The following is a 57,671-nucleotide window of genomic DNA, read 5'->3' as shown; positions in this document are numbered from 1 at the left end:
ATGAAGCCAACAATTACAATAGAATACTGCCCCAAATGTGGATGGATGTTACGTGCAGCATACATGGCGCAGGAGCTCCTGACCACCTTTACCGAAGAACTGAACGGCGTAACCCTGAAACCCAGCGAACTAAGCGGGCGCTACCTTATCACTATAGATAAAACGGAGATTTTTGACCGTAAACGCATGGGACGTTTTCCGGAAATAAAAGAATTAAAACAATTGGTTCGTGATATCGTTGCCGCAGATAAAGATCTCGGGCATTCTGACAGAAAATCAGACGGATAGATACAGCAAGCTCTTCCGTCTGCATGATTATATCAGCTTTGCAAACCTACACGACCCCAAAAGGTATTTCGGGCTTTTACAGATTAAAGGTATATTAGCATAACAATTAAAAAGCATGAAGATACTGCATACGGGCGATTGGCATCTGGGTAAAAAACTGGACTTCTTCACAAGAATAGAAGAGCAACGTATCGTGCTCGAAGAAATATGTAACATTGCGGATGAAGAGCAGGTAGATGCAGTGATTGTCGCAGGAGATCTTTTTGATACTTTCAATCCTCCTGTCGAAGCTGTAGATCTGTTATACAAAACCCTTAAGAGACTTGCGAACAACGGAACGAGACCTGTATTGGCCATAGCTGGCAATCACGATAGTCCCGACCGTATAAATGCGCCGGATGCTCTGGCTCGCGAATGCGGAATTATATTCATGGGATATCCTGACACCCAAATCAAGCCTATTCAAATAGAAAACGGATTTACGATTACACGATCCGATCTTGGTTTTATAGAGCTGCAGTTACCAAAACATTCTTCTCCGTTGCGTATACTTTCCACTCCATTTGCAAATGAAATTCGTCTCAAACAATACCTCGGGATTACTGACAAAGGAGAAAATCTCAATGAGGTGCTCAAAAACACCTGGCGCACACTGGCAGATAGCTATGCAGATAAGTATGGTGTCAACATTCTGGTCACCCACCTCTACATGCTCAAGCGGGGAGGCGAAATACTCGAGGAACCGGATGGAGAGAAACCCATCAAAATAGGAAATGCAGATATCGTGTATTCAGACGGTATACCTTTACAAATACAATACACCGCTCTGGGGCATCTCCATCGCTATCAGAATATAGGAGGACACCTCGCACCGGTAGTCTACAGCGGCAGTCCGCTCGCCTATTCATTTTCCGAAGCAGGACAGGAAAAGAAAGTAGTCATTATAGAAGCAGAAGCAAACAGGCAGGTGCAGATAAAGACACGCAATCTGCAGTCCGGACGCAGACTTTACCGCAAACGCTTTGAAGATACAGATGAAGCTGTATCGTGGTTGCAGACACATCCAAATGCATTGGTCGAACTGACACTGGTAAGCGAAACGTTTGCAACATCACAGGATCTGAAACGTATCCATGCAGCACATGACGGAATTATCCATATTATTCCGATAGTCAGACAGCAGGAACAACAACTGTCTGCTGCAGCGTATATCAATCTCGAACAGGATATACAGGATCTTTTCAAAGATTATTTTAAATCCAGATACGGACAAGAGGTCAATGATGAACTGATTTCTTTATTTAACGAAGTTTTGAACAGTACCAACGATACAGAAGATTAACAGATGCTACCCATATATTTAAGTATAGAAGGCTTATATTCTTATCAGGAAAAACAAGAAATAGATTTCACCAAACTTACTGAAGCGGGATTATTCGGTATATTCGGAAATGTCGGCTCCGGAAAATCCTCTATTCTCGAAGCGATTAGTTTTGCCTTGTATGGTAACACCGAACGTCTCAATTCCAAAGAGAACAGAAGCTATAATATGCTCAATCTCAAATCTGCTGCAGCCACTATCATCTTTGATTTTATCAATTTTGAAAACCGCAGGTTCAGGTTTGCAGTACACTGGAAAAGAAAAAAGAAATTTGATCAGACCTCCACAATAGAACGGGTGGCTTATGAATGGTTGCAGCATAATTGGGTTCCGATGGAATCTGCAGATGCCACACATATCACTAACCTGACCTACCAAAATTTTAAAAGAACTATCATCATTCCTCAGGGACAGTTTAAAGAATTTCTTGACCTCAAAGGTAAAGACCGTTCGGATATGATGAAGGAAATCTTCAACCTGGATAAATACGACCTGGGACCAAAAGTATCCCTGCTTCAAATCGAAAACAACAGAAAGATCGAACATCTGCAGGGGGCATTGTCCGGATTTGAAGAAATAAACTCAGGAACAATTGAACTGAAGAAAAATGGTTTAAGCGAAGCTAAAGTATTGCTGGACCAATTAAGATCAGCATATCAACAAACCGAAAACAGCTATAAAGTGCTGTCTGAAGCGAAAGCAAATCGTGAAAACCTGAAGGAAAAGGAAGAACAATTTGCACAGTTAAAACTAAAACAACCCGAAATCCTACATCTGGAAAAAGAAATGGATGAATACGAGAAACTGGTATCCCTGTTTCGTGAACCTCTGGACAGAATCCAATCTTTACAACGGGATCAGGATCAGCTGGAAATAAAAATCCAGAATCTGTTACAGGAGAAACAACAAACTTCACTGACACTGAAAGAAAAAGAGCTATCTTTTCAGAAGGTTGAAAAAGATTTCCGGAAAATAGAAGAGCTCAGAATAAAAATCAGTGATCTTAAAAATCTGATTCAGATACGAACCCAACAGTCTGAAAAGAGTAATCTGCAAAGCCGTTTGGCCAAAGGAACACCCATACTGGAACAGACTCGCAAAGAAGAACAAGCCTTTATAGCGGATATAAATCTTCAGGAAACAACCCTTGAACAGTTAAAATCTGTCAGAATCGACACTTCCGAACTGATGGAAATAGACAACTGGTACCAGCGTCATGATCTGCTCCTGAAAAACAAATCTGCTTTGATCGAAAAGGTTGATCTGCTGAAATTGCAGCAGGAAGAATTAACAAATTCATTTACAGTTAACGGGTATACAGTAGACAACTGGGAATCTGAAATCACCAATCAGCTCCGGCAGATTACTACCGATATCAAAGCATTAACTAATCAAGAGACTGATTTACAGGTACAAAAAGAACTCGGCCGGTTTGCAGACAACCTTCATCATGAAGAAGCCTGCCCTCTTTGCGGATCTTTGGATCATCCGCATCCTATGCAGATACACGATGTCAGCATACAGCTAGGGGAATTAAAAGCAAAACAAACGGAGATAACAGAAAGACAGCAGCAACTGCAATCACTTCTCAGTCAGATGACCAGATGGAGTACATCCTATCAGGACAAAAAAATACAACTGGAAGCAGCGGCAAAAGAATTGCAACAGGCAGATGAGCAACTCACAGAACTACGTACCCGATTCAGCTGGGAAAATTTCCGTTGGGACGATCGTACGTTATTTGACGAACAAAAAACAGCTTTAAGACAAAGTGAAATACAGATAAAAGAAGCAGAGCTCCTGCTAAAATCATTGCGTGTACAGCTGGCAGAGACACAGAGTAAAGCAGCAAAATTCGAGCGCTCATTAAATGAGTTCACTCAACAGATTGCCGTTATAGATGGCCTGATCACCCAGCATAAGATGCAGATACAAGCTATTCAGATTGAAGATTACAACCACAATAGCGATCAGGATCTCTTAGCAGAAATACAAAATGCCGAAGAGCTGATAATTCGCACAGAAGAACAACATAAAACCCTGCAGGCTGCAATCAATCAACTCCACACGATAGTCGCATCTGTACAAGGAAAACATACAGAAGCACTGGAGAACTACCAGAATACAGTACAAAAGATTGACAAGCTGAATCAGGAAATACTTGCCCACATCGAGCAGCAGCATTTACCGGGTGTCAGAGCCATTCAGCTTGTATTGCAAAAAAATCTGCCCGTCATAGAAAACAGAAAACGTATACACGACTATAAAGTTGCTTATGAAACACTTCAAAAACAAATTACTGAACTTATGCAAAGCAGTGCCGTTCAGGATTTTGATGAAGCACTTTTCGAACGTACCAAAATCGAATTAGAAGAAAAGAAATCAGCACATGAGTTGCAGATCGCACATACAGGAGCATTAGAACGTGAATTGCAACGTTTGGAAGATGAGTTTGAGAAAAAGGGAAAACTGCTGACAGCATTTGAGAAGCTGAGCCATCGCAAAGATAATCTGCGTACGCTTGACAACATGTTTAAAGGCTCAGGATTTGTCAATTACGTATCGAGTATACATTTACAACGCTTATGTGATATTGCAAATCAGCGTTTTCACAGGCTGACGAAAAATCAGCTCAGCCTGATTATCAATGAAGCCAACGAATTCGAGGTCATCGACTACCTCAACAATGGCTATCACCGTTCTGTAAAAACACTTTCAGGAGGGCAGGGATTTCAGGCCTCCCTTTGCCTGGCATTAGCATTAGCCGAAAATATACAGTCGCTCAATAAGGCTGATAAAAATTTCTTTTTTATAGATGAAGGTTTCGGCACACAGGATGCAGAAAGTATGAATACCGTATTCGAAACATTACAATATCTCAATAAGGAAAACAGAATAGTAGGTATCATTTCGCATGTGGAAGAATTGAAAGAACGTATTCCCATGTCCGTAACAGTTATCAAAGATTTGGAAAGAGGAAGTATAGTTAAAATGAGTTCCTGACAAATTCGAAAAAGGAACACAAGGGGTTAATTTAATGTTAATCTTAAAACCGCAGATTGTATTTCAGATCAAAAGACCTTATTATTGTAAACGATAGAATAAAACATGAACTCCTCCATATGAAATACCCGATTCTGTTAGTTGTCTTTGGTCTCTTTACTTCATTTACATATGCGCAATCCCTGAAACCCGGTTTTGAGAAAGAGGAATACAGAACCATGCTCACCTTAATGAGTCAGGTCAAAGAACATCCCGTATATCAGGATTTTACACTGAGATACACATCACCAGTAATGGGACTGGAAAACCGATGGTGGCTGTGGACCAGTGATGAACATAAGCAGGCTGTAATAGGGATCAGAGGAACAGTATCAAGTTCAGAAAGCTGGCTGGCTAACTTCTATGCCGCAATGATTCCTGCCAAAGGTCAGCTGCAGTTAGATGATTCCCGGATATTTGAATATAATTTTTCAGACGATCCTAAAGCAGCAGTTCACGTAGGCTGGACATTCAGCACAGGTTTTCTCTCTGCAGATATTTTACCCCATCTGGATTCCTGTTATAAAGCAGGCATAAAAGACATCTATATCACAGGCCATAGTCAGGGCGGAGCCATCAGCTACCTCTTGACTTCCCATCTTCGTCATCTGCAACAGCAGGGACAATTACCGGCAGATATACAGCTCAAAACATACAGCTCTGCTGCACCAAAAGTTGGAAACCTCTATTATGCCTATCAATATGAAGCGGATACACAGATCGGATGGGCATTCAATGTGGTCAATACAATGGATTGGGTTCCTGAAACACCGTTTTCTGTACAGAAATTAGATGATTTTAATGAGATTAATCCTTTTCCACAATTGGAGAAAGCAATACAAAAACAATCCTTTGGCAAAAAGATTGTGATAAAACATTATCTTAATAGGATAAAAAAACCTACAGAAAAAAGTCAGAAAAATATTGAAAAATTACTAGGCCATAAAGTTTTCACTTTTCTCAAAAAAAAATACCCCCATTTAGTAGAACCAAAATATTTTCCCTCATCCAATTATATGCGGGCAGGGCAACATATTGTCTTAAAACCAGATAGCAGCTACACAACCTCTTTTCCGGATGACATAAAACAACCCTTTATGCATCATAGTTTCAAATCCTATTTCTATTTACTCGATAAACTCTAAGAAACAGACGACAGTTCAGGATGATAAACTCATATTAGGTACGATATTTGCAAGTACCTGATTTAACTATTCAATACTGAACTAAAATGAAAAGAACTCCGTTTACAACTTTTGCAATTTTATTGGTCGTAGCCCTCATATTGGTCTTTGCGACAACATGCTCGAGCGTTATATAATATTTCTGTAATGGCTCCTTTAAAACATATTATTCTGTATATGCGCCATCTTGCGTAACAAAGCACCATCTCGTACCGTCTTACCCGACAGCGTATCCATTCCCCATTTACATCAACTTCCAGAAAACAAATAGCGCCGGATAATTCCTGAAATCAGGTTAGTCCTCAAAACATTTATTACTGATTTAGAGTATAAAACAACTTTTTTTAATCTATATAATCTACCATTCATATAGATTTTATATATTTGCAAAATAATAATTTGCAATGAATACCAATACACTCAAACTTTACTGTTTTCGAATGCTCTCAGGAAGATAATGCTGATCATTGTTTTCCTACCTCTATCCTGTTTTTATATTAATAATATTTTATGAACTAAACTTTTACATTCATGAATTTAAAGATTCATCACTTCCTTATTCTTATCGTCGGGATACTGCTTCCGTCTTACCTGCATGCGCAGAATATCAAAGTATCCGGAAAAGTAACAGACGAACAAAATCAACCGCTATCCGGAGTGACTATCACTGAAATAGCCGGTACACATACAACGCAGACGGATCAGAACGGAACTTTTTCGCTTCAGATCTCTTCTGCAGAAGCAAAACTCCGTATCACTTTTGTCGGATATGAGTCTCAGACACTGACAGCCAAAAGCGGACAGCAACTGGCGATCAGTCTGAAAAGTGAAAACACACAACTTACAGAAGTAGTGGTAACTGCACTCGGTATATCCCGTGAGAAAAAAGCATTGGGGTATGCGGTACAGGAAGTCAAATCTACGGAACTGCAAACCCGACCAACAAATGCACTAAGCGCCATTTCAGGAAAAGTTGCCGGATTACAGGTTATTTCTTCAGGAGGTAACATAGGCGGATCTACCCGCGTATTGCTGCGAGGAATCAACTCTATTGCCGGGAATAATCAACCTCTTTATGTTGTAGATGGTACACCAATGGACAACAGCGACCTTAACAGCAGCTCGACCATAAATGGAAGCGCAGGAAAAGATGTCGGAAATATGATCCAGGATCTTAATCCGGACGATATCGAGAATATCTCAGTGTTAAAAGGACCTTCCGCAGCAGCACTTTACGGATCCAGAGCAGCTAACGGGGTCATCCTGATCACCACAAAAAGAGCTGCTAAAGGTGAACGTGTAGATATCAGCCTTAATACAGGAGTAGATTTCGAAAACATTGTACGCCTTCCCAAAAGACAGAAATTATACGGTCAGGGATATGCGACTACATTCCCGACAGCGACTATCAATGGTACAGAATACAAAATTGTAGATTATGCATCAGATGAAAGCTGGGGTCCTCGTCTGGATGGAACACCGGTATTACAATGGTATAGCCTGAATCCGGAAGATGAAGCAAATTACCTCAAACCGACTCCATGGTCTTACCCTAAGAATGATGTAAATTATTTCTTCAAAACAGGTGTATCCAACACAAATAACCTGTCCATCGCGGGTACAAGCGGAAATACAAACTACAGATTTTCGTATACCAACAAGAATGTATCCGGTACAATACCTAATTCCAGCCTGGACCGAAATACACTGAATTTTTCAGGAGGAACACAATTAGGCAATCTGAAAATCACCTCGACACTCAACTATATCAAAAATTCTTCTGTCGGCAAACCCTGGAGCGGAGCTTCTAACCGCAATATTATGCTGGAAGCATTCCAGTGGGGAGCGGTACAGGTAGACTACAAAATATTAGAAAACTATAAACGTGCAGATGGTACACCGCTGGCATGGAACCGTACCGGCTGGCAAAATACACCGGCTGCAGAAGCCACACGATTCATTGATAACCCTTACTGGTCCGCCTATGAAAGTTATATGGAAGAGAGCCGGGATCGCTTTTACGGTAATTTCGGATTACAATATGATGTCAATAACTGGTTGACAGTAGGAGCAAAAGTACACGGAGACATTTACAGCTTTAATTATCAGGATCGCATAGCGGTATACTCCCGCTCTGCTTCCCAATACGAAGAATCCAGTAATAAGCTGAATGAATACAACTACGAATTCCTCGCTACAGCCAAAAAGAACTGGGATAAATTCTCTTTAGTAGCTAACATTGGGGCAAACTTACGCGATCAGCAACGGAAAGTAGATTATGCAATCACACAAGGCGGGCTGATAGTACCTGAGTATTATAACTTGAAAAATGCATCCAGTGTCAAAGTGGATAATAACCGCTTTCACAAAAGAGTTTCTTCTTTATACGGTAGCTTCTCTTTAGGATACAATGACATATTGTATATCGATGGTACAGTACGCAATGACTGGTCCTCTACCCTGCCGGTCAATGACAATTCATTTATCTACCCTTCATTCACAGGAAGTTTTATCTTCAGTCAGCTGGAAGGCGTTAAAAATCTGGATTGGCTTTCCTTTGGTAAACTACGTCTGGGATGGGCACAGGTAGGAAATGACACAGATCCTTATCAATTATACAAAGTGTATGGCGTAGATCTGTCTTTTGACGGTCTCCCTTCCACAAGTTTACAGAATCAGCTGAACAATCCGTTGCTGAAACCGGAGATTACGACTTCATGGGAAACCGGTCTGAACCTGCAATTTCTTAAAAACAGAGTCGGAATTGATGTCACTTACTATAACAACAGCTCCCGAAACCAGATCATTCCTCTACCGGTTTCTCCGGCTTTCGGATATGAATACAAAATTATCAATGCCGGAAAGATCAATAATAAAGGTATAGAAATAACGCTGAGCGGCACACCTGTTAAATCTGAAAATCTGGAGTGGAACAGTACATTAAACTGGTCGCGCAACAGAAATAAAGTAATCAAGCTATCCGATGATGCCAATACCTATACATTGAGCAATTCACTGGTCAGTCTGGTTGCCAGAGAAGGTCAGCAGTACGGGCAATTGTTAGGGTATGATTTTGTGAAAACAGAGGATGGCAGAAGAGTTGTTCAGGCTGATGGTACCTATATGAGAACATCTCAGCTCGTTCCCTTGGGATCTGTACTACCTGACTATATTTTTGGTTTCCAAAACCAGTTCAGATACAAAAATCTAAGTTTAGGATTTTTGATTGATGGACGCGTAGGCGGAAGCTTCTTCTCCCAAACGTACAAAGTAGGTATGTATGCAGGTATATTAGATCGTACAGCAGAAAATAATATCCGTGAAACAGGCGTCGTATTAGATGGCGTTAAAGGTAATGTCGTTTTCAATCCGGATGGTTCTTATACCGTATCCAATATCTCAGAAAATGACACCCGCATTACAGCTCAGCAATGGGCCCGTAACGAGTACAACGGTCCGACTACGTTCTCCATCTTTGACGGAACCTTTATCAAGCTGCGCGAAGTAACTGTCGGTTATACATTCAAGTTAAAGAACAATACATTCGTTAAAAATCTTGGTGTTTCTGTCTATGGCCGTAACCTTTGGAATATCTATACTAAAAGCAAGTATATCGATCCTGAATTTACCAATAGCGGAGGCAATGTACAAGGTATAGAAGGAGGAAACATTCCTACACCGGTAACTTATGGTTTTAATGTTAATCTTAAATTCTAATTTTACATGAAATTACTCAAATTCACATATACAGGTTTACTAGGTCTATCCTTATTGACACTGGCTTCATGCTCAGATGAGAAATTTACAGAGATAAATACAAATCCTAATCTTCCGTCTAAAGTATCTACGACAAGTCTGCTGATATCTGCTCAGAAACAAACCATGGATGCTATCCGCAGTGAAGAGATCAACTACAGAGGGGCACAGTTATTTGCGCAGTATTTCAGTCAGAATATTTATACCGATCCGTCCCGTTATCAGATACCGACAAGTTATTCGGATAATTTCTGGATCAAATCGTATAAAGCCCTCAACAATCTGAATGAGATCATCAAACTCAATACAGATGAAGCTACACGCATCGGAGTGACTGCAAATAATGCAGGAACGAATACAAACCAGATTGCTATAGCACGAGTATTGAAGTCATATCTTTTTCATTCCCTGACAGATGTATTCGGAGATATCCCTTACGAATCATACGGCAATAAGGATCCTGATTTTCAGGCTTTACAACAAAGCCCTGACAATCTGACTCCAAAATATGCCACACAGGAAAAGATCTACAAAGATATTCTCAATGAACTGAAACAGGCCGCAGACACCTTGTTCAAATACAGCTCTGCCAACACCTTCGGCACATCAGATAATATCTACAAAGGAAGCAATCAAAAATGGTATAAATTTGCAAACTCTTTGCGTCTGCGTCTTGCAACACGTATAGCACTCAAAGATGCCGCATTATCCCGTACCCATATCGAAAGTGCACTGGCACAGGGTGTATTCACATCGAATGATGACAATGCAGCGTTTAAATATTCGTCAGCATCACCAAATGAAGCACCCTTATACCGCGCTACAGTAATTGCAAACAGAAAGGATTTTGCAGTTTCAAATGTTATTATCGATGCCTTGAAAGGAATTCGCGGACCATTTACAACTCCGGATCCGAGACTGGCTAAGTATGCTAATCCAAATGCAAGCGGTGTATATAACGGGCAGATCTACGGGTTGCCGCTCGAAGCAGGGCAATTATTTCCCGAAAGCACCATTTCATTGCCGGGAACAATCATTAATGCCGCAAACTATGCCGAAGTATTACAGGAATACGCCGAAGTTCAGTTCCTGATTTCCGAATATAAAAACTGGGATCAGACAGCTTATACCAATGGAGTAAAAGCTTCATTAACAAAATGGGGAGTAAATGAGACAGATGCAACTGCATACCTGTCTGCATTACCGGCAGCTAACAAACAAAATGTACTGACTCAAAAATACCTCGCCCTTTACAATCAGGGGATAGAATCCTGGTCAGAAATACGCCGGACAGGGTATCCCTTATTCCTGATCAAAAGCGGAGATCTGCTATGGACCGGTCTTGTAGGAGGAGTCACAAAAACCTACTACTTTACACCTGAAGTAGGCCAGACTATTCCAAACCGATTGGTATATCCGATCATTGAGCAGAACACCAATAAAGCAAACTATCAGGATGCTTTAAAATCACAGGGCGATGACGTCATCACCAATAAAATATGGTGGAATAAATAACTGCACACCCAATATGATTAAGAGGATATTCCACACCGGTTTATCCTCTTTTTTATTGCCCGTTTTTCAGGAAATAAACCGTATCTTTGCGCCATGATTAATGTGTCCAATCTTTCTCTTCGTTTCGGCAAACGTGTGCTGTTCGAAGATGTCAACCTTAAATTTACTGCTGGAAACTGCTACGGTATAATCGGTGCAAATGGTGCCGGAAAATCCACTTTCTTAAAGATTGTCTCAGGAGAGATCGATCCTTCAACAGGATCTGTAGCTTTCACACCTGGTGAAAGAATGTCTGTATTGAAACAGAATCACTATGAGTTTGATAAATTTTCCGTCATTGAGACTATTCTGATCGGTAATCAGGAGCTCTACAAGATCATGAAGGAAAAAGATGCCATTTACTTAAAAGAAGATTTCACAGATGCAGATGGTGAACGTGCCGGTGAGCTGGAAAGTCTTTTTGCGGAAATGGACGGATGGAATGCAGAAAGCAACGCAGCTACTTTATTGAGTAACCTGGGAATTTCGGAAGATCTGCATTATAAATTGTTAGAAGAACTGGATGGTAATCAGAAAGTACGTGTGCTTTTGGCGCAGGCTTTATTCGGAAAACCGGACATCCTGATTCTGGATGAGCCTACCAATGACCTGGACATCAACACCATTGCATGGTTAGAAGACTTCCTGGCGACTTATGAGGCAATCGTACTGGTCGTTTCTCACGACCGTCACTTTCTTGACGCCGTATGTACACATATCGTAGATATTGATTTCAGTAAAATGACAATCTATACCGGTAACTATTCATTCTGGTATGAGTCTTCTCAGCTGGTACTGAAACAACGTACTGATCAGAATAAAAAGATGGAAGATAAAGTCAAGGAATTACAGGAATTTATCCGTCGTTTCTCGGCCAATGCCTCCAAATCCAAACAGGCTACTTCCCGTAAAAAAGCCCTTGATAAGATTAATATAGAAGAGATTAAACCTTCAAACCGTAAATATCCGGCAATCATGTTCAATCAGATGAACCGCGAACCGGGTGATCAGACTTTATCAGTAGAAGGCCTTGGCAAAACAGTCAGTGGAGAAGTATTCTTCAAAGACATTAACTTCATGATCAACAAAGGAGATAAGATTGCAGTCCTGGGACGCAATTCACTTGTTACTTCTGCATTTTACGATATCATCACCGGCCGTGACAAAGATTTTCAGGGTGAATTCAAATGGGGAATTACCATTACCCCTGCAGATATGCCTATAGAGAATGCCGAATTCTTTGAAGGCAAAAATGATAACCTGATCGATTGGTTGAGAGAATACACGACTAATCCTGAAGCAGACGAACAGTTCCTGCGCGGATTCTTAGGCAAAATGCTCTTCTCCGGAGAAGAAGTTCTTAAAAAAGCATCGGTTTTGTCCGGAGGTGAAAAAATGCGTTGTATGTTCTCCAGAATGATGCTACAGGGAGCCAACTTCCTGATTTTCGACGAACCAACTAATCACCTGGATCTGGAATCTATCACGGCTTTAAACAACGGCTTAAAAGATTTCAAAGGATCTATGCTGTTTACCTCCCGTGACCACGAGTTGACAGAAACAGTAGCAAATCGTATTATAGAACTGACTCCTAAAGGAATCATTGATAAACTGATGACTTACGATGAATACATCAATAGCGAAGCTGTTCAGGCACAAAGAGCAGAGATGTACAGCTAAGACATAGTATACCATTTATTTAAAAACACCTTACTTAAATGAATTAAGTAAGGTGTTTTTTTTTGCCAAATGCGTTTAATGGAATTCTCGTCAGCAGAATAAAAAAAACTCACCCTAACCCTCTCCTTAGAAAGGAGAGGGAATTCTTTAACGAAACCACTTCTCTCCTTTTCAAGGAGAGATCCGATGTATCGGGAGAGAGGTTAAATAACCAAATGCATTTGCTGCTCCACTCATCAACAAAGCAAAGAACAACTCCTTAATCCTTCCCACGAGTAAGAACAAGTCCTACTTAGGAAAGGAAATTTACATCTCTTGTAAAAAAATAAAACACTGAAAAACAACAAATTACATACAATTTTAGAAATAAAGTTGTAAAATAACATTCATCAAAATATATTTGTCTACTTATTCTATAGACTTTATAAAATTAAATGACAAAACTTCGACCTATCCTATTTATTTTATTCCTCATTACAGTGCAATACGCACATAGTCAGGGCAATAATCTTATTGAATTATCCGGTCACATTATTGACCAGGAGTCAAAACAACCTATCTCGGGAGTAACCGTACTCGTCGAAGGAACAGTCAACGGTACATCGACCAATGATAAGGGGGATTTCAAATTGACCACAAGAGCAAAATACCCGTTCAAACTTAAAGTATCAGCAGTAGGATTCGCAGCACGTACCTATGAGATCACCGGCCCTGAATCCAATTTAAATCTGGAACTGCTCACGCAGACTATATTGGGAAAAGAAGTAGTAGTCACGGCTTCCAGAGTAGAGGAAAATATTCTTAAATCTCCGGTAGCGATTGAAAAACTGGATATACGAGCCATTCGTCAGTCTCCTGCTCCCAGTTTTTACGATGCCCTGGAAAATGTAAAGGGTGTTCAGATGACGACTTCCAGTATTACCTTTAAAATTCCGAATACAAGAGGGTTTAATATCCCTAATAATTTTCGTTTCGTACAACTGGCTGATGGCGTAGACATGCAGGCTGCCACTCTTGGCGTTCCGCTTGGAAATGCAATTGGTCCTACCGAACTGGATATCGCCAGTATAGAGATCACTCCCGGAGCTTCATCCGCATTATATGGCATGAATGCCATTAACGGTATGGCCAATCTGCTTACAAAAAATCCATTTTTGTATCAGGGACTCAGTGTATACAGCAAAAACGGGCTTAATCATACAGGAGGTACAGGACGCGAACTTAGCAATCTGACTGAAAATGCAATCCGCTACGCGAAAGCATTTAACAATAAATTTGCATTCAAAGTCAATCTCAGCTATCTGAGAGGAACAGACTGGCTATCTAATTCATATCAGGACCAGAATCCGAATAGTCTTGTAACAGCCAATCCTTCCTACCCCGAATTAGACGGCGTCAACAATACTGCATACGACGGGTGGAACATCTACGGAGATGAAAATAATAATGCGGTGACGGTATCAGGATTAACATATAACGGCAAGTCTAATCAGTCACTGATCGTCAGAAGAACGGGTTACAAAGAACAGGATTTATCTAAACCTACTGTAGAGAATCTCAAATTTGATGCTGCACTGCATTACCGGCTAAGCGAAAATGCAGAACTATCCTATAGCTACCGTTTTGGACGTATGGATGGTGTATTTCAAAGAGGTAACAAAATTCAGCTTGACAATGTAAGAGTACAGAATCATAAACTGGAGTTAAAAGGAAGCGATTACAACATCCGCACGTATATTTCTTCTGAGAATACCGGAGATTCATACAATATCAAACCATTGGCGGACAATCTGGATCTTACTCATTTATCCAACAATGCCTGGAGAGATAAATTCAAATCCTCTCTGCAAACGCAGCTCAACAACGGAGTTGCTCTGGCGGATGCAGCCCGACAAGCACGTGCCGATGCGGATCTGGGACGTGTAGAAGCCGGAACAAAGGCTTTTGATGAACTCAAAAACACAATTATCGGTATCAACAACTGGGATCACACCAACGCTGGCGTATCTACCGGAACAAGTACCGGAGGTGCAAAACTCAAACAAATGAGCCGTACCTATCACGCAAACGGACAATGGGATCTTTCCCGTCATGTAGAGGTTGTGGATATACTCTTAGGTGCAGATGCGACTATATATGAAGTCATCCCGGACGGAAACAATTTTGTAGATTTCAAAAGACCTGTTGCCGAGCGTAACATTCCTCTGGAAAACGGCTCGTTCGGAGACAATGTATATTACAAAAAATTCGGCGGATTCACTCAGGTAACCAAATCTCTGCTGGAAGAAAAGTTAAAGCTTTTTGCTTCCCTTCGTGTAGATTATAACCCCGAATTCAAAGCCAAATTTAACCCTAGGTTTGCTGCCGTATATACACTAGCTGAAAAACACAATTTCAGAGCTTCTTTCCAGAACGGTTTCCGTTTCCCTGCACTTTTTGAAGCCCTTTCATTTGTCAACAATGGAAATGTACGTCGTGTAGGAGGACTTTCCTATATAAATGAAGGCTTAGGCTATCTGGACAACTCATACACACTGGCCTCCGTCAACAATTTTAATGCTGCAGTGAATAAAGATGTAGCAGGAGGATTAACAGCAAATGATGCTGCATTAAAAAACAAAGGACTTCTGACCGTCACTGATCTGAAAGCCACCGATCCCGAACGTATTACTTCTTTCGAAATCGGCTATAAAAGTGTGATTCTGGATAATAAACTAGCCATTGACTGGGATATCTACAGCAATGTATACCACGGTTTCTTAGGACAGGTAGAGGTAGCGGTACCGTCCACAGACCGCATCACTACAGATGCTTCCGTAATCGACATGCTGGCTGCAAATCGCGCTAAACAAACCCGATACAGAGTATATACTAATGCTAAAAACAGTTATAATAACTATGGAAGTTCACTGGGACTGACCTACAATTTTTACGAAAAATATACCCTTTCCGGAAATATTAATTACAGCGCCATCACTGAAAATAAAGAGAAAGATATCTTCGTTACCGGATTTAATACCCCTAAATGGGCAACCAATCTTTCTTTTGGTAACAGAGAGATACTCCCAAATTTCGGATTCAATATTGTGTGGAAATGGCAGGATGCCTTTGACTGGGAGAGTCCGCTCGTCAATGCAAGAGTAAATGCTTACAGCAATATCGATGCGCAGGTAAGCTACAGAGTCGGAAAAGCAACCATAAAAGCAGGTGGAAGTAACATCTTTAACAAGCACTACATTCAGTATGCCGGGGGCCCTACACTAGGAGCCTTATATTATACGGCTATTACTTTTGACAATATTTTATAGCACTTAATGATCTCCTCATAATTGGTTTATTCAAAGAAAGGCTTTCCCCTCCCCGGGGAAAGACCTTTATGTTATTAGTGGACGTTAGACATATCCACTTTATTTTTACCTTGTTTGATCGTCAGTACAAAAGGTACACAAATCAGAAAAACAATTCCCAGATACAGAAATACATCCATATAAGAGAGTACTGCAGCCTGCTTGGTGACAGAAAGATCCAGAAGCTGATGCGCTTTAGCCAATGCTTCATTGGAACTGAATCCCTTAGACATAAAATTAGCCTGCATCTGCTGTACCCGCTGCTGCACTTCAAAACTGCTGGAGTCCAGATGCGAAACCAGATCTATCCGGTGTTTTTGTGAATCTCTGGATATAAAAGTTGTGATCAAGGCTATACCGAAAGATCCGCCAAGCTGACGCATCATCCCTGTAAATGCAGCGCCCTCTCCGATCGCTTTTCCCTGTAAAGTAGAAAGAGATAAAGTCATTACCGGTACAAATAACAGTCCGAGACCTACCCCGCGAATAATCAGCGGCCAGAACATATGCTCCGATCCTGTGTCATTCGTCAGTATGCCGTACATAAAAAATGAGAACCCGAAAAATATACATAAGCCTACTGCAACCATGTATTTCTGTGGTAGACCGGCCTGGATCATCTTCCCTATAAATGGCATCATCAATCCGGTCATAATCGAACTCGGAATCAGCAATAACCCTGCATCTGTAGCAGACCAGCCCAGAATAGACTGTGTATAGATAGGGATAATAAAGGTGGACCCGAACAAACCAAATCCCAGAATGAAACTCATAATAGTACCTACCTGCAGGTTTTTATCTTTCAGTACCCGAAGATTAACAATCGGATTCTTGTATGTCAATTCGCGCCAGATAAAGAAAAACAGCCCAAAGAAAGATAAGATCGACAAAGTGACAATTGTACGATTCTCAAACCAGTCGTCCTGCTGCCCGTGTTCAAGCACATACTGCAGCGATCCGATAAACATAATCAGAAAGACCACACCCCACCAATCCACTTCACTGGCAGACTGCTTCTTACCATATTTCGGACTTCTGACGAAAGATAAGGTTAAAAGTGTCGCAATAATACCCAAAGGTACATTGATATAAAATATGTACGGCCACGAATATTCATCCACAATATAACCACCAAGCGGAGGACCTAATGTAGGACCCACAATGACACCCATACCATAAATGGCCTGCGCCATACTTCTTTTTTCAGGAGGATAACTCTCTGTGATAATCGTCTGTGCTGTTACCAGAAGCGCACCTCCGCCCATACCCTGAATAAACCTGAAGAAAACGAGTTCCCAGATATTGGTTGCATTACCACATAAAAAAGATGCAACCGTAAAAATTATAATGGAAGCCGCGAAATAGTTCCGTCGTCCGAACTGTTGTGAAAGCCAGCTGGTCATCGGAATAACGATTACATTGGCAATAGCATAAGCTGTGATCACCCATGCCACATCTGTCAATGTAGCGCCCAGTGAGCCCTTCATGTCATTCAAGGCTACATTGACAATAGTCGTATCCACAATTTCCAGTAAGGCACATAATACAGCCGTAATCGTGATGACTACACGACGGAAACCATATTCAACCAGACTATCCTGTTGTAATGTTTCCATATCTATTTTACATGAACGTCAACGTCCGCATTCATTCCCGGACGCAATAATGCGATTTTGTCAGTTGTATTTTTATCTGTCAATCTGATCTTTACAGGAAGACGTTGTACCGTCTTCACAAAGTTACCGGTCGCATTATCCGGAGGCAGTAAAGAGAAGCGGGATCCTGTAGCAGGAGAAAAAGAATTGATCTCACCTTCAAATTCTGTATCCGGAAAAGCATCTATTTTAATAGTTACTTTCTGACCCGGACGCATTTTATTCAGCTGAGTTTCCTTAAAATTGGCAACAACCCAGGTTTCACTGTTGTCAACAATATAAAACAATGATTGTCCCGGATTGATCATCTGACCCGGCTGGATTTTGATATTCGAGACCTGACCATCTACAGAAGCCACCACAGTAGTATAAGAAAGACTGAGATTGGCCGCATCCAGCACAGCTTTTGCACGTTCAATATTCGCCTGAGCAACTGAAGTCTGTTTGGAAGCCACAGTCGTTTTACTCACAACCGCATTACGCTGAGAAGCACTTGCATTACGTTGTTGTTGCAGAATCTCCACTTGTTTCTCTGCTTCCAGCTTGGCTGTCAAAGCCTGCTCGTATTGTTGTTTGGTGATAGAATGATTGTTATACAGATTTGAATACCGTACATAATCGTTATTAGCTTGTTCAGCACGTATTTTGGCAGCATCCACACTACCTACATTAGATTTGATGCTTGCGTCAGAGATCGCTACATTGGCCGAAGATGCAAAAACATCTGCTTTGGATACCTCCAGAGAACTCTCCGCAGCCAGTAAAGCAGCCTGAGCTTCCTGTACTTTTACCAGATAATCCTGAGGTTCAATTGTGAACAGCGTATCTCCTTTTTTTACGATATCATTATCCTTTACAAATACTTTAGATACATATCCGCCTACACGAGGGATAATAGGACTCATATTCTTGTCTACCTGTGCATCATCTGTCGTCTCATGAGCCTGACCATGCAAATATTTATATGTACCGTATCCACCTCCCAGCAGTACCAGAACTACCAGAATGATGACAAATTTTTTATTTGATTTTTTACTTTCTTTATTATTAGTTTCCATAACGATTATTTCTGATTAATTTCTCCATTAGTCAATAGTAGATCATAATACTTCTCTACTGTATTTGCTTTCCCGATAGCCAGATTGATTCTGCTTTGCAGTTGTTGTACATCAGCTTCCAGCAGATCGTCGGTATCTGCCACACCGTTATCATACTTATCTTTTACGATTCGGAAGTTTTCATTGGCCTGATCTACCGCCTGTACATATACCCTGTCCTGTGCTTTTGCCAGTTCATAGTTTTCATTTGCCTGCTGTACCTGTACTTTGATCTGATCATTCAGCAGACTCATATTATCCTCTACCTCACGAACTTTATTGCGGGCAACATTTACATTCTTTTTGTTCTTATACAGTGAACTGATATCATATGACACGCCTACACCCACATTCATAGCATTCTTTACGGTGATGACATTCTTTACATCCATCGCTGTATAGCCACCTGTAGCAAACAAAGTCGGATAGTTAGCGGCTTTAGCAATTTTCACCTGGTTCAGGGCTACATCATGCTGTGCTTCCGCAGCTTTCAGATCCGAACGATTTGCCACAGCAGTCTCCATAGAAGCGTGCAGATTCGGAACATTCACTGCTTCCAGATCTATCTGTGCAAATTCAGTCTGTTCGTCGAGTTTCAGAAAATTCGCCAGTTGATAATTCATCACTTTCACATTCTTCTGCGCTTCCTGTTGCGCTACCAGATAATTAGACAATTGTAATTCAGCCTTCAACAGATCGTTACGGGCAATCACTCCATTTGTTTCCATAGCTTTAAAATCCTCAACACGCTGTCTTGAACGTTTGATATTTTCTTCAATCAGCAGATTAGTCTGTTGTGCCTTATACAAATTCAGATATAAGGACAATGCCCGTTTGGAAAGCTGATCTTTTGTCGCCAGTGCTGACCATTGCTCGGCCTTCAAAGCATTTTCAGAAGCGTGGATACTTTCCGTGATCTTACCACCGGTATAGATGGGCATATTGATCGTAGCTCTTCCCAGCATCAGCTGATTAGCTTTGATATCAGGTGCTCCTCCCGAACCTCCGAGTGGGATATGGAAATTGATATCCGGAGTCGTCATCAGCATGTACTGACCGCTTAATTGTGCTTCCGGTAGCTGACTGTTTTTTGCAGATTGTACTTCTAACCTGCGGCTTTCGATTTTGGTATCAGACAAGTGGGCTTCTGTGCTTTGTGTACTGGCTAATTGTATAATTTCTGCCAGAGTCATCTTACGTTTCTCCTGAGAAAACCCATCCAGATGAGCAAACACTAAAAGTGCACCCAATCCCAATAATTTAATTTTCATATGTGAGTAGTGCTTTAATATTCTTTTGTAAATAATGAACCAGTTCTGTCTCAATGTAATTGGAATACGCTTCTTCCGAATCCATATTCAATGCTGATTTGAGAAATAAATAGTTCATTTGAAAATTCATAAATGTACCCATCAGCGTTGCATGAATATGGATATAGCTATTTCCGGGCTGGAAAACACCTTTATCCACTCCATCCTGAACAACTTCTTCAATTACACGCAGATTGTGGTATTTAAGCTCCTGAAATGATTCCGAAAGCAGCAGCTTACGCTTAATAGTCGATTCGACAGCTATGACCTGATATAATCCACGGTTACAATTCATCGATTTGACATACAGCTCAATCATCTTATCCACTTTTTCCATCGGGGATGAAATATCCTTCAAACTTTCACCATTCATTTTAAAATTCTCCACGCGTACATTAATTAATGTATCCAGCAGCCCCTCTTTCGACCCGAAATAATAATTGATCATAGCCACATTCACGTTGGCTTCGCTGGCAATATCCCGAACAGAAGTTCCGTCAAACCCCTTTATTGAAAAAAGATTCTCGGCTACATTCAGTATTTCCAGTTGCTTTTCGTTTATCTCCATGATAAGACATTTATTTTTGACGGGCCAAAATTAAACAAACGTTTAATTTAAACAAACGTTTAATTTGTATTTTTTGCATAGATGACATTGAAATGAAAAAGAAAACATCACAAAACACCATAAACACCTTTACAGCAACATATTATGACAAGGAAAACATTTTTAAAAAAAGTCAGATAACCAGTAAGCTATCATTTTGCCGGGAGGGAAATCCGCAAATTATATACAAGATAATTAGAAAATAAAATTAAAGCCTTCCCGTTACGGGACTAACTTATTTTGTCACCGGGGACAGCAACAAATCCTAAATAGAGGTAGAAAAAAGTAATTAAAGCAGTTAATGATAATTTCTGCAGGCATCCATTGATACCTCAGCGTGCTTTTAATTTAATATATTAAAGATCATCTCTCTCAGAATATCATCAGTACCGGTATTGCTGCCTACATTCATTCCCTTTGATTTGAGATCTGCTTCTTTCAAATGATTTATAATATCAAAAGTCTTGCGACGGTTGTAATTCCGGGCTGCGATCTCATATTCTTTTATAAAAAAAGGATGAACTCCCAGTTCCTTGGCAGCAGCAGATTTATCCGGAAGATAATGATACTTTAATACTTTTGTAAAGTAACCACCCATTGCTCCCAACACGACTACTAAGGGATTATTCTTAGGATTTGCGGCAAAATAATCGACAATCTGGTACGCTTTCAGGGCATTTCGTTTGGCCAGAGCCGTATTCAGTTCAAATACGTTGAAATCTTTGGATATCCCGATATTTAGTTCTATATCACCTGCTCCTATTTCAGTAGATTTTGGCACATTCAGCATCAGCTTATCCAGTTCGTTCGATACCTTAGAAAGATCTGTCCCCAAATACTCCGCCATCATGGCTGCAGCCTGCGGATGAATAGACCAGCCATGATCCTTCACATAAGAAGTAATCCAGCCAGCCACCTTATCTTCATATAGCTTATTAGACTCTACGACTTCACCAGCCTTTTCGATAGCCTTGTAAAGTTTTTTACGCTTATCAAATTTACCGTACTTATAGTTGAAGACCAGCACTGTACTGGGCGTAAGATGCTCCACATAGTTTAACAAGAGTTCCTCCCCCTGTTTCCACTTCAGATCCTGTGCTTCTTTGATCAGGATAACCTGATGGTCACTCAACATAGGATAGCGCTTTGCCGCATTCACGATCGTGATAAAGTCGGTATCCTTACCATATAAGATGGTCTGATCAAATCCCTTCTGCGCATCATCCAGCACCGAACTTTCAATAGTATCGCTGATCAGATCAATAAAGTAGGGTTCCTCCCCGTGTAAAAGATAAACGGGTTTGAGTTTTTTATTCTTGATATCCGAAAGAATAGGACTGACATTCATACCCAACAAAAGTACAAATTTATTCCCCTTCCCTTTGTTGAAACTTTTAAGAATTTGAAGGATTTACGATTTACAACAGATTTCGTATCTTTGCACATGTTTACGCCCATTCCCTTAAATTTACCACCTTTTTCAGCTAAACTATCGAGGGAAAACGATATCATATTCATCTATGATGAGTTACGTAAAAAAAAGCTGGTGCTGACACCGGAAGAATGGGTAAGACAACATTGGATCAATTATTTACATCAGGAAAAGAAATATCCAAAATCCCTGATGAAAACAGAAGGAGGGCTAAGGTTAAATACCCTTCAGAAGAGAAGTGATTTGCTTGTTTACAACAATAAAGGAGAAAAGATATTACTCGCAGAATTCAAAGCTCCTCATGTAAAGATTACACAATCTGTATTTGAGCAGATTGCCAATTATAATACGGTACATCAAATCCCGTTATTATTAGTAAGTAATGGATTAGATCATTTCTATTGTAAGATCAGTTTTGAGACAAAATCTTACGAATTCTTAAAGGATTTGCCGGACTATTTCGTCATCTGACTTAATTGTTGGCTGGATGTAAAACATATAGTTCAACATATACAACTTTTAAAATATAGTTTTATATTCGTCTTAATAAAAGGAAAATTAATATTATGAACATAGATAAAAACGAATTCAGAAAATATGCTATCAAGCATCACCGTATCGGAAGCCAACATGTGGACAGCTTCATTTCACGTGTTCAACAAAATATGCCTACTAACCTGACACCTTACATTGTTGAAGAGCGTCAGCTAAATGTGGCACAAATGGACGTATTCTCCAGATTAATGATGGACCGCATCATCTTTTTAGGAGATGCCGTGACGGATCAGGTTGCAAATATCATTCAGGCACAATTATTATTTCTTCAGTCTACGGATGCACAGCGTGATATACAGATCTATATCAATTCGCCTGGAGGTAGTGTATACGCCGGATTAGGAATATACGATACTATGCAATACATCTCTCCGGATGTAGCTACGATCTGTACAGGCATGGCTGCTTCAATGGGAGCCGTATTATTAGTAGCCGGCGCCAAAGGTAAACGCGCGGCATTGAAACATTCACGTGTCATGATCCACCAGCCATCAGGCGGTGCTCAGGGCGTTGCTGCAGATATGGAAATCAATCTTCGTGAGATGCTTAAGCTGAAAGAAGAGCTGTACACTATCATAGCAGAGCATTCAGGTCAGTCGTACGAATGGGTAGAAAAATCTTCTGACCGTGACTACTGGATGAGAGCTGCAGAAGCAAAAGAATTTGGAATGGTAGACGAAGTATTGTCTTCCAAAAAAGAAATCAAATAAATGAGCAAAAATAACACAAAAGATATTCGCTGTTCGTTTTGCGGCATCAGTAAAAATGATGCGCAAATGCTGATTGCCGGAGACGGCGCTCACATCTGTGACCGCTGTGTCATGCAGGCCAATGAAATATTGGCCGAAGAGCTGAAGCAACGCAAGAGCAAATCTTTACAGACTGCTTTAAAACTAATCCGTCCGCTGGAAATCAAACAGCATCTTGATCAATACGTTATCGGCCAGGATGATGCTAAAAAAGTAATTTCGGTAGCGGTATACAATCATTATAAACGTCTGAATCAAAAAGTAGATAAAGACGATATTGAGATTGAAAAATCAAATCTGATCATCGTAGGTGAAACAGGAACCGGGAAAACACTACTGGCTAAGACAGTAGCTAAAATTTTGAATGTACCGTTCAGCATTGTAGATGCTACAGTACTGACAGAAGCGGGTTATGTGGGCGAAGATGTGGAAAGTATACTGACACGTCTTTTACAAGCAGCAGACTATGATGTAGCTGCAGCGGAACGTGGTATTATCTACATCGATGAAATCGATAAGATAGCGCGTAAAAGCGACAATCCTTCTATCACCCGGGACGTATCCGGGGAAGGTGTACAACAGGCGCTGTTAAAAATATTAGAAGGAACAGTAGTCAATGTACCTCCTCAGGGTGGACGTAAACATCCGGATCAGAAAATGATTGCAGTCAATACCAGTAATATTCTGTTTATCTGTGGCGGAGCTTTTGACGGTATCCAGAAAAAGATCGCTAACCGCTTGAGAACGCAGACAGTAGGCTATAAGATGAGAGAAGATGAGCAGGAGATCGACTTAAACAATCTGTATAAGTACATTACTCCTCAGGATTTAAAAACCTTTGGTTTGATACCTGAGCTGATCGGCCGTCTTCCTGTATTGACCTACTTAAATCCGTTAGATAAGGAAACGCTGTTAAGCATCCTGACAGAGCCAAAAAATGCATTGATCAAACAGTATAAAAAACTGTTTAACTATGAAGGTATCGAGTTAGAGTTCGATAAAAATGTCTATCAGTTTATCGTGGACAAAGCAGATGAATTCAAATTAGGAGCCAGAGGATTAAGAGCCATCTGCGAAGCAATCATGCTGGATGCAATGTTCGAAATCCCGACTTCAAGAGAAGACATTACCGACAACACATTACACATTACGCTGGACTACGCCAAACAAAAATTTGAAAAGTCAGACATCAAAAAACTGCATGTCGCGTAACTAAAAAATATAAGGCTCTCCTCAACGGAGAGCCTTGTTTATATTCGGTTCCAATCCGCTATTACACACAATACTGACAACAGTAGATCAGCGCAATGCTGGCGCTACATTGGTCATAGCCCAACGGTTTCTTATCTGCTATACCTATTGCTCATGAATACGATCTTACACAGATCTATTCCGGGCAGATGCAGTCGCATACAAAAGTTCTTTTACAGCACTTTAACAGAAAGTTAAACGGATATGCTTATACTTGCTGATCGTTCTTCTCCAATCGGCAGGATAGCGTGTATCCGAATTTCAGATATATAAAGTAACACCTATTAAAAAAATTGTTATGAGCAAAAACAAAGAAGAAAACAGCCCGGTCAAAGCCGGACTTAAATCCAAAGAAGATATCGTACACAACTGGCTTCCACGTTATACAGGAAGACCCCTGGATGAGTTTGGAGAGTATATTTTGTTGACCAATTTTTCAAAGTATCTGCATATTTTCTCCGAAATGCATGATAATGCCCCGATATACGGAACAGATAAACCTATGCAATCAGTGACTGCAGCAGGCATTACAATCATCAATTTCGGAATGGGTAGCCCTATGGCAGCGACGATCATGGACTTGTTGTCTGCAATTGCCCCTAAGGCTGTCCTGTTTCTGGGAAAAGCCGGAGGATTGAAAAAGAAAAATAAGATCGGTGATCTTGTACTCCCTATTGCTGCAATACGGGGCGAAGGAACGTCAAATGATTACTTCCCGCCTGAAGTACCTGCCCTGCCGGCATTTGCTTTACAGAAAGCGATATCCACCACGATCAGGGATCATTCACGTGACTACTGGACAGGAACAGTATATACAACCAACAGACGCGTGTGGGAACATGAGAAATCATTTAAGAAATATCTCAAATCCATACGTGCTATGTGTGTAGATATGGAGACCGCAACAATCTTTAGCGTAGGCTTTGCCAACAAAATACCAACAGGTGCACTTTTATTGGTATCGGACCAACCGATGATCCCTGAAGGAGTAAAAACCGAAGAAAGCGATGTATCTGTAACCGCTAACTACGTACAGACTCATCTTTTGATTGGTATTGACTCTCTTAAACAACTGATCAACAATGGTTTAACAGTGAAACACCTGCAGTTTTAATCCCCTCAAAGGAAAAGATTATCTTTGTATAAACAAATAAAACAGTATGTGGTATAACAATATTTTGGAAACGATAGGAAATACACCTCTTGTTAAACTGAATAAAGTCACTAAGCACCTCAAGGGTACAATCCTGGCTAAAATAGAGACAACAAATCCAGGCAACTCTATAAAAGATCGTATGGCAATCAAAATGATAGAGGATGCCGAAAAAGCGGGATTACTAAAACCAGGTGGCACCATCATCGAAGGAACATCCGGAAATACGGGAATGGGCCTTGCAATGGCGGCTGTCGTAAAAGGATACCGTTGTATCTTTACGACTACGGATAAACAGTCCAAAGAAAAAATTGATGCGCTGCGTGCATTCGGTGCCGAAGTAATTGTATGCCCTACAAACGTTGAACCTGAAGATCCCCGCTCCTACTACTCCGTCTCCAGCAGATTAGAAAAAGAAGTCCCTAATGCCTGGAAGGCCAATCAGTATGATAATCCCTCCAATGCACAGGCGCACTATGAGACTACAGGCCCTGAAATATGGAAACAGACAGAAGGAAAAATCACACATCTGATAGTGGGTGTGGGAACAGGTGGTACTATATCTGGAACAGCCAGATATCTGCGGGAGAAAAATCCGGACATCAAAGTCTGGGGAATCGATACCTACGGATCTGTTTTTAAGAAGTACAAGGAAACAGGCATATTCGATAAAAACGAAATATACCCTTATATCACAGAAGGCATTGGTGAGGATTTTCTTCCTGAAAATGTGGACTTCAGCGTCATTGATCTGTTTGAAAAAGTAACAGACAAAGATGCTGCACTTCTGACAAGAGATCTCGCCCGAAAAGAAGGTATATTTGCCGGAAACTCGGCAGGAGCTGCTGTTGCGGGACTGCTGCAACTGGGAGCATCCTTAAAGGAAGAAGATGTTGTCGTCGTGATCTTCCATGATCACGGATCCCGTTATATGGGTAAGATGTACAATGAAGACTGGTTACGTGAACGCGGATTTCTGAAAGATGAAAAATTAACGGCACTCACTATTCTGAAAAAACGGGAAACCCAGGATATTGTAACAGCAGATGTGGATCAGACGGTGATTGAAACATTCAACACAATGAAAACATTAAATATTTCCCAGATACCGGTTACACAACAAGGAATGGTTGTCGGAAAGATAACTGAGTCTGATATTCTGTCGGCACTTCTGGAAAACCCATCCACTAAATCTGCAAAAGTGCAAAGTATCAGTACAAAGCCTTTTCCTTTCGTCGATCTTAATGCTTCCATTGACAAGATTTCCGCATTGATTAATAAGGATTCTCAGGCAGTATTGGTGGAAGATGAATACGGAAGAATCAATATCATTACACAATATGATATTATCAATGCTATATCTGGGGGATAGTAAATATCTTTTATCAACAAGAAGGGGTATCTGAAATCAGATACCCCTTCTCTTTATATTATTTTTTCTCCGCTTCCTTTTCCAGGATAACATAGACATCTTCATTATCTTTTTTCATTTGATAGCGTTCCCGCGCTATGCGTTGAATCTCACTGGGATTATTCTGTACATCCTTGATCGTCTGCTGAATACCTGCTATCTCTTTCTCATAGTATGTCTTTTCTTTTTCCAGATTAGATTTCTCTTTCTGATAGCTGTATTGTGTACTGAAATCATTTCGGTCAAAGAATAACATCCATACTACAAAAGCTACACCTGCAAGCAGGTATTTGTTTCGGATAACGTACAAAAATCTTTCCATATGCCAAAAGTACAAACTATTACCTATTAATTTCTAACAAGCTAAAATTAAAGTAATTTTCTGAAAATAAAAAAGAGACTATCGAAATAGTCTCTTTCTGTACTAACATTGCTGTTAATGCTTATTTTTTCTTGATTGCGTATTTGAAATCTTTACCGATGAAACGGGCATTTGCACCCAATTCTTCTTCGATACGCAACAATTGATTGTATTTTGCGATCCTGTCAGAACGTGAAGCTGAACCTGTCTTAATCTGACCACAATTCAACGCTACTGCTAAATCTGCAATAGTAGTATCTTCCGTTTCTCCTGAACGGTGAGACATTACAGAAGTATATCCGTTTGTCTGAGCTAGAGATACTGCATTGATAGTCTCTGTTAATGATCCGATCTGGTTTACTTTTACAAGAATAGAATTACCAGTATGCTGATCGATACCTTGCTGAAGGCGTTTCGTATTGGTTACAAACAAATCATCACCAACCAGCTGAACACGGTCACCAATCTTATCTGTTAATAATTTCCATCCTTTCCAGTCATCTTCCGCCATACCATCTTCAATAGAGATAATAGGATATTTTTCTGTTAATTCAGCAAGGTAATCTACCTGTTGTTCGATAGTACGAACAGCACCTTTAGCGCCTTCAAATTTTGTATAATCGTATTTGTTGCTTTTGAAGAACTCAGAAGAAGCACAGTCTAAAGCCAGACAAATATCTTTACCTGGTTTGTAACCTGCAGCAGAGATTGCTTTCAATACCGTCTCAATAGCATCTTCAGTACCTTCAAAAGTAGGTGCAAAACCACCTTCATCACCTACAGCAGTAGATAATCCTCTGTCGTGAAGAATTTTCTTCAGATTGTGGAATACTTCAGTTCCCCAACGCAAAGCTTCTGAGAAAGAAGGTGCACCAACCGGCATAATCATAAATTCCTGAAAAGCGATAGGAGCATCAGAGTGAGAACCACCATTGATGATATTCATCATCGGGATAGGCAATGTATTTGCATTAACACCACCTACATAACGGTAAAGTGGTTGTCCGCTTTCCTGTGCAGCAGCTTTGGCTACAGCCAGAGAAACGCCAAGGATAGCATTAGCTCCCAGTTTACCTTTATTCTCGGTTCCGTCAAGATCAATCATTAACTTGTCGATTGCATTCTGCTCGAATACATCCACACCTTCCAATGCTTTCGCAATCTTAGTGTTTACGTTTTCAACAGCTTTAAGAACACCTTTACCTAAGTATTTTTTCTTATCGCCATCACGCAATTCTACAGCTTCATGCGCACCGGTAGAAGCACCCGAAGGTACAGCAGCACGACCAGTAAAACCATTTTGTGTAGTTACATCTACTTCAATTGTAGGATTTCCGCGCGAATCCAAAATCTGACGCGCTCTAACATCAATAATTAAACTCATTGTTATTTTTTTCTGGTTGTATGATTATCTTCAAATAAACAGCACTAAGTGTATAAAGTACACTTTTTATGCTTTCACATTTATATACAACCAAATATAACTAAAATATGCTTCTTAGAAAATTATTTAGGAGAGTTTTAAATAAAAAAAGCAAGACAGGAGGGCTGTCTTGCTAAACATTGATTACCATTCAAATCATAAACCTAATATGATTGTACACTACAAACGGAACTCAACGGCCCTGCGCTACATCCCTTTACACAAAAAAGGGTTGAATATATTCAATTCAACCCTTTCTGACTGCTACCCAGTATTTTATTTTTTAATCAAAGCGACGAAATCGTCAAATAAATATCTTGAATCGTGCGGACCCGGAGATGACTCAGGGTGATACTGCACCGAAAATGCTTTCTTACCTTTGACACGGATACCTTCGATAGAACCGTCATTCAGGTTGACATGCGTTATCTCCACCTGTTCTGATTTTTCAATATCTTCAGCCACCACACCAAAACCATGATTCTGGGATGTAATCTCACATCTGTTTGCAATAATATTTTTGACGGGGTGATTAATACCTCTGTGGCCATTGTGCATTTTGCTGGTACGGATACCATTTGCTAAAGCCAATATCTGATGTCCCAAACAAATTCCGAACATAGGTTTTTCAGCAGCAATGATTTCTTTAACCGTATCAATCGCATAAGGCATTGCAGACGGATCGCCCGGGCCGTTGGAGATAAAGTAACCATCAGCTCCCCATGCTTCCATTTCAGCAAATGTTGTTTTTGCAGGAAAAACCTTCGCATACACCTGACGTGCGTCAAAGTTTCTCAAAATATTACGTTTAATACCCAGATCCAGTACAGCGATACGTGTCGAAGCATCTTCATCCCCATAGAAATAAGGTTCTTTGGTCGAAACCTTTGAAGACAACTCCAGACCGTCCATTGAAGGAACCTGTGCCAATTGTGCTTTCAAAGACTCTATATCCAGATTTTCTGAAGATATAATCGCATTCATTGCACCTTTGCTACGAATATGACGGACTAATGAACGTGTATCGATATCTGAAATACCCACCAGATTCTCCTCTTCAAAGTAGTTCTGAATGGACGTATCGGCCATCTTGCGACTATAGTTGATATTATAGTTCTTACACACCAATCCTGCGATTTGGATTTGATTAGATTCAGATTCTTCATTGGCAATACCGTAATTCCCGATATGAGCATTGGTCGTTACCATAATCTGTCCAAAATAAGAAGGATCGGTAAAAATCTCCTGATAACCAGTAGTGCCGGTATTGAAACAGATCTCTCCTGTAGTTGTTCCAATTTTCCCAGCAGCTTTACCATGATACACGGTACCGTCTTCTAAAACTAAAATTGCAGGCAATTTGCTGTAGTTGGTCATTATTAACGTTTATTATTTTTTTATGTTTAAGCTTCTCTTTCTTCTCATCAATCAAGGGCACAAAAAAAGCCCTCAACGGGCTAAATAGCAATTAATCGACATATTGATCAATGAATACACTGATAAATTTCGCGCTCACCTTGAAAAGATTTACTTCAATTTTCACGAGGGACAAAGATACATATTATTCATTAAAATAGTATAATTATTTTAAGAAGTTTTCAACACTTTTATTCAGGCGCCCACTAATCTTCATCTATAATCTCAGCCACACGACCTACCTGACCATCTGTAAGACGCACTTTGATACCTCTGGAGTGGTAAGATGAAGATGTCAGGATATCCTTTACTATCCCCTCTGTCAATGCGCCCGTACGTTGATCCTTTTTCAAAATAATATTTACCAGTATGCCTGGTTTTATATCTGCTCTGTTCGTTCCGTCCATACTTATCTATTTTAAACAAAAACAAGAAGGTCCTTCAAATGAAAGACCTTCTGCTTATCTATTGAAAATCCTTATTTAAAGAGTTTGAAAATATCATTTCCAAACACAAATATCATTAATGCCAACAGGATAAAGAAACCTACCATTTGCGCTTTTTCAAGGAATTTTTCACTCAAAGGCTTTCCCTGAATCATTTCAACAAGTAAGAAGATCACATGCCCCCCGTCCAATGCAGGAATAGGAAGTAAATTCATAAAGGCCAATGCCATTGACAACATCCCTACAAGGCTCCAGAAACGAACCCAATCGACTTCAGTTCCAAATAGCGTAGCGATACCCACAGGACCTGAAAGTGCCTTATCCGCTCTGATTTCTCCTCTGAAGATCTTACCGAATCCTTTAATATTATCTGTGATAACTGAAAACGCCTGCTTTGCTCCTACCGGAAACGCTTCCGCCAGACTATACTCTGTAATGACTAATGGAAGAGAGTAATCGTAGTTACGGTTGAATCCTAAAGTCCCGTCTTTATCAACCTGTCCTTTCACCGTTATCGTCTGTCCCTTTCTTACTAAAGTCAACATGACAGGCTTACCCGCATCTTTTTCTAAAATGGACTTAAATTCATCGAAGAAACGAACAGACACTTCATTTACAGCAATAATACTATCCCCTTTTACCAATCCCATCCTGGCCGCTTCCGAACCTTTTACCACATTATCTACAGCAGTCATCCTGGTACGGATCTGTACGAATTCATTTGCTTTATGATCAGCTACAGCATTCAGAATATCCGCAGGAACATGAATTTCTTTAGTCTCTCCATTACGCTCAATTGTCAGATTGGTATTCCCCATCAGCACCTTTGAGCTAAGAAGTTCTTTGAAGAAACCTACCTTCTGACCATCTATTGCAACAATACGGTCTCCGGTCTGTATACCGATCTGTTTACCGATAATACCGGGTACCACCCCATTTACAAGCTTTTGGTTATCGAAATTAGATTCTCCCTGACTGAATGCCAGCATCCAGTATACCACTACCCCTACAACAATATTTACGATAATACCGCCAAGCATTACAATAAGACGCTGCCAGGCTGGTTTTGAACGAAATTCCCAGGGCTGAGGCTCACCCTTCAGCTGCTCCGTATCCATGGACTCATCGATCATACCGGCAATCTTCACGTATCCTCCAAGAGGTAACCATCCAATACCGTACTCACATCCTTTATAATTGAATTTGAACAATTTGACACCCCAGGCATCAAAAAACAAATAAAACTTTTCTACTTTAATACCGAATGCACGTGCTGCTAAAAAATGTCCCAATTCGTGCAATACAATCAAAATCGACAAGCCTAAGACGACCTGTCCAATCATTATTAAAACTCCCATTTAACTTTTTAATCTTTTACATTAATTCTTAAATCAACTCCTGAGCAATCCTTCTGCTCTCCTGATCGGCATATAAATAATCTTCCAATGTAGGAGTTGCTACATGCTGCACACGTTCCAGTGTTTTTTCTATCACTTCACTCATGCCCAGAAATGACACTTTTTCTTTCAGAAAAGCATCCACCACAATCTCATTTGCAGCATTCATGACACAAGCACTATTCCCGCCCTGACGTAATGCTTCATAAGCAATCGCCAAATTACGAAATGTTTTTGTATCGGCAGGTTCAAATGTAAGACTTGCAAAATTAGCAAAATCAAATCGTTCAAACGTATTCTCCCATCGGTACGGATAAGTCAGCGCATATTGAATAGGCAACTTCATATCAGGCAATCCCATCTGCGCTTTCATAGAACCGTCTCTGAATTGCACCAGTGAATGGATAATAGATTGCGGGTGTACAATCACATCTACCTGACTTACATCAAGATCAAACAGCCATTTGGCCTCTATCACTTCCAGTCCCTTATTCATAAGAGAAGCCGAATCAATGGTAATCTTGGCGCCCATTGACCAGTTTGGATGCTTCAACGCCTGCTGCTTTGTCACGGAAGACAGGAAATCCAGATCTTTACCTCTGAAAGGTCCTCCGGAAGCGGTCAGATATATTTTTTCAATCGGGTTGGCTTCTTCACCGGTAAGGCACTGAAAAATCGCAGAATGCTCCGAATCCACCGGCAGCATACGCACCTGATGCTTACGGGCAAGTCCCATGACCAACTCTCCTGCCACCACCAGCGTCTCCTTATTGGCCAGAGCAATATCTTTTCCACTCTGAATTGCTCGTACAGTAGATCGAAGTCCTGCAGAACCGACAATTGCATTCAATACGATATCGATATCCTCATATTGCACAACCTCTTCCAAAGCAGCCTCTCCTGAGCTGACGGCTATAGGATGCCCGGCAAGAGCCTCCTTCACACAAAGATACTGACTGTCATCTACTATAACGACAGCGCGGGGTTGAAACTGAAGGGCTTGCTTGATAAGTAAATCCGCATTTGATCCTGCGGTAAGGACGGATACCTTTAATCGTTCGGGAAAAGATTCGACCACATCTAATGCCTGTGTACCCACACTACCTGTCGAACCCAGTACCGCTATTGTTTTATACTCCAAGTGTTGTTAAATTTCTTAAATAATATTCTTTAAAATCTCCGGATTCTCTCCGCCTGCATAGGCAGTCATCATATTCCGGTAGGCCACCGTAATCACAATACTCGATAAAGGTACAACCAGGAACGAATTGATGATGCTTAAAAATATGGAAAAAAAAGTATATCCTGCAAAATTGAAATAAACCTGCAGAATATGGAGTATAGCAAAACAAAATAGAATCAGCAATAATTTAGTGACATTGCCTTTTGTCAACGCAAAGCTCAATCGGATAGACCGGAATGAACTCGCATGCTTATCCATAATAAAGAACGGATAAAAAGCTACCCGGATAATAAACAGGAAGGTAAGTATAGCTGAAACAATCAGAGATACACTGGCCATTGTGCTGACTTCTTTTTTGATATAAATTAAGGGCCAGCAAACCACAGAGATAATGAGCAGAATAACCATAGACACCCCCAGTATGATCAGCATAGCCGTAAAAAAGTAAAGAAGCTCTTTTGTACTCGGAATAGAAACAGATAATTTAGCGCCATCCTCTTTATCAATAATCTCCATGATGTATTTAAACAGGGTAAGGTTCACCCCGAAATAAAAAATCATAAAAACCAGAGCCATGAAACCACTTAAAAAAATATTGAACTCACCCATATAACTGGCCAGCATACTGGACAAGTTGGAAGTGACAAATAATAAAAAACATAGTCCTGCCACCGAAAAATAATGATTTTTCAGGATGTTTACAGATTTTGCAAACACCTCATTTACAGCAAACGTGCTTTCCTTTAAGTATTGTATCATGGAACTCATAGAATTACCGCAAAGATGTGATTTATTTTCGTGTGCATCAACTCCTTCCGTCCGTTTTTACCCAAAAAAACAGTTTTTAACAATAATAAACGAAAAGAGGTTTTAACTGACAAGCAGCAAAACCTCTATTCTATATTCAAGCGTTAAAAAAACCTATTTAAAATCCTGAGGAACAGGTTTCTCCAGCAGATACTGATAATAAAAACGAACACGCTCATTAAAATCATATTTACGTTTGGATGCTTCAAAACCATGCCGGCTTCCAGGATAGATCATCAGTTCAAATGCTTTATCTCTGTCTGTCAGTTTGTCCACCAGCTGAATCGTGTTCTGCAGATGCACATTATCATCCAGATCACCATGCATGATACGCAGACCACCTTTATATTTATCAGTGTAAGTCAGGACAGATCCGCTCTTATACCCTTCCGGATTATCCTGAGGCGTATCCATCCAGCGCTCTGTATAATGTGTATCGTATAATTCCCAACTGGTCACAGGAGCGCCAGCTATTCCGTAATCAAAATAATCTGATCCCTTAGTCAGTGCCATACATGTCATATATCCCCCATAACTATGTCCTGTGATCAGCAATTTATCTTTTTTGACCCAGGGTTTTGCCTTCAGCCATTTCGCTACTGTGATATAATCTATCATTTCCCAATGTCCCAGATTTCTGTGCATAAGCGCCACTCCCTGTTTACCAAAATGACCGGAAGCCCTGTGATCCGCCGCGATTTGGATAATACCTTCATTAGCCCAATACTGGTTTGAAGTCCCTTTCCAGGTATTCTTGACAGTTCCGGCATCCGGCCCTCCATAGATACTCATCACGACAGGATAAGATTTTGATTCATCAAAATCAGTAGGATAAGTAATTATAACCGGAAGCTGATATTTGCCGTCATCAGATGGAATAGTCAGATACTCTGTCTTACCAATTTTATAGTCCGCAAAACTTTCACTTTTACTGTCTGCCAGTTCACGAATCAGTTTTCCGTCTGTACGCAATAACGCTACTTTATTGGGTGTATTGATATTTGAATAATTAGTTATAAAGTATTTAGCATCAGGAGATACAGACACATTGTGCGTATAGTCCCCGAAAGTAAGTCTCTTAAAGTTTTTGCCTGAAAAATCTACCCGGTATAGATCTACTGTTGCTGAATTCTCTTTTCGGGCATTCACATACAGAACCTTTGCTTTCTCATCAATGTGCGCAATAGACGTAACCTGCCAGTCTCCTGAAGTAATAGGATTAATCAGTTTACCATCTAACGTATACAGGTAATAATGTGCCCAGCCCGTCTTGTCAGATTTTAGAATATAATGCTTATTGTCCGACAAATAGGTAATACGCTCATCGTGATCCAGATTGATCCAGGAAGGCTGTTTCTCATCATAGATTTCTTTCTTCGCTCCAGTCTGCGGGTTTACCTGATAGAATTTTAAATTATTCTGCTCACGGTTCATCCATTGCACCATAATATTCTCACTGTTAAATGCCCAGTAAGGCTCGCCAAAGTACTGATCATCCTGTTCATTAAAATCTGCCCAGACTACAGCTCCTCCGTCAGTATTCACAACTCCGACCTTTACCAAAGGATTTTTATCTCCGGCTTTAGGATAGCGTGTCTTTTCCAGATATCCATGCTGCCCTTTGGATACATAAATGGGAAACATAGGCACTTCAGTATCATCAAACCGCATAAAGGCCAGTTTTTTGCTATCCGGCGACCACCAGAAGGCTTTATAATTAGTAGATCTGCCCAATATTTCTTCATAATACACCCACGAAGAATAACCGTTATAGATGACATCTGTACCGTCTGTTGTATACTGAATCTCCTTACCGGATGAGACCTGTACAGCAAACAGATTGCTTGCTCTGGTGAAAGCGACATAATTCCCGTCCGGAGACAAAGTTGGGTTTTGTTCCTCTACATCCGGTGAATTCGTAAGTTTTCTGACGGTACCGTCCGCAAAACGAATCTGCACATCTTTATCTTTTACTTCTACCGTAGTACCTGATTTTGTCGGAACAGTATAGCTTTTTCGTTCTCCCGTGCTGACATCTACCTGAAACATTTGTTTATCTCTGGGATTACCTTCCAGATAATGTGTACCGTCTGCCCATCCGGAAAAGGATGTGATCGGTTTGGTAACAGAAGGCTGTCTTCCCCATGACTGTTCAAAATTCAGACGCTTTGTCTGTGCATCACTGTGCTGATAGAAGAGTACAAACAAGCCGAAAAAACCGGCAGCATATTTATTCATATTAAGTTTGAAGTTATTTTTTAAGTTCTTCGAAAATAAGCATATTACATCTGCTTTTCAGCAAACAGATGTAACATCTTTATAAAAAAAGCCACTATGGGAATAGTGGCTCTTATTCTAGGCTAGACACACCTTAGAATGAAAAGTCGTCTCTCTGAGCAATTTTGCTACCCTCAGCATAACCTGCATCTTCAAAATTAGGCTCGTAACGTTTTTCAACAACATCCTGATTCGACTTGATGTATTCCACAACATCTTTTAATCCTTCAGCAAATTTTTCAAAATCCTCTTTATACAAGAAAATCTTGTGTTTGATAAACTGTCCGTCTTCAAAACGTTTTTTACTTTCTGTGATGGTAATGTAATAATCGTCTGAACGAGTTGCCTTTACATCAAAAAAATAAGTACGTTTTCCAGCTCTCACTTTTTTTGAAAATACCTCTTCGCGCTCTTTGTTTTCAAAATCTCCCATTATTAACTATTTAAGTTTAAGTTCCATTTTCCGTCATAAATATATAATAATTATATTCTTTTCTCCAAATTTTAATAATAAAAAACATATTATTTTTCTCAAAATAGGAAAATATTCCTTTTTTTATGGCAAATAATGGCTGGAAAACATTTTACCGATAAAAAAGCGATATTCACCGACTTTTTGATTCAGATAACCTAAATAGTGTTTTGCTCTCCTTATATTAGCTCTACATTTGAACTATCAAAAACATAGTAAAACAAATAAAACAATGAAAACGACAAATAATAACTCGACGCCTCCTAATATCCCGCGCATGCCGAACGACAACCGTAATACCATAGGAGCAATCATTATTATAACAGGATTAGCATTACTATTAAAAAACCTTAATATCGGAGATCTGTTTCCTGACTGGTTGTTTAGCTGGCCAATGATATTGGTGGTAGTTGGTCTTATTATAGGTGTAAATTCTAAATTCGAACGCAAAGCTTCTATTATCCTGTTGATCATAGGTGGACTTTTTCTCTTCAGAGAAATTACAGACCTTTCTTTCGGCAGAGTAATACTGCCTCTGGGTATCATTATACTTGGATACTACCTGATCTCTAAAAAGAACACAAACTACATACCTCCAGTGCCGCCGGTACCACCGGGTCAGGATGACTTTGACTGGGACAAACGAGTGGTTAATTCCTCTGAAGAAACAGCTGCAGATGGTTCTTCCGAAAACAAAGCCGAAAATACAGATCCTAATTTTCAATCCTCGTACCAAAGTACGGGGAAATCTTCTTATGACAGGTTCAATCCCCAGTCTGAAGATATCCTGAATGTAAATTCGGCATTCAGCTCAATGAAAAAACTGGTATTATCCAAAAAGTTTCTCGGAGGACGTGTTTCCAATTTATTCGGCTCTGTGGAAATCAATTTGTTACAGGCGGATCTGCAACAACCGGTAGCTATCGAGGTATTCCAGTTATTCGGAAGTACACAAATTATCCTTCCCAGTCACTGGCAGGCTTCTTCCAACATTTCCTCTTTATTGGGTGATGTGGATGACCGCAGATTTCCATCAGGCATAGGTCTTGATCCTAACAAGAAAATATACATTACCGGAAGTACAATATTTGGTGGTATTACACTTAAAAACGCATAATACATACGAAAATGCTATTTTTTAAGTTACCTGCAAATAAAAATTACCTGATCCATGTCTCGGCATGGACAATCTGTATTTTATACTTTTTGGTTGTATTTGGTCTGTTGATATGGAGCGGTACAACCAAAGAAATCGCACTGTATGATGCCGGGATTAATGCCTTAAGCATCACTTTGTGTTGTTACATTCTTTCCAGTACCATTAATTTTTTCCTGCCGCGCAAAGGTCAGATGCTTCGCTTATCCGCGATCGGTCTTATTGTCGTTGCCCTGGGATTGTATGTGAGCCGCATTATTCTGCTGCAGATCTTCTCCTTGATAGACATCAGTTATTTTGATTTCAGTATCCCTTATCGGGTTATTCTCAACTTCCTGGTTTTGTTCTGCATTGCTATTTTGCAGATCGTATGGAATATTCAGGAAGAATATGAAGAAAATAAAAAAAGGAAGGAAGAATCGGAAAAGATGGTCAGAGATGCTGAATTATACAACCTCAGACAACAGTTACAGCCGCATTTTCTGTTCAACAGTTTAAATTCCATTATAGCACTGATCGGTATTAAACCCGAGAAAGCACGTGAAATGACTTTTCAGCTTTCCGACTTTCTAAGAGGAACAATGAGAAAGGATAACCTCAGTCTGATCTCACTGAAAGATGAGCTGTCTCATCTGCAGCTGTATCTGGATATTGAAAAAGTACGCTTTGGACATCGCCTGAATACAGAAGTTCATTTCCCTGAAGAGTTGTCTGAAACAAAGCTGCCCACTATGATTATTCAGCCTTTGCTGGAAAATGCCATCAAATTCGGGCTCTACAACATTACCGGAGATGTACTTATCAAAGTCGAGGTTTCCTATGCGGACAATCTTCTTTGGATCCGGATCACCAACCCTATTGAAAATGATCAGTATGAAAACACCAAAGGTACAGGCTTCGGACTAAGCAGTGTACAACGCAGGCTGTTCCTGATCTTCGGTCGCACAGACCTTTTATTTACCGAAACAAAAGATAAGAGCTTTATATCAACCCTAAAAATACCTCAATATGATTAAGACCATTATTATAGATGACGAACCACTTGCCAGAAGTATTATTTCAGCCTATTTACAACAGCATCCGGACTATACGGTTGTTGCAGAATGTAATGATGGTTTTGAAGGGATAAAAGCTATTCAGCAGCACAGACCCGACCTTATATTTCTGGATATCCAGATGCCCAAATTGAATGGTTTTGAATTATTAGAAATTATTGACGAACAGCCACAGGTGATTTTTACAACAGCTTTTGATGAATTCGCAATTAAGGCTTTTGAAAAAAATGCAATAGATTACCTGCTTAAACCGATAAGCCAGTCGCGTTTCGACCAGGCAGTCAGCAAATTCAATGCAGCCTTCAAACAGTCAACCCTGGCAGCCACACCTGTTAAGATCAATGAATCTCTGGAAGGAGAAGAACAAAATCTGGAACGTATAGTGGTGAAAAATGGTTCACAGATCAAAATTATTCCGGTACAACAGGTTACATTTCTGGAAGCCTATGATGACTATGTGAAGATACATACTAAAGAAGGAATGTTCCTGAAAAACAAAACAATGTCCTCCTTTGAAAAACAACTCGATCCGAAAAACTTTGTCCGTGTACATCGCTCTTTCATGATCAGAGTCGATCAGTTGTCAAAAATAGAACCTTTGGAAAAAGAAAATTACATTGCCACACTCATCTCAGGAGATAAAATAAATGTCAGCAAATCAGGCTATGCCAGATTAAAACAATTAATTGGTATGTAGCATTTCATTGCTTAATTTTGTCTCTGAAATGACAAAATATATAATATCCCTGTCTTGTCTGTTGATCGCTTTTTCACTAAAAGCGCAACAGACAAGTTCTCAACAACAGCAAAATAAAGCCGTATTTAATAAAATTGAATTTTTCCTTAATAATCAGCAGGTAGATTCCATTTATAATATGGCAGATGAGAGTTTTCAAAAAGCCATTCCTAAAAGCAGACTGGCGTCCATATTGACACAGCATGTGTTCCCAAAAGGACGTATCCGCTCTGCCACATTAGAAAGCTTTGACAGCGGAATAGGTGCTTATCGATTAGACTATGCAGATGGCCCTATGCAGCTTTTACTGGTCATCGACAAGAGCCTGCATTACAACACTTTTCTGATAAAGCCATATCCAAAGGCTGAAAAACAGGAAGAAACAAACACACAGAAAGATACTGTACTGACAGATAAATCAGTAAAAGAATCTCCCCTTGACTTTTATGTGGATTCTATTGCAAAAGCCTATCTCAAAAAACCGAATACGGTCTCGCTTTCTATTGGTGTAATCAAAAACAATCAGGTCAAGACTTATTTTTTCGGTGAAACAACCAAAGGCAATTCAACTTTACCAACTGATATATCTCAGTATGAAATAGGTTCAATCTCAAAGGTATTTACAGCAACATTGTTAGCAGATTTAGTATTAAAAAATACAATCTCTCTGGATGATGCGATTACAAAATACCTGCCGGACTCCCTCAAAATCAATACTGATCTTCAGAAAATCACCTTCCGCTCATTAGCTAACCATACGTCAGGTTTGCCCCGATTGCCCGGTAATCTGGAAACGGTAAAAGGCTATACCGAATTGGATCCCTATAAGGCATATGACCGTAAAGCACTTTATGCTTATCTCAAAACCTTCAAGGCAACACAAACTCCGGGTGAAAAATATGAATACAGCAATCTAGGATTTGGATTATTAGGTGATCTGATCAGTGTCATCAGCAAAAAAACATATAATCAACTTATACAAGAGATCATTGCAAAACCCCTCACTTTAAATGCCACAACAGATAAAGCAGATCCGAAAAGCAATCAGTTGGTCACTGTCTATAACAGTCAAGGTGAACAGGTACCTGTCTGGAATTTCAATGCACTTGCAGGTGCGGGTGCTTTAAAATCTACCGTTACAGACCTGCTTCAATTCGCACGCGCTCAGTTTAAAATGCCGGAGACTGATATTGAAAAAGCCATGGCAGAAACCAAGCAATTCACTTATTTCCTGCCTCCTGACACCGATCTGGGAATGGCATGGCATATCAATATGCTGGAGGGCATCACCTTCTACTGGCATAATGGTAAAACCAACGGAAGCCGTTCTTTTATCGGAATCGCTCCGGACGAAAAATCCGCAGTAGTTGTATTATCCAATTCTGCTGTTGAGACAGATGAATACGCTATGAAAATTTTAGATTATTTGCTGACGCAGAAAAATTAATAACAGTCTGCAGCAAAAAAAAGAATGATTGGTTTCATCATCCGGTGAAACCAATCATTATAAATTCTATTTCAGATAAGTGACCAGTTTCCGGGCATCTTCCTCTCCGTCAAAGTGTTTGATCAGCTTCCTGGTCTTTGCATCATACAAGTAAACAGACGGATACTGCGTAGGATTAAATTTAGGGATAAACTCAATATCCTTGTCATGCAAAAAGACTACGTTTTTCCTGTTTTTTAATGCAGGAATATACATCTCAATAAACCCGTCTACATAAGGCTTATCATTAATGGTCACAAAATAAATCTGAGTTTTCGAAAATTTATCAATGTTTTTGGCGATTCCGGCAGCCATTTTCTGACAATGCCCGCAGCCCGGATCATAATAATTGAAGACAATATATCCTGATGAAGGAAGTTTATCCTGCTTGAATGGCTGATTATTCTGTAATAAATAAAAGGTGAAATCAGGTATGGTCACCGGTGCTTTTTGTGCAGCAGCATGACTTGTAAAATAGACGCTCAGTAAAATAACAATCAGTTTTTTCATTATATAATATTTAGTCCTTATGCATTAAAGATACTATTTCATATGATATTACACCAGTCTTATTATCCGCTCTGTATAGCCCAAGCTGGATTTCATTGCCGTCCGCTTTGATAGGATACATCGCAGATTTATAAGCTCCGCTGGGCGAAAGAGGCGTATTAATAACTTTAAAATTAATACCATCCTGACTATAGGCAATATACAGTTCATTACCATAATAATTATTGACCCGACCTACATCTACCAACATAAAATAGAGGCGTCCTACCATAAACGCATCCAAATGCCAGGGATCCATACCCGTTCCCCAGGGCCGGTTAATAAATTTACACAGCTGTGTAGTACTGAATTTGCCAAAGGAGTCGATCTGAGCAGAAGTTCGTCTGTGAACAAAGGCATGTGTCTGATTCCCCTGAGGACCAATAGGATGTTTGGCCGAACTGTAGATCACATCGTAGCAGTTATATTTACCGGTATGATCCTGAAAGATTGCCGGAGACAACAGCAGGTTTGCAGCATCTACGCCTTCAGAATCGGATGAATAGAGCATCCATACTTTTGACCAGCTGGCCCCATCCCGGGAAGACCGGTGTACAATTGCACGTTCATGATCACCAAACCGTACACCCAGCTTGCCGTTTGGCATAGCATCCCCTCTATAGAATATATGCATAAGCCCTTTATCATCCAGATACAATTTCGGATCACTCCAGTACGCATGTGAAGGTTTTGCAGGCGGAATATCAATAGGATTACGGATACCTTTAGGTTCTTCCCAGTGTATGCCGTCGTTGGAGCAGACTACAGTAGGATTTTCAAAACCGGGGTCAGACTTTGTCTGTCCGAAATAGGGAGACATAGCCATCCAATAGCGGAATCCGTTCCATTTGTTGTCCACATACACGACGCTGGGATGGCAAAAGCTGTCATATAGCAGCGGTAATCTTTGTCCGTCATTCTTTCCCTCTGCTGAAGCTCTGCCCACTGCTGTCACCGCAATTTCAATAGCAGGAGCGACCACTTTGGTACTGCTGACCTGCAGATTGAGACGAGGCATATCCATATTCATGATATACGAGCGGAGATTGATTCCGGAAGTTGCAAGCTGCGCCAGGGTTGTCTGTTGGAATGCGCTGCTCATCAAATAGATTGCACAAGAGAGCTTTAGCAGTATTTGTTTCCTCATAAGGGATAAAAGTTCAATTTAATTGTAAGATTTGGCACCAATTTCTGCATTTAACGCATATCTTACAATAATTTAATGAAAAATTTAAGTATTTTTGGTTAGTTTTAGTTAATGGTTATCAATAAGGAAGAAAGTCTGTGAAAAAACGTATCGCTATTTTTGCTTCAGGATCAGGTTCTAATGCTCAGAAAATAATGGAGCATTTTAAATATTCAGATACAGCCGAGGTCGCATTGATCTTAAGTAATAATCCCGAGTCATATGTACTGCAACGTGCGGATAACTTTGAGATCCCTTCTCACGTATTTGACAGACATGATTTTTTCCAGACAGATGATATTGTTAAACTACTGAAAAATCTGAATATCGATCTGATTGTATTAGCTGGTTTTCTATGGCTTGTTCCGGAAAATTTACTGAAAGCTTTTCCAAATAAAATCATCAATATCCACCCGGCTTTGCTCCCTAAATTTGGTGGCAAAGGAATGTACGGCGATCGCGTCCATAAAGCAATACTCGAAGCCAAAGAATCGGAGCACGGGATTACCATTCATTTTGTAAATGAGCATTTTGATGAAGGCGAAGTCATTTATCAGGCTAAATTTAAGGTTGAATCCGGAGATACACTTGAAATTATCAAATTCAAAGGCCAGCAACTGGAACATCTTCACTATCCTAAAGTGATTGAAAACCTGTTAAAAAAGTACAATTGATAATTTACTAAAATACGCCTTAGGCTATTCTGTATTATTTTGTATCTTTGCGGCTTCCAAACAAAATAATAATGAGCCATCCTGTAAAGATTAAAAATGCTTTAGTGTCTGTATATTACAAAGACAATTTAGCGCCTCTCATTCAACTGCTGCACAAACATGGTGTGACCTTCTACTCTACCGGAGGTACCGAAGCATTTATCAAAGATTTAGGTATCGGTGTCGTACCTGTAGAAGATCTGACCAGCTACCCTTCTATCTTAGGCGGACGTGTCAAAACGTTACACCCTAAAGTATTCGGAGGTATTCTGGCAAGAAGACCGTTGGAAGATGACCAGAAACAACTGGAACAATATGAAATTCCGGAAATTGATTTGGTTATTGTAGATCTTTATCCGTTTGAGGAAACAGTTGCTTCCGGAGCTCAGGAACAGGATATTATTGAAAAAATTGATATTGGTGGGATTTCACTAATCCGTGCTGCTGCGAAAAACTTCAATGATGTTGTTATTCTGTCTTCTAAAAATGATTATCAGGAACTTGAAAATATATTAGCAGCTCAGGAAGGTAGTACGACACTTGAGCAACGTAAAGAATTTGCAAAACGTGCTTTCAATACATCGTCTCACTACGACACAGCTATTTTTAACTATTTCAATCAGGAGAATCCTCTTGATGTGTTCAAACAGTCTGAACAAGTAGCACAGGTATTGCGTTACGGAGAAAATCCGCATCAGAAAGGTGTCTTCTATGGCAACCTGGATGCTATGTTTGACAAACTGAACGGAAAAGAACTTTCATACAATAATTTGGTAGATGTAGATGCTGCCGTATCCATTATTGACGAATTTGAAGAACCTACTTTTGCGATTCTGAAACATACAAATGCTTGTGGTGTGGCTTCACGTCCTACAGTAAAACAAGCATGGACAGATGCCCTGGCATGTGATCCTGTCTCCGCATTCGGAGGTGTTTTGATCACAAATCGTGAGGTAGATGCAGAAACAGCTACAGAAATTAACAATCTTTTCTTTGAGGTATTAATCGCTCCTGCTTACTCTGAAGAAGCAAAAGCTATCCTGACAGCAAAGAAAAACCGTATTATTCTGGTTCGTAAAGATGTAAAATTGCCTCAGCAACAATTCAAAACATTATTGAACGGTGTCATTCAACAGGATAAAGACAATACGGTAGAAAATCCGGATCAGATGACGTCTGTTACGAATGTTAAACCTACTGCCGAGCAGTTGGAAGATCTGTATTTTGCCAATAAAATTGTGAAACATACCAAATCCAATACTATTGTTTTTGCAAAAGACGGTCAGCTGTTAGCGTCAGGTGTAGGACAGACTTCACGCGTAGATGCCCTGAAACAAGCGATCGAAAAAGCTAAATCATTCGGTTTTGATCTTAACGGGTCATCAATGGCTTCAGATGCATTTTTCCCTTTCCCTGACTGCGTGGAACTGGCAGCAGAAGCGGGTATTGCAGCGGTATTACAACCGGGAGGATCGATCAAAGACCAATTGTCTATTGATATGGCAAATGAAAAAGGCCTTGCAATGGTAACGACAGGTGTACGCCACTTCAAACACTAAGAAGACAGGCATTAGCCATATAGCATATTACGAAAATAAGGCTGGGTTCTCTACAAAACTCAGCCTTATTTTTGTATAACAAAACCGTTGGACAATCGATTGCTTAAACTTCATAAATAGCGACTTACGTATCAAAAGAATATATTTGATTAATTGTAAATCGAATAACCAATGAAAAAATTATTTCTATGTGCAGTGATTTGTTTAAGTGTAATTACACTGCAGGCACAGATCAAAAAAGCAAAGCATATTGTAGTAATCGGCTGTGATGGATTGGGTGCATATGCCCTTCCTAAAGCCGATATGCCAAATGTCAAATCAGTAATGGCATCCGGTGCATGGAGTCTGCATGCCCGTTCGGTTCTCCCCTCTTCCAGTGCTGTTAACTGGGCATCGATGTTGATGGGTGCCGGTCCTACGCAGCATGGTTTTACTGAATGGGGAAGTCAGAAGCCGGAGATTCCATCTGCTTACACGACTTCAGCGTATAAACAGTTCCCCAGTATCTTCAGTGTAATCCGGGATCAGAAACCAAAAGCTGTCACTGCTGCAGTATACAGCTGGCCCGGAATCGGCTACCTGATCGAAAAAGATGCAATTACGCATGTATTGCCGGCAAATGATGATGAGGAAAAATGTGTTAACGATGCTGTAGAAACCATAAAAACCAAAAAGCCACTGTTTACATTTATTCATTTTGATGAACCGGATCACACAGGACATGCCAAAGGTCATCGTACAGCTGAATATTATGAAATTCTGAAAACAGTAGATGCACGTATAGGTAAGATACTGACTGCAATAAAGGATGCAGGTATCTCGAACGAAACTATTGTACTCATCACATCTGATCACGGAGGCATAGATAAAGGCCACGGCGGAAAATCACTGGATGAGGTTGAGATCCCGTGGATTATCAGCGGACCGGGGGTAAAAGTAAATCATGAAATCAAAAGTTCCATTATAACCTATGATACGGGTGCTACCTTAGCCTGGATACTCGGACTTGAACAACCTCAGGCATGGAGAGGTAAAGCTGTAAGAGAAGCCTTTAAATAGAATTCAACCGTCCTGAAAAGCTATACAGGATTTTATATTAGGAAAAGGTTCCGGACATGTATCAGGAATTGCTGCACACAAAGTTTGTGCAGCAATTCCTGTTTTTGATATGATCTTACAAGCAGGATATTTCTTATTTCAAAAAATATTCCCCTACTTCTTTCCAGTTCATCAACCTTTCATAGTCTTGTTCATTTACATTATGAAAGGAATTAAAAAGTAAAGGCTTTCCCTGGAAAGTACGCAGATTACTGATGTGGTCATCAAGAAGATAATCGGTCTTAATGATGCTCTTATCGCCACAGAAAACAATATTTTTCCAGGAGATAAAAGGGAAATATTCCGCCAGCCAGTCAAATTTCTCCCGAAGTGAATGTGGGAATTCTATTGCTGCAGATACCACATAGATTGTGTACTTGCTCTGCAATTCCCGAACAACTTCTATGGCATCCTCAGCAACCGGTAAGGTTCTGAAATAGCCTTCTGTATGCAGATAGCGGTATATCGCTGTTTTATCAGGCAACCCAAGTCCTTCAGGCTTTCCTAACATAGTGGAAGGATCCAGCCGGATCCCTGTTTCATTATAATAATAAGTGAGATAATGCTGCTGGTTATCGGCCAGTACACCATCCATATCAAGTGCAATTATTTTTTGTTGTACCATGCTGCAATATGCAATATTTTGCAATAAATTGCAAATATTTGCTGTTTATTATTTTAAATGCTACTTTAGCTTATGCTAAAACAGGAACGCTTATCTACCATATTAAATGAACTCCATAAAAGAGGGGTTGTCTCTTATGCAGAACTGTCAGCTGTTATAACAGCATCTGAGGACACTGTAAGAAGAGATATCAAAGAACTCGACAGTCAGGGGCTTCTCAAAGCTGTGCGTGGAGGTGCAACAACCCTGTCGAAGATTCCGCACCATTACAGACAACGTGAAATAAGAGATATTGAGGAAAAGAAAATCATTGCCCGCAAAGCATTATCCCTGATCAAACACAATCAGCTTCTTTTCTTTGATGGAGGGACATCTGCTTTGGAGCTGGCTAAAATATTACCGCAGGATCTCAGAGCCACGATTATAACAAATAGTTTTCCGGTTGCCAATGTACTGGAAGATCACCCGACGTGCGAATTATTGTTTCTTGGAGGCCGTCTTTCTAAAACGGCATTTGCGACATATGGAAACGAAACGCTTCTGAATATTCAGAAGTTCAGAGCAGATTATTACTTCTTCGGTGTATCCAGTATAACTCCGGAAGAATTGTATTGTAAAGATCTGGAAGACGCTGAAATGAAACGGGAAATAATCGCGAACAGTACCAATACGATTGGTCTTTGTACATCAGATAAACTCAACAGTACAGACAATTATTATGTGGCCAAGACCAAATCTCTGCATATGCTGATAACGGAATGTGATCCGGATAGCACCATGTTAGAACACTACAATACAATCGGAGTAGAAGTCCGTTAAATGAAATACACTCCTAAAGCTCAAATTCAGTAATTTAGAATAAACGCAGGTATATGGAAGATCAATTAACCTCTTATCAGGCTGACATTCTGGGAAGTCCTTATCAACAACGGACGCTGATCCTCAAAGATGATTACGAAGGAAAAGCGGTGGCAACGGTAGTGCGTAGAAAAAGTGAAATTGTCACCCGGCAAGCGGTGCTGTATATACACGGCTATATCGATTATTTCTTTCAGACAGAAATGGCAGAACAATTCAATCTTCACGGATATGACTTTTATGCCTTAGATCTGCGAAAATACGGACGTTCTTATCTGCCCCACCAAAAACTATTTAATGTCAGAGACCTGCGTGAGTATGATGAAGAAATCGATCTGACTCTCAGATTAATTGCTGATGAAGGACATCATTCTGTTATTCTATGCGGGCACTCTACAGGGGGACTCACAGCGACCTATTATGCGATTCGTCATCCACATGATCCCTTAATCAAAGGTCTCTGGACGAATAGCCCCTTCTATGACTTTAATGTAGATGCTTTATCCAAACTTATCGGAATTCCTTTTGCCAGCAGCCTGGCTAAATTATTCCCGCATCTTCGCCTTCCTAACGGATTAAATCGTTATTATGCAAGAAGTCTGCATAAGGACCTTTCGGGAGAATGGGATTTTGATCTGAATTGGAAACCTGTACAATATCCCTACTCGTATGCAGGATTTATAAGAGCAGTACATCTGGCGCACAGAGCCATACATAACGGAGCAACTCTTACAATGCCTGCGCTCATTATGCATTCGCATCAAAGCAAGAAACCGAAAGAATGGAACAAGGATGTCAACAGCAGTGATCTTGTACTTGAGGTTAAAGATATTCACAAATATGCCCAAAAACTGACGGGTGATATTACTATTATATCAGTTGAAAACGGAGTACATGACCTGGTCCTTTCCGCAAAAGAGGTCAGAACAAAAGTTTATGAGATCCTGTTTTCGTGGCTTAAAGAAAAAAATCTTTAACAGGATTTTCTGTAAATAAAAAAAGGTTTACATTTTTCAATGTAAACCTTTTTTGTGCCCAAGACTGGAGTCGAACCAGCAAACCTTGCGGCGCCGCCACCTGAAGACGGTGCGTATACCATTTCGCCACTTGGGCAGCAGGACAAATATAAGGAGAAATCGCCTTTTTTTATCTAAAAAATCAAAAATCTTAAACAAGAAATTATAACATCCTGATCAATATAGAATTAAAAAAAATTAAATTTTAAAATCACTCATAACTCCTTATTCTCGAAAATCAAGTAAAAAATAAAGTTGTTACAGTTTCAATTTCTATAACAACCTTATAATCAACATCTATCTACAATTCCTTAAGATGTTTATAGTTAGATTTTATCGTATCAAATACCTCCTGCATCTTCCCTCCTAACATCAGTTTTGTCATAGATTTTGCCATTCCAAACATCTGATCCAGATTCACCTTAGGAGGCATCGCCAGCGCACTTGGATTGGTAAATACATTTAGCAATACAGGTCCGGGGTGTAATAATGCAGCATCTATAGCTCCGCTCACTTCATCAGGATTACGTACTGTTATCCCTCTGAAGCCCATCGCTTCTGCGATCATTGCAAAATCGGGATTGATCATATCGGTTTCGTTATCCATCAGACCTGTTACCTGCATTTCCAGTTTGACCATACCAAGAGATCTGTTATTGAAGACAACTATCTTGACCGGAATATTATACTGCCGTATAGTAGCGAGATCTCCCAGTAACATAGATAAACCTCCGTCCCCGCACATAGCAATTACCTGACGATCCGGATAAGCCAGAGCAGCTCCTATAGCCATAGGCATCGCATTGGCCATCGATCCGTGATTAAAGGATCCCAGCATTTTGCGTTTACCTGTAGCCGTTATAAAGCGAGCTCCCCATACACAGGTCATCCCCGTATCTACCGTAAAAATAGCGTCTTCAGAAGCTCTTGTATCAATGATATGCGCCAGATATTCCGGCTGAATGGTATCTTCGTCTCCTTTTGCATTGATATACGTATGCATATTCTCCTTTACTTTTTCATAAAAATCAAGCTGACTTTTCAAAAAACTATCATCCAGCTTTTCATTCAGTAAAGGCAGAAGTGCCACAATGGTATCTTTGATATCACCGATCAATCCCAAATCCAGTTTTGCACGTCGTCCGAGACGTTCAGCATTGGTATCGATCTGAATGATTTTATTATCAACAGGCATAAAGTTTTCATACGGAAAGTCCGTTCCCAGCAGAATCACTAAATCGGAATCATGCATACTCTGATAGGCAGAAGGCATCCCCAGCAGACCTGTCATACCGATCTCATTCGGATTATGATGTTGTATACCCATCTTCCCGCGGAAAGAATACCCCACAGGAGCTTTCAGGTGATGAGACAGCTGCACAACCTGTTCATGTGCTCCTTCTGCTCCAATACCACAGTAAATAGTTGTACATCTGCTTGAATTTATCAGATTAGCCAGTTTTAGGAGTTCATCTTCTGAGGGGCGGATCGTTGGATTACAACGGAAGATTTGTGTGGATGTCTCTGTATCCACGGCCTTCAGTTCACTGACATCTCCCGGCAAACCAATAACAGCTACTCCTTTTTTACTGATCGCATGCTGAATAGCCGTCTGGATAATTCGTGGAGCCTGTTCTGCAGTAGTGATAAGCTGATTGTAGCAACTACAATCGTCAAATAATTTAATGGTATTTGTTTCCTGAAAATAATCCATTCCCATCTCATGCGTATTGATGGTAGAGGCAATAACCAGCATAGGAACATGCGATTTATGTGCATCATACATCCCGTTGATAAGGTGCACATGTCCGGGACCGCAGCTACCCGCACAGCAGGCAATGCCATCCAACTCTGCTTCAGCAGCAGCGGCATACGCCCCCACTTCTTCATGTCGTACATGAATCCATTTGATACGTCCATCTTTACGAATAGCTTCGTTAAAAAAATTGAGACTATCTCCCGTAACTGCATATACTCTTTTTACACCCGCCTGCACGAGCATCTCCACTAATTGATCGGCTACAATCTTTGCCATATAGATATGTTTTTAATATTAACAATAAAGAGAGGAAGCCTACATATGCTTCCATTCTCTTTAACAGTTTAAAAGCCTATCTGTTTGACAATAACAGGATGTTTACAATAATTTGCCGCTGAGAAAGAATGCGGCAATAGAAAAATAGATGATAAGACCGGATACATCAACTAATGTAGCGACAAAAGGAGCCGAAGCAGTAGCCGGGTCCATTCCGAGTCTTCGTAAGATAAATGGAATAAATGACCCGGACAATGTACCCCACAATACGATAAACAATAAAGATATGGATACACTCAAACCTATATAAAACCAGTATTCGCCGTAATCATATATACCAAGTTGCTGCCAGAGTAAAATCCGGATAAATCCTATAGAACCCAGTATAGCACCTAGAATAATACCGGACGAAATTTCTCTCTTCATGACATACCACCAATCCTTGAGCTTCAGTTCCCCAAGTGCCATTGCACGTATAATGAGTGATGCCGCCTGAGACCCTGAATTTCCACCGGAAGATATGATAAGCGGAACAAATAATGCCAGCACTACAGCTTTTGCAATCTCTCCGTCATAGTAACTCATGGCTGAAGCCGTTAACATTTCACTCAGAAAAAGGATAATCAACCAGCCTGCGCGCTTACGCACCAGTTCCAGCAAAGGGGTCTTCGTATAGGCCAGATCCAGTTCATCCATACCTCCGAAGCGATGAATATCTTCCGTATCACGATCTTCTATACGATCCAGCATATCATCAAAGGTCACAATACCGACCAATACACCACTATCTGTAACAATTGGCAGTGCACTGCGGTCATACTTTTGAAAGATTTCGAATGCTTCTTCCATGGGTGTCGAAGCCCGGATTGCAGCAAAGTTGTAGTCCACCAGTTCGGAGATTTTTGTATTTTCATCAGCCAGCAGTAACTGACCGATCTTGAGATCATCGATCAGCACATTCTGCCCGTCTACTACATATACAAAATTCAGTGTTTCTGCTTTTCTTCCGAAAAGTTTAATGTGCCGGAATACGTCTGCTACAGTATAATGCAGCCTGACCTGTACATACATCGGCGTCATAAGCCGCGCAATGCTATCTTCCTTATAACCGATGAGCTCCAGTGCCATCTGCTTTTCCCGCTCATTGAGGAGGTTGATCAGATACTTGATCATTTCATCGGGCAGCTGGTAGAACAGCTCATTACGAAGATCCGGCTTCAGATTATTCAGAAATTCTGATAGTTCTTTTTCCGATAATTGTTTTATCAGCTCATATTGGGAAGCACTATCGAAAAAAGAGAAAATTTCCAGCCGGATATCCAGAGGATAGACTGAAAACTCCTCATACAGTTCTCTTCCGGTTAACTCTGCCAGTTGTTCTGCAATATCTGCAGGATGAAGTAGGTTATTTTGATCCATCGGAACTACATTATTATGGTGAACAAAACGCGGCAAAGCTAACCTTTTATTTTGGCTTTCAGGCTGAAAGCTCTTTTTTAGGATCTAAAAATCAATCTGTCCGGGAGAGAGTTCCACAGGCGTTGCCCCCTGCCTGAAAAGTCTGGCTGTCAGATTTCCGGCAAGTACAACTTGTCCGTTCTCCACCTCCAGCCAGCTTCCTTCCCGTATACCCAATACAGGCTGTACATTATAGACGTGAAACTCCTGAATACGCGTTTCACGGGTCTCCCCTTTGTGGGTAGAGTTTGGATCCGGATCCAGATAATGCGGATTGATATTAAACGGCAGAATCTGCAAAGCATCGAATCCCTGCGGATATACAATCGGCATATCATTGGTCGTACTGATGGTTAATCCAGTCAGATTAGATCCTGCAGAAGTACCGACATAAGGTTTCCCCTTTTCAATCTCTTCCTTCAATACCGACAGTAATCCCTTTTCCTGCAAAGTCTTCAGTAATAAAAACGTATTGCCGCCACCGGTAAAAATGGAAGATGCCTCACGTATAGCTTGTGCAGGATTTTCAAACTCATGAATACCTCTTACAGCAATACCTAAAGATGCCAGAGCCTGACTCACCTTGGCAGTATAATCATCATATGAGATTCCGGACGGACGGGCATATGGAATAAACAAAATTTGCTTTTCTCCTATAAAATCCGCTATTCTATCGCGTATATAAACCAAAAAATCACTTCCATATACTGTACTTGTGCTGATCGCCATCAGGCGTATATTCTTTCCAATTTCCATATCACATTACTTCTTTAATACTTTCAAATGTATAGCTTTCAAATAATATTTGCCTGCATCCTGATCAAAATGACATTCTTTCCACTCTTGGCAGCATGCCTGAATCAGGCATTATTCAAAATTTTTATCGATTTTAATAAATGTATAATTTAAATACAAATAATCACAAAAAATCAAACCAATTTTTCAAACAAACGACATTCTTATTATAAAAATGAATTTATTAATTCAATAAATATATAGGAATATAAAAAAATAATGCAAGGGCTTAATCTTTAAAAGACAGGCTCTTGCATAATAAGCAGACAGATACTGAAAGAATATGCTATTTTTCGGACTTATCCTCTGGATTTTTACTTTTAAGACGCTTGTTATCTTTCAGCGCTTTATTCAGCAGATACTCGATCTGCCCGTTTACACTTCTGAATTCGTCGGCTGCCCACTTTTCCAATGCCTTGAACATTTCGGCATCGACCCTTAACATAAAATTCTTTTTATCCGACATATTGGTTTCAATTTTATTGATACAAAGTACCTGCGTTGACTATTGGAGAGGCTGCCTTTTCACCGCAAAGTACCACCATAAGATTACTGACCATTGCTGCTTTTTTCTCATTGTCTAATTCTACAATATCTTTCTCCGAAAGCTTATGAAGTGCCATTTCTACCATACCGACTGCACCTTCTACAATCTTAGCTCTGGCCGCCACGATAGCAGTTGCCTGCTGACGCTGCAACATTGCTCCTGCAATCTCTGAAGCATAGGCCAGGTGACTGATCCGGGCCTCTTTAATAATAATTCCGGCCGGAGCAAGACGATCGGTCAATTCCTGTTCTAAAATATGATTGACCGTATCCCCTCCTTCACGAAGTGTAATGGAAGCCTCTTCATCTTCTAGGTTATCATACGGAAAACTTCCGGCCAGATGACGCACAGCCGCTTCGCTCTGCGTACGAACATATGAAGTGTAGTTCGTTACATCAAAAGAAGCCTTATAGGTATCTCCTACCTGCCACACAATTACAGCTCCGATCTCAATAGGATTTCCCATTTTATCATTAACCTTCAGGGTCTGCCCCTGCAAGTTGTCGGATCGAAGACTCACTTTGATACTGGAATACAAAGGATTAATAAAAAACAAGCCATTTTCTTTTACCGTTCCTACATATCTGCCAAAAAAACTCAATACACGGGAGTGATTAGGACTGATAATCATCAGACCTTTAAGCGTAAACGCAAAAACGATAAACAACAATGCACTTAGAAATCCAAAACTCGGATTGTCCTTGGTCAGAACAATACAATATATGGCAAGGGCGAAACATGCGACTGCAATTAATAATGCTAAAAAGCCCGAAATAGGTTTGATTAACTTTTCCATAATTCAAATTTTTATGTTATTGATATGATATCAAAATTATATCATTTTAATTTCAAAAACAAACGCTTTCAAAAATAAAATTCAATGAAAATAATCAACGGCAAATAAGGGTGCTAAAACCCTCAAAACAACGCAAAACCACCTTAAACTTGTTTTTTAGCAAATAAAGTTATCTTTCTCTCAAAAGAACCGGCGTGTACAAATCACGAAAAAGGCCGTTTACACATTGAACAAATCAAAAATGAAAAGTATGCACGCAACATTAAATTGGATATTCTTGCAAAGAATCAGAATTTGAAATATGAAAATATTCTCAATAAGAGAAATCAGATTGTTCAATTAATGTTTCATAATTTCTTTCAGGAAATCTTCCCTGTAAAAATTACCGATACTTATCTCATTGTCCCCAATGAATACATCATTATTGCTGAAAGAATCGATCCGGTCTTTATTGATAATATACGAACGGTTGACCCTTAAAAAATTCTTTGATGGTAATAAGGTATGCGCATTCTTCAGATTCGTGTGTGTAATTAGCTTTTGATTTTCTGTATGAATAATAACATAATCCTTCAAACCCTCAATAAATAAAATATCTTTAAAAACCACTTTAAAATATCTCCGGTCGGATTTTATAAATACAAATTCGCCTTCTATCTGATCAGTTAGCAGATTTTTTTCTTCGTTAACCAGCATTTTATGATAGGAAATCGCTTTGGTTACTGCTTTTTTAAATCGGTTAGGTTGAATAGGTTTTACCAAATAATCTATTGCATCCACTTCGTAACTATCTATTGCAAATTCTGCAAAAGCGGTTGTAAAAATAATAAGTGTGGTATTTCCGACTTGTTTTGCAAATTCCAAACCGTTCAGGCCGGGCATTTGAATATCCAGAAAAATAAGATCAACAGCGTTTTCTCTGATAAATAAAGAAGCAGTGTAAGCATTTTCAAAACTTCCGGTTAGTTCAAGATTTTCAATATTTTTCAACAGTTTTTCGATACCAATACGAGCGATAGGCTCATCATCTACGATTATACAATTCATAATTCTATTTCCATAATTACTATGTAAACATCCTTTTCATTTAAAACTTGGAGGCTGTGTTTTTTTTCAAAGAGTAAATTTAATCTTTGTTGTATGTTCGATAAACCTATTCCTCCCTCTTTTTTAACTACAACCGATTTGGGCTTATTGTTTCTACATACAAAACGTAATGCATTACCACTTTTCTGAAACGTAATTTCTATGAAAGCATCGTTTTCCGGATTGTGCTTTACGGCATTTTCTACAAAAGGGATAAATAATAATGGGGGTAAATCCACATCAACAAAATCGTCAGGTTCTATCACAAAATTAAATCTGTCTCTACGTAGTTTTTCTAAATTCAGATAATCATTTAAAAAAATAATTTCTTCATTCAATGTTACTGATTTCGCAGCTCCTTTCTCGACCTGATATTGAAGCAAGGCATTAAACCTGGATAATATTTCGGATGATTTTTTAGCGTCTTCTTCTACCATTATGTTTGCATTATTCAGCATATTGAACAAAAAATGAGGATTGATCTGGCTTTGCAGATTTGCCAGTTCTATCTCCATTGTAGCTTTTTCCAACTGATTGATTTTTTGCTGGTTCCGGAGCCGGTATTTAAAAAATTGTAATGCTGTAAGACCGGTAATAAATAACATAAAAGTTGCCAGACCAGACAGAATACCTATAATCGGAGGTGTTCTTAAAGGAATGCTGTCTTCGTCAGCGACATTCTGAAGAGTCCCGACAGATATTAGAAAAAAAAACATTAATCCGGCAACTGCAAAAAGGTATTTTTTTATTTTCCCCGGTAGCAGCAACTTTGGGACAAGCCCATACATATTGATATATATAACCGTTAAAAATAATAGTAAATAAATTATCCAGGCCATATACCTGTCGGGCAAAATTCTGATGGGTTCATCCCATAAAATATTCATTGTTATCAGGCTGACCATCAGAAAAATCAGCAGATGACGCAAAAATCTGAAACCAGTTTCCCATAGTAGTTGAGAGGTAAGACTATTTAATTTGTTAATCATACTCTTATCCGTATTTTTAGGTTGTTAGCAGCTTTTTTTATTAAAATAGGATTTTCATATACGGATTTCAATTTTTTGAATGCCTCATTAAAATCATTTTCTTCATCAATTCCTGATACCAGGAGTTTTAATTCTACCTCTTCACCTTGAATTGAAAAATCAGCACAAATATTTGTTGCATTAAGCCCTATCAGCACTTCAATACAGGGGGTAAATACTGAGGGAGCAATAAGCTTATTGCAGTTACCGTTCATAATGACTTCAAAGGAAAAATTACCTTCATTGTTTTGCTGATGTATTAATAAATAATTGCGGATAAATGCAATCTCCGAAGTCAATAACACCTGATGCCGTGTACTGTCATACAACTGATATCTCAAGAGATCGCTCAACTTGTAAAGGGTATCTGATGCCTGTATAGGTTTGGATTTTACGATTTTTGATGTATAATCGAGTGTAGCATACAAAAACGCCGGTTGGATACGGTTCTTAATTTCTTCGATGGAGTTTCTTAATTGCTTACTCTCCAGGTTTTCTATTTTTGTTTTATCTTCTAATAGTTGTCTGAATATAATTCCGATAGAAGTACTTGCTACACAAATGGAATAGAGTACCATATTAGATAATCCATCTAATATGGTAATCATATTCACATGCTTTTGAATGCCAGCTGTGGCAAACAAATAAAATTCAC

General features: G+C 39.9%; 47 protein-coding genes and 1 tRNA gene (1 of these 48 only partly in view). 22 read left to right on the top strand and 26 right to left on the bottom strand.

Features of this window, described 5'->3' with window-relative positions:
- The 8 genes from HMPREF0766_RS03450 (at window position 1) to HMPREF0766_RS03415 (ending at window position 16,193) form a co-directional block, all read left to right on the top strand.
- A complete protein-coding gene (locus tag HMPREF0766_RS03450; protein ID WP_172462540.1) occupies window positions 1-288 on the top strand; it encodes an Rdx family protein in 288 nt (95 codons plus the stop codon).
- A 115-nt stretch (window positions 289-403) separates the two neighbouring features.
- Window positions 404-1,630: a metallophosphoesterase family protein gene (locus HMPREF0766_RS03445; protein ID WP_002993775.1), complete on the top strand. Its 1,227-nt coding sequence runs from the start codon at window positions 404-406 to the stop codon at window positions 1,628-1,630.
- Between the two features lie 3 nt (window positions 1,631-1,633).
- Window positions 1,634-4,672 (top strand): SbcC/MukB-like Walker B domain-containing protein, encoded by a 3,039-nt coding sequence (locus HMPREF0766_RS03440; protein ID WP_002993773.1) that lies wholly within the window; start codon window positions 1,634-1,636, stop codon window positions 4,670-4,672.
- Between the two features lie 119 nt (window positions 4,673-4,791).
- Window positions 4,792-5,856 (top strand): lipase family protein, encoded by a 1,065-nt coding sequence (locus tag HMPREF0766_RS03435; protein WP_002993771.1) that lies wholly within the window; start codon window positions 4,792-4,794, stop codon window positions 5,854-5,856.
- 570 nt (window positions 5,857-6,426) lie between these two features.
- Window positions 6,427-9,612, top strand: coding sequence for a SusC/RagA family TonB-linked outer membrane protein (locus HMPREF0766_RS03430; RefSeq protein WP_002993769.1), 3,186 nt, complete (start codon window positions 6,427-6,429; stop codon window positions 9,610-9,612).
- A 6-nt stretch (window positions 9,613-9,618) separates the two neighbouring features.
- The gene (locus tag HMPREF0766_RS03425) at window positions 9,619-11,166 is read left to right on the top strand and encodes a SusD/RagB family nutrient-binding outer membrane lipoprotein (RefSeq protein ID WP_002993766.1); all 1,548 of its coding nucleotides are present in this window, start codon (window positions 9,619-9,621) and stop codon (window positions 11,164-11,166) included.
- 93 nt (window positions 11,167-11,259) lie between these two features.
- On the top strand, window positions 11,260-12,885 hold the full coding sequence (locus HMPREF0766_RS03420; RefSeq protein ID WP_002993764.1) for an ABC-F family ATP-binding cassette domain-containing protein: 1,626 nt from the start codon (window positions 11,260-11,262) through the stop codon (window positions 12,883-12,885).
- 434 nt (window positions 12,886-13,319) lie between these two features.
- Window positions 13,320-16,193: a TonB-dependent receptor gene (locus HMPREF0766_RS03415; protein ID WP_002993761.1), complete on the top strand. Its 2,874-nt coding sequence runs from the start codon at window positions 13,320-13,322 to the stop codon at window positions 16,191-16,193.
- A gap of 74 nt (window positions 16,194-16,267) precedes the next feature.
- Here the strand turns inward: HMPREF0766_RS03415 and HMPREF0766_RS03410 are convergent, their stop codons facing one another.
- The 5 genes from HMPREF0766_RS03410 to holA all read right to left on the bottom strand — a co-directional run bounded on the left by HMPREF0766_RS03410 (window position 16,268) and on the right by holA (window position 22,249).
- Window positions 16,268-17,848: an MDR family MFS transporter gene (locus HMPREF0766_RS03410; RefSeq protein ID WP_002993758.1), complete on the bottom strand. Its 1,581-nt coding sequence runs from the start codon at window positions 17,846-17,848 to the stop codon at window positions 16,268-16,270.
- A 2-nt stretch (window positions 17,849-17,850) separates the two neighbouring features.
- Entirely contained in the window at window positions 17,851-18,945 is a 1,095-nt protein-coding gene (locus HMPREF0766_RS03405) for an HlyD family secretion protein (protein ID WP_002993756.1), read from the bottom strand.
- Between the two features lie 5 nt (window positions 18,946-18,950).
- Window positions 18,951-20,255, bottom strand: a complete 1,305-nt coding sequence (locus HMPREF0766_RS03400; protein WP_002993754.1) for a TolC family protein — start codon at window positions 20,253-20,255, stop codon at window positions 18,951-18,953.
- Window positions 20,245-20,862 carry a TetR family transcriptional regulator gene (locus HMPREF0766_RS03395; RefSeq protein ID WP_002993751.1) on the bottom strand — a complete coding sequence of 206 codons (618 nt, stop codon included), beginning with the start codon at window positions 20,860-20,862 and terminating at the stop codon, window positions 20,245-20,247. The genes HMPREF0766_RS03400 and HMPREF0766_RS03395 overlap by 11 nt, the downstream gene beginning before the upstream one ends.
- A gap of 382 nt (window positions 20,863-21,244) precedes the next feature.
- Window positions 21,245-22,249, bottom strand: a complete 1,005-nt coding sequence (holA, locus tag HMPREF0766_RS03390; RefSeq protein WP_002993747.1) for a DNA polymerase III subunit delta — start codon at window positions 22,247-22,249, stop codon at window positions 21,245-21,247.
- Between the two features lie 96 nt (window positions 22,250-22,345).
- Between holA and HMPREF0766_RS03385 the strand changes: the two genes are divergently transcribed.
- From HMPREF0766_RS03385 to HMPREF0766_RS03365, 5 genes are all read left to right on the top strand, one after another.
- The gene (locus HMPREF0766_RS03385) at window positions 22,346-22,804 is read left to right on the top strand and encodes a type I restriction enzyme HsdR N-terminal domain-containing protein (RefSeq protein WP_002993745.1); all 459 of its coding nucleotides are present in this window, start codon (window positions 22,346-22,348) and stop codon (window positions 22,802-22,804) included.
- A gap of 95 nt (window positions 22,805-22,899) precedes the next feature.
- Complete coding sequence (gene clpP, locus HMPREF0766_RS03380) at window positions 22,900-23,598, top strand: ATP-dependent Clp endopeptidase proteolytic subunit ClpP (RefSeq protein WP_002993743.1); 699 nt, start codon at window positions 22,900-22,902, stop codon at window positions 23,596-23,598.
- Complete coding sequence (clpX, locus tag HMPREF0766_RS03375) at window positions 23,599-24,849, top strand: ATP-dependent Clp protease ATP-binding subunit ClpX (protein ID WP_002993740.1); 1,251 nt, start codon at window positions 23,599-23,601, stop codon at window positions 24,847-24,849.
- Window positions 24,850-25,186: 337 nt separating this feature from the next.
- Complete coding sequence (locus HMPREF0766_RS03370) at window positions 25,187-26,002, top strand: AMP nucleosidase (protein ID WP_002993736.1); 816 nt, start codon at window positions 25,187-25,189, stop codon at window positions 26,000-26,002.
- Window positions 26,003-26,048: 46 nt separating this feature from the next.
- Window positions 26,049-27,413 carry a pyridoxal-phosphate dependent enzyme gene (locus HMPREF0766_RS03365; RefSeq protein ID WP_002993733.1) on the top strand — a complete coding sequence of 455 codons (1,365 nt, stop codon included), beginning with the start codon at window positions 26,049-26,051 and terminating at the stop codon, window positions 27,411-27,413.
- Between the two features lie 58 nt (window positions 27,414-27,471).
- On the opposite strand, the gene HMPREF0766_RS03360 is transcribed toward HMPREF0766_RS03365, so the two are convergent.
- The 9 genes from HMPREF0766_RS03360 to HMPREF0766_RS03320 all read right to left on the bottom strand — a co-directional run bounded on the left by HMPREF0766_RS03360 (window position 27,472) and on the right by HMPREF0766_RS03320 (window position 37,195).
- On the bottom strand, window positions 27,472-27,774 hold the full coding sequence (locus HMPREF0766_RS03360; RefSeq protein ID WP_002993731.1) for an FtsB family cell division protein: 303 nt from the start codon (window positions 27,772-27,774) through the stop codon (window positions 27,472-27,474).
- 121 nt (window positions 27,775-27,895) lie between these two features.
- Window positions 27,896-29,197, bottom strand: a complete 1,302-nt coding sequence (eno, locus tag HMPREF0766_RS03355; protein ID WP_002993729.1) for a phosphopyruvate hydratase — start codon at window positions 29,195-29,197, stop codon at window positions 27,896-27,898.
- A 315-nt stretch (window positions 29,198-29,512) separates the two neighbouring features.
- Window positions 29,513-30,613 carry a glutamine-hydrolyzing carbamoyl-phosphate synthase small subunit gene (gene carA / locus HMPREF0766_RS03350; protein ID WP_002993727.1) on the bottom strand — a complete coding sequence of 367 codons (1,101 nt, stop codon included), beginning with the start codon at window positions 30,611-30,613 and terminating at the stop codon, window positions 29,513-29,515.
- A gap of 245 nt (window positions 30,614-30,858) precedes the next feature.
- Window positions 30,859-31,059 (bottom strand): YwbE family protein, encoded by a 201-nt coding sequence (locus HMPREF0766_RS03345; RefSeq protein ID WP_002993725.1) that lies wholly within the window; start codon window positions 31,057-31,059, stop codon window positions 30,859-30,861.
- A 71-nt stretch (window positions 31,060-31,130) separates the two neighbouring features.
- Window positions 31,131-32,456 (bottom strand): RIP metalloprotease RseP, encoded by a 1,326-nt coding sequence (rseP, locus tag HMPREF0766_RS03340; protein WP_002993723.1) that lies wholly within the window; start codon window positions 32,454-32,456, stop codon window positions 31,131-31,133.
- Between the two features lie 28 nt (window positions 32,457-32,484).
- Entirely contained in the window at window positions 32,485-33,636 is a 1,152-nt protein-coding gene (locus HMPREF0766_RS03335; RefSeq protein WP_002993721.1) for a 1-deoxy-D-xylulose-5-phosphate reductoisomerase, read from the bottom strand.
- A gap of 15 nt (window positions 33,637-33,651) precedes the next feature.
- Complete coding sequence (locus tag HMPREF0766_RS03330) at window positions 33,652-34,437, bottom strand: hypothetical protein (protein ID WP_002993719.1); 786 nt, start codon at window positions 34,435-34,437, stop codon at window positions 33,652-33,654.
- A 162-nt stretch (window positions 34,438-34,599) separates the two neighbouring features.
- A complete protein-coding gene (locus tag HMPREF0766_RS03325; protein ID WP_002993717.1) occupies window positions 34,600-36,723 on the bottom strand; it encodes a S9 family peptidase in 2,124 nt (707 codons plus the stop codon).
- A 133-nt stretch (window positions 36,724-36,856) separates the two neighbouring features.
- Window positions 36,857-37,195: a DUF3276 family protein gene (locus HMPREF0766_RS03320; RefSeq protein ID WP_002993713.1), complete on the bottom strand. Its 339-nt coding sequence runs from the start codon at window positions 37,193-37,195 to the stop codon at window positions 36,857-36,859.
- Window positions 37,196-37,466: 271 nt separating this feature from the next.
- On the opposite strand from HMPREF0766_RS03320, the gene HMPREF0766_RS03315 reads away from it, so the two are divergent.
- From HMPREF0766_RS03315 to HMPREF0766_RS03300, 4 genes are read left to right on the top strand one after another with little or no spacing between them, the layout of a single operon-like run.
- Window positions 37,467-38,351, top strand: coding sequence for a LiaF transmembrane domain-containing protein (locus HMPREF0766_RS03315; RefSeq protein ID WP_232279809.1), 885 nt, complete (start codon window positions 37,467-37,469; stop codon window positions 38,349-38,351).
- 11 nt (window positions 38,352-38,362) lie between these two features.
- Window positions 38,363-39,406: a sensor histidine kinase gene (locus HMPREF0766_RS03310; RefSeq protein ID WP_002993709.1), complete on the top strand. Its 1,044-nt coding sequence runs from the start codon at window positions 38,363-38,365 to the stop codon at window positions 39,404-39,406.
- The gene (locus HMPREF0766_RS03305; protein WP_002993707.1) at window positions 39,399-40,142 is read left to right on the top strand and encodes a LytR/AlgR family response regulator transcription factor; all 744 of its coding nucleotides are present in this window, start codon (window positions 39,399-39,401) and stop codon (window positions 40,140-40,142) included. The genes HMPREF0766_RS03310 and HMPREF0766_RS03305 overlap by 8 nt, the downstream gene beginning before the upstream one ends.
- 28 nt (window positions 40,143-40,170) lie before the next feature.
- The gene (locus HMPREF0766_RS03300; protein WP_002993704.1) at window positions 40,171-41,628 is read left to right on the top strand and encodes a serine hydrolase; all 1,458 of its coding nucleotides are present in this window, start codon (window positions 40,171-40,173) and stop codon (window positions 41,626-41,628) included.
- A 66-nt stretch (window positions 41,629-41,694) separates the two neighbouring features.
- Here HMPREF0766_RS03300 and HMPREF0766_RS03295 read toward each other — a convergent pair whose 3' ends face one another.
- The gene (locus tag HMPREF0766_RS03295; protein WP_002993700.1) at window positions 41,695-42,177 is read right to left on the bottom strand and encodes a peroxiredoxin family protein; all 483 of its coding nucleotides are present in this window, start codon (window positions 42,175-42,177) and stop codon (window positions 41,695-41,697) included.
- Between the two features lie 10 nt (window positions 42,178-42,187).
- The gene (locus HMPREF0766_RS03290; protein WP_002993697.1) at window positions 42,188-43,363 is read right to left on the bottom strand and encodes a glycoside hydrolase family protein; all 1,176 of its coding nucleotides are present in this window, start codon (window positions 43,361-43,363) and stop codon (window positions 42,188-42,190) included.
- A 137-nt stretch (window positions 43,364-43,500) separates the two neighbouring features.
- Between HMPREF0766_RS03290 and purN the strand changes: the two genes are divergently transcribed.
- The 3 genes from purN (at window position 43,501) to HMPREF0766_RS03275 (ending at window position 46,733) form a co-directional block, all read left to right on the top strand.
- Window positions 43,501-44,076 (top strand): phosphoribosylglycinamide formyltransferase, encoded by a 576-nt coding sequence (gene purN, locus HMPREF0766_RS03285; protein WP_002993695.1) that lies wholly within the window; start codon window positions 43,501-43,503, stop codon window positions 44,074-44,076.
- Between the two features lie 71 nt (window positions 44,077-44,147).
- The gene (gene purH / locus HMPREF0766_RS03280; protein ID WP_002993693.1) at window positions 44,148-45,674 is read left to right on the top strand and encodes a bifunctional phosphoribosylaminoimidazolecarboxamide formyltransferase/IMP cyclohydrolase; all 1,527 of its coding nucleotides are present in this window, start codon (window positions 44,148-44,150) and stop codon (window positions 45,672-45,674) included.
- A 171-nt stretch (window positions 45,675-45,845) separates the two neighbouring features.
- A complete protein-coding gene (locus HMPREF0766_RS03275) occupies window positions 45,846-46,733 on the top strand; it encodes an alkaline phosphatase family protein (RefSeq protein WP_002993691.1) in 888 nt (295 codons plus the stop codon).
- A 133-nt stretch (window positions 46,734-46,866) separates the two neighbouring features.
- Here the strand turns inward: HMPREF0766_RS03275 and HMPREF0766_RS03270 are convergent, their stop codons facing one another.
- The gene (locus HMPREF0766_RS03270) at window positions 46,867-47,397 is read right to left on the bottom strand and encodes a 5' nucleotidase, NT5C type (RefSeq protein WP_002993688.1); all 531 of its coding nucleotides are present in this window, start codon (window positions 47,395-47,397) and stop codon (window positions 46,867-46,869) included.
- Window positions 47,398-47,469: 72 nt separating this feature from the next.
- On the opposite strand from HMPREF0766_RS03270, the gene HMPREF0766_RS03265 reads away from it, so the two are divergent.
- Window positions 47,470-48,216, top strand: a complete 747-nt coding sequence (locus tag HMPREF0766_RS03265) for a DeoR/GlpR family DNA-binding transcription regulator (protein ID WP_002993685.1) — start codon at window positions 47,470-47,472, stop codon at window positions 48,214-48,216.
- A gap of 53 nt (window positions 48,217-48,269) precedes the next feature.
- Window positions 48,270-49,232, top strand: coding sequence for an alpha/beta hydrolase (locus tag HMPREF0766_RS03260; RefSeq protein WP_002993682.1), 963 nt, complete (start codon window positions 48,270-48,272; stop codon window positions 49,230-49,232).
- 55 nt (window positions 49,233-49,287) lie between these two features.
- Here the strand turns inward: HMPREF0766_RS03260 and HMPREF0766_RS03255 are convergent.
- From HMPREF0766_RS03255 to HMPREF0766_RS03215, 9 genes are all read right to left on the bottom strand, one after another.
- Window positions 49,288-49,368 (bottom strand) — tRNA-Leu (locus tag HMPREF0766_RS03255).
- Between the two features lie 204 nt (window positions 49,369-49,572).
- On the bottom strand, window positions 49,573-51,306 hold the full coding sequence (locus HMPREF0766_RS03250; protein ID WP_002993679.1) for a thiamine pyrophosphate-dependent enzyme: 1,734 nt from the start codon (window positions 51,304-51,306) through the stop codon (window positions 49,573-49,575).
- A gap of 102 nt (window positions 51,307-51,408) precedes the next feature.
- Window positions 51,409-52,725: a magnesium transporter gene (gene mgtE, locus HMPREF0766_RS03245; RefSeq protein WP_037459551.1), complete on the bottom strand. Its 1,317-nt coding sequence runs from the start codon at window positions 52,723-52,725 to the stop codon at window positions 51,409-51,411.
- Window positions 52,726-52,809: 84 nt separating this feature from the next.
- A complete protein-coding gene (gene pepE / locus HMPREF0766_RS03240) occupies window positions 52,810-53,520 on the bottom strand; it encodes a dipeptidase PepE (RefSeq protein WP_002993674.1) in 711 nt (236 codons plus the stop codon).
- 325 nt (window positions 53,521-53,845) lie between these two features.
- Window positions 53,846-54,025, bottom strand: coding sequence for a type II toxin-antitoxin system antitoxin (locus tag HMPREF0766_RS03235; protein ID WP_002993671.1), 180 nt, complete (start codon window positions 54,023-54,025; stop codon window positions 53,846-53,848).
- Between the two features lie 13 nt (window positions 54,026-54,038).
- Window positions 54,039-54,902 carry an SPFH domain-containing protein gene (locus HMPREF0766_RS03230; RefSeq protein WP_002993668.1) on the bottom strand — a complete coding sequence of 288 codons (864 nt, stop codon included), beginning with the start codon at window positions 54,900-54,902 and terminating at the stop codon, window positions 54,039-54,041.
- Window positions 54,903-55,241: 339 nt separating this feature from the next.
- Window positions 55,242-55,949 carry a LytR/AlgR family response regulator transcription factor gene (locus tag HMPREF0766_RS03225; protein WP_002993665.1) on the bottom strand — a complete coding sequence of 236 codons (708 nt, stop codon included), beginning with the start codon at window positions 55,947-55,949 and terminating at the stop codon, window positions 55,242-55,244.
- Complete coding sequence (locus tag HMPREF0766_RS22340) at window positions 55,946-56,518, bottom strand: sensor histidine kinase (protein WP_169311198.1); 573 nt, start codon at window positions 56,516-56,518, stop codon at window positions 55,946-55,948. The genes HMPREF0766_RS03225 and HMPREF0766_RS22340 overlap by 4 nt, the downstream gene beginning before the upstream one ends.
- Before the next feature lie 455 nt (window positions 56,519-56,973).
- On the bottom strand, window positions 56,974-57,671 hold the 3' portion of the coding sequence (locus HMPREF0766_RS03215; RefSeq protein ID WP_002993660.1) for a histidine kinase. Its footprint extends 319 nt past the window's final position; only the last 698 of its 1,017 coding nucleotides appear in the window; its start codon lies beyond the right edge, outside the window; the stop codon is at window positions 56,974-56,976.

Origin of the sequence: Sphingobacterium spiritivorum ATCC 33861, from assembly GCF_000143765.1 — a bacterium.
Classification (GTDB): domain Bacteria; phylum Bacteroidota; class Bacteroidia; order Sphingobacteriales; family Sphingobacteriaceae; genus Sphingobacterium; species Sphingobacterium spiritivorum.
This window is presented reverse-complemented; position numbering and strand designations above follow the sequence as displayed.

Coding starts and splice junctions, on each gene's coding strand:
- HMPREF0766_RS03450 (WP_172462540.1), top strand. CDS start 1: ATGAAGCCAACAATTACAATAGAATACTGCCCCAAATGTGGATGGATG.
- HMPREF0766_RS03445 (WP_002993775.1), top strand. CDS start 404: ATGAAGATACTGCATACGGGCGATTGGCATCTGGGTAAAAAACTGGAC.
- HMPREF0766_RS03440 (WP_002993773.1), top strand. CDS start 1,634: ATGCTACCCATATATTTAAGTATAGAAGGCTTATATTCTTATCAGGAA.
- HMPREF0766_RS03435 (WP_002993771.1), top strand. CDS start 4,792: ATGAAATACCCGATTCTGTTAGTTGTCTTTGGTCTCTTTACTTCATTT.
- HMPREF0766_RS03430 (WP_002993769.1), top strand. CDS start 6,427: ATGAATTTAAAGATTCATCACTTCCTTATTCTTATCGTCGGGATACTG.
- HMPREF0766_RS03425 (WP_002993766.1), top strand. CDS start 9,619: ATGAAATTACTCAAATTCACATATACAGGTTTACTAGGTCTATCCTTA.
- HMPREF0766_RS03420 (WP_002993764.1), top strand. CDS start 11,260: ATGATTAATGTGTCCAATCTTTCTCTTCGTTTCGGCAAACGTGTGCTG.
- HMPREF0766_RS03415 (WP_002993761.1), top strand. CDS start 13,320: ATGACAAAACTTCGACCTATCCTATTTATTTTATTCCTCATTACAGTG.
- HMPREF0766_RS03410 (WP_002993758.1), bottom strand. CDS start 17,848: ATGGAAACATTACAACAGGATAGTCTGGTTGAATATGGTTTCCGTCGT.
- HMPREF0766_RS03405 (WP_002993756.1), bottom strand. CDS start 18,945: ATGGAAACTAATAATAAAGAAAGTAAAAAATCAAATAAAAAATTTGTC.
- HMPREF0766_RS03400 (WP_002993754.1), bottom strand. CDS start 20,255: ATGAAAATTAAATTATTGGGATTGGGTGCACTTTTAGTGTTTGCTCAT.
- HMPREF0766_RS03395 (WP_002993751.1), bottom strand. CDS start 20,862: ATGGAGATAAACGAAAAGCAACTGGAAATACTGAATGTAGCCGAGAAT.
- holA (WP_002993747.1), bottom strand. CDS start 22,249: ATGAATGTCAGTCCTATTCTTTCGGATATCAAGAATAAAAAACTCAAA.
- HMPREF0766_RS03385 (WP_002993745.1), top strand. CDS start 22,346: ATGTTTACGCCCATTCCCTTAAATTTACCACCTTTTTCAGCTAAACTA.
- clpP (WP_002993743.1), top strand. CDS start 22,900: ATGAACATAGATAAAAACGAATTCAGAAAATATGCTATCAAGCATCAC.
- clpX (WP_002993740.1), top strand. CDS start 23,599: ATGAGCAAAAATAACACAAAAGATATTCGCTGTTCGTTTTGCGGCATC.
- HMPREF0766_RS03370 (WP_002993736.1), top strand. CDS start 25,187: ATGAGCAAAAACAAAGAAGAAAACAGCCCGGTCAAAGCCGGACTTAAA.
- HMPREF0766_RS03365 (WP_002993733.1), top strand. CDS start 26,049: ATGTGGTATAACAATATTTTGGAAACGATAGGAAATACACCTCTTGTT.
- HMPREF0766_RS03360 (WP_002993731.1), bottom strand. CDS start 27,774: ATGGAAAGATTTTTGTACGTTATCCGAAACAAATACCTGCTTGCAGGT.
- eno (WP_002993729.1), bottom strand. CDS start 29,197: ATGAGTTTAATTATTGATGTTAGAGCGCGTCAGATTTTGGATTCGCGC.
- carA (WP_002993727.1), bottom strand. CDS start 30,613: ATGACCAACTACAGCAAATTGCCTGCAATTTTAGTTTTAGAAGACGGT.
- HMPREF0766_RS03345 (WP_002993725.1), bottom strand. CDS start 31,059: ATGGACGGAACGAACAGAGCAGATATAAAACCAGGCATACTGGTAAAT.
- rseP (WP_002993723.1), bottom strand. CDS start 32,456: ATGGGAGTTTTAATAATGATTGGACAGGTCGTCTTAGGCTTGTCGATT.
- HMPREF0766_RS03330 (WP_002993719.1), bottom strand. CDS start 34,437: ATGATACAATACTTAAAGGAAAGCACGTTTGCTGTAAATGAGGTGTTT.
- HMPREF0766_RS03325 (WP_002993717.1), bottom strand. CDS start 36,723: ATGAATAAATATGCTGCCGGTTTTTTCGGCTTGTTTGTACTCTTCTAT.
- HMPREF0766_RS03320 (WP_002993713.1), bottom strand. CDS start 37,195: ATGGGAGATTTTGAAAACAAAGAGCGCGAAGAGGTATTTTCAAAAAAA.
- HMPREF0766_RS03315 (WP_232279809.1), top strand. CDS start 37,467: ATGAAAACGACAAATAATAACTCGACGCCTCCTAATATCCCGCGCATG.
- HMPREF0766_RS03310 (WP_002993709.1), top strand. CDS start 38,363: ATGCTATTTTTTAAGTTACCTGCAAATAAAAATTACCTGATCCATGTC.
- HMPREF0766_RS03305 (WP_002993707.1), top strand. CDS start 39,399: ATGATTAAGACCATTATTATAGATGACGAACCACTTGCCAGAAGTATT.
- HMPREF0766_RS03300 (WP_002993704.1), top strand. CDS start 40,171: ATGACAAAATATATAATATCCCTGTCTTGTCTGTTGATCGCTTTTTCA.
- HMPREF0766_RS03295 (WP_002993700.1), bottom strand. CDS start 42,177: ATGAAAAAACTGATTGTTATTTTACTGAGCGTCTATTTTACAAGTCAT.
- HMPREF0766_RS03290 (WP_002993697.1), bottom strand. CDS start 43,363: ATGAGGAAACAAATACTGCTAAAGCTCTCTTGTGCAATCTATTTGATG.
- purH (WP_002993693.1), top strand. CDS start 44,148: ATGAGCCATCCTGTAAAGATTAAAAATGCTTTAGTGTCTGTATATTAC.
- HMPREF0766_RS03275 (WP_002993691.1), top strand. CDS start 45,846: ATGAAAAAATTATTTCTATGTGCAGTGATTTGTTTAAGTGTAATTACA.
- HMPREF0766_RS03270 (WP_002993688.1), bottom strand. CDS start 47,397: ATGGTACAACAAAAAATAATTGCACTTGATATGGATGGTGTACTGGCC.
- HMPREF0766_RS03265 (WP_002993685.1), top strand. CDS start 47,470: ATGCTAAAACAGGAACGCTTATCTACCATATTAAATGAACTCCATAAA.
- HMPREF0766_RS03260 (WP_002993682.1), top strand. CDS start 48,270: ATGGAAGATCAATTAACCTCTTATCAGGCTGACATTCTGGGAAGTCCT.
- HMPREF0766_RS03250 (WP_002993679.1), bottom strand. CDS start 51,306: ATGGCAAAGATTGTAGCCGATCAATTAGTGGAGATGCTCGTGCAGGCG.
- mgtE (WP_037459551.1), bottom strand. CDS start 52,725: ATGGATCAAAATAACCTACTTCATCCTGCAGATATTGCAGAACAACTG.
- pepE (WP_002993674.1), bottom strand. CDS start 53,520: ATGGAAATTGGAAAGAATATACGCCTGATGGCGATCAGCACAAGTACA.
- HMPREF0766_RS03235 (WP_002993671.1), bottom strand. CDS start 54,025: ATGTCGGATAAAAAGAATTTTATGTTAAGGGTCGATGCCGAAATGTTC.
- HMPREF0766_RS03230 (WP_002993668.1), bottom strand. CDS start 54,902: ATGGAAAAGTTAATCAAACCTATTTCGGGCTTTTTAGCATTATTAATT.
- HMPREF0766_RS03225 (WP_002993665.1), bottom strand. CDS start 55,949: ATGAATTGTATAATCGTAGATGATGAGCCTATCGCTCGTATTGGTATC.